Origin of the sequence: Chryseobacterium lathyri (assembly GCF_019970085.1) — a bacterium.
GTDB classification, from domain to species: Bacteria; Bacteroidota; Bacteroidia; order Flavobacteriales; family Weeksellaceae; genus Chryseobacterium; species Chryseobacterium lathyri.
Genome location: NZ_JAHXYG010000002.1, coordinates 115,344 through 173,014 on the forward strand (window position 1 = coordinate 115,344; position 57,671 = coordinate 173,014).

The 57,671-nt window shown below is 37.1% G+C and carries 53 protein-coding genes and 1 tRNA gene (2 of these 54 cut by a window edge); 28 read left to right on the forward strand and 26 right to left on the reverse strand.

Annotated elements, in window-relative coordinates:
• The 8 genes from LC418_RS05895 to LC418_RS05930 all read left to right on the forward strand — a co-directional run.
• Window positions 1-401: the end of a DUF4270 family protein gene (locus LC418_RS05895; protein WP_223558426.1), read on the forward strand. The gene continues 1,186 nt to the left of window position 1, outside the view; the window shows 401 of its 1,587 coding nt (coding positions 1,187-1,587); its start codon lies beyond the left edge, outside the window; its stop codon occupies window positions 399-401.
• An 18-nt stretch (window positions 402-419) separates the two neighbouring features.
• Window positions 420-2,273 (forward strand): glutamine--fructose-6-phosphate transaminase (isomerizing), encoded by a 1,854-nt coding sequence (glmS, locus tag LC418_RS05900; RefSeq protein WP_111959200.1) that lies wholly within the window; start codon window positions 420-422, stop codon window positions 2,271-2,273.
• A 108-nt stretch (window positions 2,274-2,381) separates the two neighbouring features.
• On the forward strand, window positions 2,382-3,803 hold the full coding sequence (gene porK, locus LC418_RS05905; RefSeq protein ID WP_111959202.1) for a T9SS ring complex lipoprotein PorK/GldK: 1,422 nt from the start codon (window positions 2,382-2,384) through the stop codon (window positions 3,801-3,803).
• A gap of 57 nt (window positions 3,804-3,860) precedes the next feature.
• Window positions 3,861-4,553, forward strand: coding sequence for a type IX secretion system motor protein PorL/GldL (gene porL, locus LC418_RS05910; protein ID WP_040996782.1), 693 nt, complete (start codon window positions 3,861-3,863; stop codon window positions 4,551-4,553).
• A gap of 53 nt (window positions 4,554-4,606) precedes the next feature.
• Complete coding sequence (porM, locus tag LC418_RS05915) at window positions 4,607-6,199, forward strand: type IX secretion system motor protein PorM/GldM (RefSeq protein ID WP_111959206.1); 1,593 nt, start codon at window positions 4,607-4,609, stop codon at window positions 6,197-6,199.
• Window positions 6,200-6,219: 20 nt separating this feature from the next.
• On the forward strand, window positions 6,220-7,158 hold the full coding sequence (porN, locus tag LC418_RS05920; RefSeq protein ID WP_111959208.1) for a type IX secretion system ring subunit PorN/GldN: 939 nt from the start codon (window positions 6,220-6,222) through the stop codon (window positions 7,156-7,158).
• A gap of 54 nt (window positions 7,159-7,212) precedes the next feature.
• Window positions 7,213-8,247 carry an NAD(P)/FAD-dependent oxidoreductase gene (locus LC418_RS05925; RefSeq protein ID WP_223558427.1) on the forward strand — a complete coding sequence of 345 codons (1,035 nt, stop codon included), beginning with the start codon at window positions 7,213-7,215 and terminating at the stop codon, window positions 8,245-8,247.
• Window positions 8,248-8,332: 85 nt separating this feature from the next.
• The gene (locus LC418_RS05930) at window positions 8,333-8,590 is read left to right on the forward strand and encodes a SemiSWEET transporter (RefSeq protein WP_111959212.1); all 258 of its coding nucleotides are present in this window, start codon (window positions 8,333-8,335) and stop codon (window positions 8,588-8,590) included.
• Window positions 8,591-8,663: 73 nt separating this feature from the next.
• Here LC418_RS05930 and LC418_RS05935 read toward each other — a convergent pair whose 3' ends face one another.
• Both LC418_RS05935 and LC418_RS05940 read right to left on the reverse strand, forming a co-directional pair.
• Window positions 8,664-9,101 (reverse strand): META domain-containing protein, encoded by a 438-nt coding sequence (locus tag LC418_RS05935; RefSeq protein WP_116013147.1) that lies wholly within the window; start codon window positions 9,099-9,101, stop codon window positions 8,664-8,666.
• A gap of 30 nt (window positions 9,102-9,131) precedes the next feature.
• Window positions 9,132-9,524, reverse strand: coding sequence for a hypothetical protein (locus LC418_RS05940; RefSeq protein WP_111959216.1), 393 nt, complete (start codon window positions 9,522-9,524; stop codon window positions 9,132-9,134).
• Window positions 9,525-10,084: 560 nt separating this feature from the next.
• Between LC418_RS05940 and LC418_RS05945 the strand changes: the two genes are divergently transcribed.
• The 13 genes from LC418_RS05945 (at window position 10,085) to LC418_RS06005 (ending at window position 30,080) form a co-directional block, all read left to right on the forward strand.
• Complete coding sequence (locus LC418_RS05945) at window positions 10,085-10,474, forward strand: hypothetical protein (protein WP_111959218.1); 390 nt, start codon at window positions 10,085-10,087, stop codon at window positions 10,472-10,474.
• Window positions 10,475-10,622: 148 nt separating this feature from the next.
• A complete protein-coding gene (locus tag LC418_RS05950; protein ID WP_223558428.1) occupies window positions 10,623-11,708 on the forward strand; it encodes an efflux RND transporter periplasmic adaptor subunit in 1,086 nt (361 codons plus the stop codon).
• Between the two features lie 22 nt (window positions 11,709-11,730).
• A complete protein-coding gene (locus tag LC418_RS05955) occupies window positions 11,731-14,925 on the forward strand; it encodes an efflux RND transporter permease subunit (protein ID WP_223558429.1) in 3,195 nt (1,064 codons plus the stop codon).
• Window positions 14,912-16,354, forward strand: coding sequence for a TolC family protein (locus LC418_RS05960; protein WP_223558430.1), 1,443 nt, complete (start codon window positions 14,912-14,914; stop codon window positions 16,352-16,354). The genes LC418_RS05955 and LC418_RS05960 overlap by 14 nt, the downstream gene beginning before the upstream one ends.
• Before the next feature lie 243 nt (window positions 16,355-16,597).
• Window positions 16,598-16,861 carry a hypothetical protein gene (locus tag LC418_RS05965; protein ID WP_223558431.1) on the forward strand — a complete coding sequence of 88 codons (264 nt, stop codon included), beginning with the start codon at window positions 16,598-16,600 and terminating at the stop codon, window positions 16,859-16,861.
• Between the two features lie 45 nt (window positions 16,862-16,906).
• On the forward strand, window positions 16,907-18,151 hold the full coding sequence (locus tag LC418_RS21015; RefSeq protein WP_223558432.1) for a T9SS type A sorting domain-containing protein: 1,245 nt from the start codon (window positions 16,907-16,909) through the stop codon (window positions 18,149-18,151).
• A gap of 2 nt (window positions 18,152-18,153) precedes the next feature.
• The gene (locus LC418_RS05975; protein WP_223558433.1) at window positions 18,154-21,483 is read left to right on the forward strand and encodes a hypothetical protein; all 3,330 of its coding nucleotides are present in this window, start codon (window positions 18,154-18,156) and stop codon (window positions 21,481-21,483) included.
• 6 nt (window positions 21,484-21,489) lie between these two features.
• Window positions 21,490-25,095: a DUF6443 domain-containing protein gene (locus tag LC418_RS05980; protein ID WP_223558434.1), complete on the forward strand. Its 3,606-nt coding sequence runs from the start codon at window positions 21,490-21,492 to the stop codon at window positions 25,093-25,095.
• Complete coding sequence (locus LC418_RS05985) at window positions 25,092-25,646, forward strand: hypothetical protein (RefSeq protein ID WP_223558435.1); 555 nt, start codon at window positions 25,092-25,094, stop codon at window positions 25,644-25,646. The genes LC418_RS05980 and LC418_RS05985 overlap by 4 nt, the downstream gene beginning before the upstream one ends.
• Window positions 25,647-25,714: 68 nt before the next feature.
• Window positions 25,715-26,791: an RHS repeat-associated core domain-containing protein gene (locus LC418_RS21080; RefSeq protein WP_420837280.1), complete on the forward strand. Its 1,077-nt coding sequence runs from the start codon at window positions 25,715-25,717 to the stop codon at window positions 26,789-26,791.
• Window positions 26,781-27,116, forward strand: a complete 336-nt coding sequence (locus tag LC418_RS05995; protein ID WP_223558436.1) for a hypothetical protein — start codon at window positions 26,781-26,783, stop codon at window positions 27,114-27,116. The genes LC418_RS21080 and LC418_RS05995 overlap by 11 nt, the downstream gene beginning before the upstream one ends.
• 415 nt (window positions 27,117-27,531) lie before the next feature.
• Complete coding sequence (locus LC418_RS06000) at window positions 27,532-29,064, forward strand: M20/M25/M40 family metallo-hydrolase (protein ID WP_223558437.1); 1,533 nt, start codon at window positions 27,532-27,534, stop codon at window positions 29,062-29,064.
• A 317-nt stretch (window positions 29,065-29,381) separates the two neighbouring features.
• Complete coding sequence (locus tag LC418_RS06005) at window positions 29,382-30,080, forward strand: hypothetical protein (RefSeq protein ID WP_223558438.1); 699 nt, start codon at window positions 29,382-29,384, stop codon at window positions 30,078-30,080.
• 170 nt (window positions 30,081-30,250) lie between these two features.
• Here the strand turns inward: LC418_RS06005 and LC418_RS06010 are convergent.
• Together LC418_RS06010 and LC418_RS06015 are read right to left on the reverse strand one after the other, a co-directional pair.
• Window positions 30,251-30,337 (reverse strand) — tRNA-Ser (locus LC418_RS06010).
• A 54-nt stretch (window positions 30,338-30,391) separates the two neighbouring features.
• Window positions 30,392-31,408 carry an asparaginase gene (locus tag LC418_RS06015; protein WP_223558439.1) on the reverse strand — a complete coding sequence of 339 codons (1,017 nt, stop codon included), beginning with the start codon at window positions 31,406-31,408 and terminating at the stop codon, window positions 30,392-30,394.
• A gap of 81 nt (window positions 31,409-31,489) precedes the next feature.
• Here LC418_RS06015 and LC418_RS06020 point away from each other — a divergent pair, with 81 nt between their 5' ends.
• A complete protein-coding gene (locus LC418_RS06020; protein WP_223558440.1) occupies window positions 31,490-32,161 on the forward strand; it encodes a TrmH family RNA methyltransferase in 672 nt (223 codons plus the stop codon).
• Between the two features lie 40 nt (window positions 32,162-32,201).
• On the opposite strand, the gene LC418_RS06025 is transcribed toward LC418_RS06020, so the two are convergent.
• Genes LC418_RS06025 through tsaD form a run of 3 tightly spaced genes read right to left on the reverse strand, consistent with a single transcriptional unit; the run spans window position 32,202 to window position 34,377 of the window.
• Window positions 32,202-32,903, reverse strand: coding sequence for an RsmE family RNA methyltransferase (locus LC418_RS06025; protein ID WP_223558441.1), 702 nt, complete (start codon window positions 32,901-32,903; stop codon window positions 32,202-32,204).
• Window positions 32,904-32,953: 50 nt separating this feature from the next.
• Window positions 32,954-33,364 carry a hypothetical protein gene (locus LC418_RS06030; RefSeq protein ID WP_111959241.1) on the reverse strand — a complete coding sequence of 137 codons (411 nt, stop codon included), beginning with the start codon at window positions 33,362-33,364 and terminating at the stop codon, window positions 32,954-32,956.
• Window positions 33,361-34,377 carry a tRNA (adenosine(37)-N6)-threonylcarbamoyltransferase complex transferase subunit TsaD gene (tsaD, locus tag LC418_RS06035; RefSeq protein ID WP_111959243.1) on the reverse strand — a complete coding sequence of 339 codons (1,017 nt, stop codon included), beginning with the start codon at window positions 34,375-34,377 and terminating at the stop codon, window positions 33,361-33,363. The genes LC418_RS06030 and tsaD overlap by 4 nt, the downstream gene beginning before the upstream one ends.
• A gap of 4 nt (window positions 34,378-34,381) precedes the next feature.
• Between tsaD and LC418_RS06040 the strand changes: the two genes are divergently transcribed.
• The 3 genes from LC418_RS06040 to LC418_RS06050 all read left to right on the forward strand — a co-directional run bounded on the left by LC418_RS06040 (window position 34,382) and on the right by LC418_RS06050 (window position 40,225).
• A complete protein-coding gene (locus LC418_RS06040; protein ID WP_223558442.1) occupies window positions 34,382-39,172 on the forward strand; it encodes a translocation/assembly module TamB domain-containing protein in 4,791 nt (1,596 codons plus the stop codon).
• A gap of 134 nt (window positions 39,173-39,306) precedes the next feature.
• Window positions 39,307-39,777 carry an Lrp/AsnC family transcriptional regulator gene (locus tag LC418_RS06045; RefSeq protein ID WP_034703315.1) on the forward strand — a complete coding sequence of 157 codons (471 nt, stop codon included), beginning with the start codon at window positions 39,307-39,309 and terminating at the stop codon, window positions 39,775-39,777.
• A gap of 70 nt (window positions 39,778-39,847) precedes the next feature.
• Window positions 39,848-40,225 carry a hypothetical protein gene (locus LC418_RS06050; protein WP_111959246.1) on the forward strand — a complete coding sequence of 126 codons (378 nt, stop codon included), beginning with the start codon at window positions 39,848-39,850 and terminating at the stop codon, window positions 40,223-40,225.
• Here the strand turns inward: LC418_RS06050 and gwsS are convergent.
• From gwsS to LC418_RS06070, 4 genes are all read right to left on the reverse strand, one after another.
• The gene (gwsS, locus tag LC418_RS06055) at window positions 40,222-41,313 is read right to left on the reverse strand and encodes a grasp-with-spasm system SPASM domain peptide maturase (RefSeq protein ID WP_223558443.1); all 1,092 of its coding nucleotides are present in this window, start codon (window positions 41,311-41,313) and stop codon (window positions 40,222-40,224) included. The two genes, LC418_RS06050 and gwsS, sit on opposite strands and share 4 nt — an antisense overlap.
• A gap of 175 nt (window positions 41,314-41,488) precedes the next feature.
• The gene (gwsG, locus tag LC418_RS06060) at window positions 41,489-42,391 is read right to left on the reverse strand and encodes a grasp-with-spasm system ATP-grasp peptide maturase (RefSeq protein ID WP_223558444.1); all 903 of its coding nucleotides are present in this window, start codon (window positions 42,389-42,391) and stop codon (window positions 41,489-41,491) included.
• Between the two features lie 47 nt (window positions 42,392-42,438).
• Entirely contained in the window at window positions 42,439-43,329 is an 891-nt protein-coding gene (locus tag LC418_RS06065; protein WP_223558445.1) for a hypothetical protein, read from the reverse strand.
• Window positions 43,330-43,378: 49 nt separating this feature from the next.
• The gene (locus LC418_RS06070) at window positions 43,379-43,576 is read right to left on the reverse strand and encodes a grasp-with-spasm system A modified peptide (protein WP_223558446.1); all 198 of its coding nucleotides are present in this window, start codon (window positions 43,574-43,576) and stop codon (window positions 43,379-43,381) included.
• A 481-nt stretch (window positions 43,577-44,057) separates the two neighbouring features.
• On the opposite strand from LC418_RS06070, the gene LC418_RS06075 reads away from it, so the two are divergent.
• Genes LC418_RS06075 through LC418_RS06085 form a run of 3 tightly spaced genes read left to right on the forward strand, consistent with a single transcriptional unit; the run spans window position 44,058 to window position 45,588 of the window.
• Complete coding sequence (locus tag LC418_RS06075) at window positions 44,058-44,585, forward strand: hypothetical protein (RefSeq protein ID WP_223558447.1); 528 nt, start codon at window positions 44,058-44,060, stop codon at window positions 44,583-44,585.
• Window positions 44,586-44,614: 29 nt separating this feature from the next.
• Window positions 44,615-45,079, forward strand: coding sequence for a hypothetical protein (locus LC418_RS06080; protein WP_111959258.1), 465 nt, complete (start codon window positions 44,615-44,617; stop codon window positions 45,077-45,079).
• Complete coding sequence (locus LC418_RS06085) at window positions 45,076-45,588, forward strand: hypothetical protein (RefSeq protein ID WP_223558448.1); 513 nt, start codon at window positions 45,076-45,078, stop codon at window positions 45,586-45,588. The genes LC418_RS06080 and LC418_RS06085 overlap by 4 nt, the downstream gene beginning before the upstream one ends.
• A gap of 138 nt (window positions 45,589-45,726) precedes the next feature.
• On the opposite strand, the gene LC418_RS06090 is transcribed toward LC418_RS06085, so the two are convergent.
• The 15 genes from LC418_RS06090 to asnB all read right to left on the reverse strand — a co-directional run.
• Entirely contained in the window at window positions 45,727-46,674 is a 948-nt protein-coding gene (locus LC418_RS06090; RefSeq protein WP_111959260.1) for a transketolase family protein, read from the reverse strand.
• Window positions 46,675-46,760: 86 nt separating this feature from the next.
• Entirely contained in the window at window positions 46,761-47,615 is an 855-nt protein-coding gene (locus tag LC418_RS06095; RefSeq protein ID WP_262510838.1) for a transketolase, read from the reverse strand.
• Between the two features lie 271 nt (window positions 47,616-47,886).
• Complete coding sequence (locus LC418_RS06100) at window positions 47,887-48,576, reverse strand: SGNH/GDSL hydrolase family protein (protein ID WP_223558449.1); 690 nt, start codon at window positions 48,574-48,576, stop codon at window positions 47,887-47,889.
• A 48-nt stretch (window positions 48,577-48,624) separates the two neighbouring features.
• Complete coding sequence (locus tag LC418_RS06105; RefSeq protein WP_223558450.1) at window positions 48,625-50,184, reverse strand: sodium:solute symporter; 1,560 nt, start codon at window positions 50,182-50,184, stop codon at window positions 48,625-48,627.
• Window positions 50,185-50,296: 112 nt separating this feature from the next.
• Window positions 50,297-50,584 carry a GNAT family N-acetyltransferase gene (locus LC418_RS06110; protein WP_223558451.1) on the reverse strand — a complete coding sequence of 96 codons (288 nt, stop codon included), beginning with the start codon at window positions 50,582-50,584 and terminating at the stop codon, window positions 50,297-50,299.
• Between the two features lies 1 nt (window position 50,585).
• A complete protein-coding gene (locus LC418_RS06115; RefSeq protein ID WP_223558452.1) occupies window positions 50,586-50,981 on the reverse strand; it encodes an OsmC family protein in 396 nt (131 codons plus the stop codon).
• On the reverse strand, window positions 50,981-51,199 hold the full coding sequence (locus tag LC418_RS06120) for a (4Fe-4S)-binding protein (protein ID WP_111959319.1): 219 nt from the start codon (window positions 51,197-51,199) through the stop codon (window positions 50,981-50,983). Before LC418_RS06120 ends, LC418_RS06115 begins: the two co-directional genes overlap by 1 nt.
• Window positions 51,200-51,201: 2 nt before the next feature.
• Complete coding sequence (locus LC418_RS06125; RefSeq protein WP_111959272.1) at window positions 51,202-51,780, reverse strand: TMEM175 family protein; 579 nt, start codon at window positions 51,778-51,780, stop codon at window positions 51,202-51,204.
• Entirely contained in the window at window positions 51,773-52,312 is a 540-nt protein-coding gene (locus LC418_RS06130; protein ID WP_223558453.1) for an NADPH-dependent FMN reductase, read from the reverse strand. Before LC418_RS06130 ends, LC418_RS06125 begins: the two co-directional genes overlap by 8 nt.
• Before the next feature lie 23 nt (window positions 52,313-52,335).
• Window positions 52,336-53,235 (reverse strand): pirin family protein, encoded by a 900-nt coding sequence (locus tag LC418_RS06135; protein WP_223558454.1) that lies wholly within the window; start codon window positions 53,233-53,235, stop codon window positions 52,336-52,338.
• 60 nt (window positions 53,236-53,295) lie between these two features.
• The gene (locus LC418_RS06140; RefSeq protein WP_111959278.1) at window positions 53,296-53,607 is read right to left on the reverse strand and encodes a GNAT family N-acetyltransferase; all 312 of its coding nucleotides are present in this window, start codon (window positions 53,605-53,607) and stop codon (window positions 53,296-53,298) included.
• 139 nt (window positions 53,608-53,746) lie between these two features.
• A complete protein-coding gene (locus LC418_RS06145; protein ID WP_223558455.1) occupies window positions 53,747-54,622 on the reverse strand; it encodes a pirin family protein in 876 nt (291 codons plus the stop codon).
• 96 nt (window positions 54,623-54,718) lie between these two features.
• On the reverse strand, window positions 54,719-56,122 hold the full coding sequence (locus LC418_RS06150) for an MFS transporter (RefSeq protein WP_223558456.1): 1,404 nt from the start codon (window positions 56,120-56,122) through the stop codon (window positions 54,719-54,721).
• A gap of 140 nt (window positions 56,123-56,262) precedes the next feature.
• Window positions 56,263-57,075, reverse strand: a complete 813-nt coding sequence (locus LC418_RS06155) for a hypothetical protein (protein ID WP_111959286.1) — start codon at window positions 57,073-57,075, stop codon at window positions 56,263-56,265.
• A 284-nt stretch (window positions 57,076-57,359) separates the two neighbouring features.
• Window positions 57,360-57,671, reverse strand: partial view of an asparagine synthase B gene (asnB, locus tag LC418_RS06160; RefSeq protein ID WP_111959288.1) — the 3' end only. The gene runs 1,359 nt beyond the window's last position; 312 of the gene's 1,671 nt are visible here — the last part of the coding sequence; its start codon lies off the right edge, out of view — the gene reads right to left on this strand; it ends in the stop codon at window positions 57,360-57,362.

Sequence of the window (57,671 nt, forward strand, 5' to 3'; positions counted from 1 at the left end):
TCAGAATCTTTACGGATCCGTCATGGAACAATAATTACAGAAAAACAGAAGAAAATTTTACAATAGTGAAAAAGCCGGTTACCGGAGTGCTTACTTCTGGAGGTTTTATCAGTGATATTTCTGCAGGATTTGACTGGTTGAAATCTTCTGATTCAACTAACAAGCCTGCTTATTATGACTTTACTGTGACAAAAACAGTGAAAGATATTGTAGAGGGTACACAAGAAAATCAAGCTTTACTTATTAATATGGGGAAATTTGTACCGACTGAGGCCAATGTATTTGCCGGGTATAAATTTACAACCAGATCATTTGCAACAGAAAGAGGAGTTTATGTAGGATCAGATAAAACGAATCCTAACAGAATTCAATTAAAAATCACTTACGGTACTAAAAAATAAATAAACACTAGACAAAATATGTGCGGAATTGTAGGATATACAGGGTTTCAAGATGCGTATGACATTGTAATCAACGGTCTTAGAAGATTAGAATATAGAGGATATGACAGTGCAGGGATTGTCTTGGAAGGCTCAAACAATAAGTTTGAAGTAGAAAAGACAAAAGGTAAAGTAGATGACTTAGTCAATATTTCGTCACAGTTAAAAGGGACCGCTAAAATAGGGATGGGACATACCAGATGGGCTACCCATGGAGTTCCAAGTGATAGAAACTCACACCCTCACTTATCAAACAACGGAAAAATCGCTCTTGTACATAACGGTATTATAGAAAACTATGATACTATTAAAACAATGCTTAGCGAAAAAGGATTTACTTTCAAATCCGAAACAGATACAGAAGTATTGGTGAATCTTATCCAATATTTCATGGATTTGAAGCCTGAAACAGATTTCCCGACAGCTGTAAGATATGCTTTGAATGAAGTATATGGGGCGTATGCTATTACTGTGCTTCATGAAGATTATCCGGGAGTACTGGTAGTTGCAAGACTTGGTTCTCCACTGGCAATCGGACTGGGAGATAAAGAATACTTTATTGCTTCTGATGCATCACCTTTCGTAGAATTTACCAAAGAAGCGATCTATCTTGAAGAAGGACATATGGCTACAATTTCATTGGAAAATGGAGTAGACATCAGAACGATTAATGATAACTCAAGAATTGAACCTGAAGTTCAGGAGCTTAAATTAAGCTTAGAACAGATTGAGAAAGGCGGATACGAGCATTTTATGCTTAAAGAAATTTTTGAACAGCCTAAATCTATTCATGATACAATGAGGGGGAGACTTCTTGTGGATGAAGGGATTATAAAAATGGCCGGTATCTGGGATCATTTGGAAAGATTTAAAAATGCGAACAGAATTATTATTATTGCCTGTGGTACTTCTTGGCATGCAGGTCTTATCGGGGAATATCTTATTGAAGAATATGCAAGGATTCCGGTAGAGGTAGAATATGCATCAGAATTCAGATACAGAAACCCGATTATTACGGATAAAGATGTGGTTATTGCAATCTCTCAATCAGGAGAAACAGCAGATACAATGGCTGCATTGAAGCTGGCAAAAGAAAAAGGTGCATTTATATACGGTATTTGTAATGTAGTGGATTCTTCAATTGCAAGAATTACAGATGCAGGTTCATACACACATGCAGGTCCTGAAATTGGAGTGGCTTCTACAAAAGCATTTACTGCACAGCTTACCATCCTTAGCTTAATTGCATTAAAATTAGGAAAACATAACGGTAATTTAGGAAACGCTGAATTCATGAGCTTAATCGCTGAATTGGATGCTATCCCTAAAAAAATAGAAGAAGTTTTAAGTACAACCCATGAGTTGACTCAAAATATTGCAAAAGACTTTATAAACACAACAAATTTCCTTTATCTGGGAAGAGGATATAATTATCCTGCGGCATTGGAAGGCGCTTTAAAACTGAAAGAAATCTCCTATATCCATGCAGAAGGATATCCGGCAGCAGAAATGAAGCACGGACCTATCGCCCTTATCGATGAGAACATGCCAATCGTTATTATTGCCCCTAAAAAAGGACATTACGATAAGATTGTAAGCAACGTTCAGGAAATTAAGGCCAGAAAAGGAAAAGTGATTGCTGTAGTTAACAAAGGAGATAAGCAGGTAAGTGAAATGGCAGATTATGTTATTGAAATCCCTGAGACTTCAGAATGTTTCTCGCCAATCGTAGCATCTGTGCCTTTGCAGCTATTGGCTTACTACATTGCTGTATACCGAGGAGCCAATGTAGATCAGCCGAGAAACCTGGCAAAATCTGTAACCGTGGAATAAAAAACAGTTGTAAATAAAATAAATTTAGATTTCTTCCGTTATTTCAAAAAAAATCTTAAAAGTTTCTTAAAAAAATTATATATTTACGGCTTAATTATAAAAATTAACATGAAAAGGATATTTCTTTTATTATTGTCTGCGTCGGTAGCATCAGTATCTTGTTCAGGTGGTGGCAGTTCTTCTGTAGGGAAGCCTGGAACAAAAGGAGAATTGATACCAAGAGAAAAAACGAAATCATTTGTTGCGGAAAGACCATTTGGAATGGTTGGTATTCCTGCAGGTTCATTTGTTGCTGGTCTTGCAGATCAGGACCCAACAAATACTCCTGAAAAAGCTTCGTTGAAAACTGTTACTGTTTCCTCTTTCTTCATGGATGAAGCGGAAACTACCAATGCAGAGTACAGAGTATTTATCAATTATGTAAGAGATTCCATTGCGAGAACTCTACTAGCTGAAGCTGCTGGGGAAGGCGGTGAAGAAGGCGGACGTAGAGGAGCAAGCATCGGTGACTATGCATACCTTGCTAAAAAAGAAGAAAATTTAACACCTTATCAAGAATATTTAGAAGGCCAGGGAGGAAGAGAAGATGGAGGCTATGATGCAACTAAAAGACTAGACTGGAAAATCCCTTTACATTGGAGTACCGGAAAGTATCCTGATGTAGAATATGCAGAAGTTCTGGAATCTATGTATCTGCCTGCTTCTTCTAGAATCGGAAACGAAAGAATTTTAGACGTTAGTAAACTAAAATACAATTATCAGTGGGAAGATATGGATGCCGCACTTGCTGAGAACGAAAGAGGAGCCAACTTCCTTAAAAGTTCAAGCATTGCGATCTATCCGGATACTACAGTTTGGGTAAAAGATTTCCACTTTGCTTACAACGAACCATTGTTCGAGCAATATTTCTGGCACAAAGCCTATAAAGATTATCCTGTAGTTGGGGTAACCTGGGATCAGGCAAGAGCTTACTGTAACTTCAGATCTAAACTGAAAACAGATTATAACGAAAGCTTAAAAAGAAAAAAACAAAGACCAATGAAGTTCCGTCTTCCTACAGAAATCGAGTGGGAATATGCTGCCAGAGGCGGAATGCAAAATGCTACTTATCCTTGGGGAGGTCCATATTTAATGGATGACAGAGGTTGCTATCTTGCCAACTTCAAACCTAAGAGAGGTAACTATATGGAAGACGATAAAAAAGGTACTTATACATATACAGCTCCAGTAAAGAAATTTAAGAAAAATGGATTTGGGTTATTTGATATGGCTGGAAACGTTTCTGAATGGACAGAATCTGCGTATAACAACTCTTCTTATGGATTCTCTTCTACATTAAATCCTTCTACGAAGAATAAAATAGATACGAAGAAGTCTGTAAGAGGTGGATCTTGGAAAGATATAGGATATGCCCTTATGACAGGTGCTAGAGATTGGGAAAGAAAAGATTCTGCAAGAAGCTATATCGGATTCAGAACTGTACAGGATATTCCTGAAGCAGCTGTTAAACCAAGAAGAGTTAACAGATAATTAACCAGACAATTTTTCAATAACAATTTTATTTAACATTAAAAAAACTAACTTAATATGTTTAAGACTAAAGATGCTTGGATGAATTTCTTTTATTCATTCGGTGCTGCAATTGTAATTCTTGGAGCTTGGCTTAAAATTACTCACATTACCTTGGGACCAATTAATGGTAATATGGCTCTTACAGTGGGTCTTATCACGGAGGCTATTATCTTTATTATTTTCGCATTTGACCCTCCGAAATCTGAAGAGTCTTATGCATGGGAAAATGTATATCCTGAACTATTGGATAAGCATGCCAACCCAAACCCTTTACACTCTAATGTGTCATCCAAAAACAATGCACAGCAGTTTGCAGAATTAGAAAATTCTCTTTCAAATAAATTAGACAAAATGCTTCAGGAAGCAAAACTAGATGTTCAGTTATTTGACAGACTTAGAACAGGTATCGATAAGTTCTCCAACTCTGTTGATCAGATCAACCAGACTGTGGACGTATCTGCTTCCACTCATAAATATAATGATCAGCTTAACAAAGCAGCTCAACATATGGAAAGCATGAATGCCTTATATGCAATGCAGCTTGAAAACGGTAAAAAACAATCTGAATTTGCTAACAAATATGTTGCTGATATGCAGAAATCTGCAGAGCAGTCTGAAAAATTCAATCAAGAGTTACAAGGTTTAACAACTAATCTTAACAGCTTAAACAGAGTTTATGGTGGTATGCTTACTGCTATGAAGTCTTAATTCCTAACCATTTCTAAATTTAACTACTTAATCAAAAACTAAAAGAAAAGAGAATGGCACAAGGAAAACAGACCCCTCGTCAGAAGATGATCAACCTGATGTATTTGGTGTTCATCGCGATGATGGCCCTAAATATTGATGCAGAAATCATCAGATCATACTATGACTCTACCAGAGCTTTGAATGAAACAAGAACTTTAACGGAAAAAAAGAATGAAAAAATCTTTGAAAAAACGTTAGAGGCTAAAGCTCAGCAGGTTCCGGATACCTATGCACAGCCTTGGGAACAGTATAAAGTTTTAAAAGGTAAAATCGATTTATTGGTATCATCTGCTCAGGGTATTAAAGATGCCTTGAAAAAACAGTCCGATTTCCATGATAGAGATCCGAAAACAGGAAAAGAGATTGATGTAAGTGAGAATTTTGCAGCATTGAACAACAATGAGGCGACTACAGAATACTTCTTCAAAGAAGGAGATGAGAATGCACCTTCAAAAGGAGCTTTAGAATTGAAAGCTAAAATTGATGATGTAAGAAATTACATCAATGCAACTTTTGGCAGCAATGCGCAATTAAAAGATTTGGTGGACAGAGCTAATAAATCTCTGATTGCCGAATATCCTAAAGGAAAATCTCCAAATGATAAGACCTGGTTTCAGAATAAATTCTATCACCAGCCGTTAATCGCTGCGATTTCAAACCTTGAGATCATCCAGAATGATGCTAGAAACGTACAGTCCGATGCATTGGCATTATTACTTCAGGAGAAAGTGGATGCGAATATCAAATTCTCAAGCTATGAGCCTATTGTTTCAGGTCCGGTAGACATCCAGGCAGGAAAACAGGCAGAAGTAAAAGTAATGTTAGGTACTTATTCCAATAGCAACAAGATCAGTATTTCTGGTGTAGGCAGAGTAGAAAATGGTAAGGGTATCACTTCAATATCAGGTTCTGGTATCGGAGAACATAAATTAGGAGGAACAATTACCTTAACGGATGCTTCAGGAAAACCTCAGAGTTTCCCATGGACGCACACGTATAATGTAATCGCAGGTCCAAGAGAAGTAAAACTTGAAAAAGGATTATTACTTTCTGCTGATAAAATGAACGTAATGTATAGAGGACTTGAGAATCCTGTTTCAGGATCTATCTTAGGTGCTGATAATTCTAAACTTTCATTATCTGCTCCGGGAGCATCTGTAAGAAATACAGGCCCAGGAAAATGGATCGTGAAGCCTACAACAGGTAACGTAGTTAGATTGACATTATCCGGAATTGATCCTTATGGAAAATCCGTATCTCAGGTATTTGAATATAGAATTAAAAATGTGCCGCCACCACAAGGTCAGATGAGAGGACAGAATGTATTGTCGATGCCGGCAACTTCTATTCCTAACCAGTCTGTACAGGCAGCGATTCCAGACTTCGACTTCCCGGTTTCATTCAATGTTACCCAGTTCATGGTTAGAGTTCCTGGAAGAGCAGCATTACTGATCCATGGAAATTCATTAAGTGATGCCGCAGGATTAGTTAAAAATCTTAGATCTGGAGATGTAGTTTCAATTTTCGAAATTAAAGCTACAGCACAAGGATTAGAAGGACAGCAGATTAAAAACATTACTCCTATAATTATTAATGTTCAATAGGACTAAAATTGTAATTTATTATGAAAAAATATATTAGCAGCCTTTTAGTATTAGTTTCGGGATTTGCTTTATCCCAGACTATTCTGAATGCTTCTTCTCCAGAAGAGTTCAGACAGATGAGAGAGGAAAACAAACAAAAAGTTGGTGATACTATTATTGATAACACAGTAAAGCCTCTTGAATATGGTTTTGTAGAAGATAAAGATATCCTTAAGAGTATGTTTGTTTGGGAGATCATTGATATGAATGATAAGATCAACCAGCCATTCTATTATGACAATCCGGATGGGCTTCTTTCTACGCCTACCAGATCTTTATACCAGTTACTATTAGATGGTGCATTGACAGGGAAGATTGAGCAGGTTTATGATGATGAAAACTTTACCGTGAAACTTTCACCGGAAGGCATTCAGAAAAGACTTGAAAAAGTAGTAATCAACGATGCTGCCATTGATATTCTTAACTCCGGAAGACAGTTAACTGAACAGGAGAAAAAAGAATATACCGACGTCTTCAAGACTACTACTGAAAAGGTAAAAGTCCTTAAGATCATGGGGATGTGGTTTATCGATAAGAGAGACGGACAGATGAAATACAGACCTCTGGGAATTGCAGCAATGGGACCAGACCCTGCTGTACAGGGAGTTATTGGACCAGATGGTAAGCCGATTGCCAGTAATGATGAGCTGATCGATTTATTCTGGATCTACTATCCGAATGCAAGAGATATTCTGGCAAACAACTATGTTTACAACAGAAAGAATTCTTCTGCTGACCTGTCTTTCGATGATATCATCAATGCAAGAAGATTCTCTTCAGTTATTTACAAATCATCAAGCGGTTTAGGTGATGGTACTATCAAGGACTATATCCCTAAAGATGCTGAAGATCAGTTGGAAGAAAGCGAAAGAATCAAGGCGCAGATCCTGAATATGGAAAATGATATGTGGAATTACTAGATTTCACTTGATATTTATACAAAACCTGAGTACTTTTACTCAGGTTTTTTTATTATGAAACATGTAGACTATATTATTGTTGGAGATGGATATGCGGGATTGTTTTTTGCTCATCAGTTGATTAAGCATAACAAATCTTTTGTACTCTTTTCAGAGGGGAGAAAGAGTGCTTCCCAGGTGTCTGCCGGGATTATCAATCCGGTGGTCCTCAAAAAATTTACAACCTTCTGGAAAGCACAGGAACAAATTAACTTTCTGAAAGACACTTTGAATGAAATAGAATCTTATACCGGGAAAAATTATCTCATCAATTCACCGATTCACCGGGTTTTTCATGACGGGAATGAGCAGAACCTTTGGCTCAAAAAATCAGATAACGAAGAACTTTCTAGCTTCCTTGATAAAAATTTCGATCATTTAGAGGTAGTAAAAAACGACTTTAAGACAGGAAAGGTCAATCAGTCTGCCAGACTTCAGGTAAGTGGATTTTTCGGGGATCTATTTGATTTTTTAGAAAAAAAAGAACTCTTGATTAAAGAAAAGTTTGATTATGAAAAATTAGATGCTTCTTCAGCTACTTATAAAGATTTTCAGTGTAAGCATATTATATTTTGTGAAGGAATGGGGGTGAAAGAAAATCCTTTTTTCTCAGATATAGCTGTTATTCCCAACAAAGGACATCACATCAAAGTAAAACTCTCCGAAGAAATTCCAAAAGATATTACGATCAAAAAGAAACATTTCTTGTTCCCAACAGATAACGGACTCCATTTCTATGGCGGAACCTACGATCGAGAACAGCTTCATCATCATGTTGACGAATCTGCAGTTACACAGCTTGTGAATGGACTGTCGGAAATTTATCCGTATGATTTTGAAGTTAAAGAAGTGAATTTTGGTTTCAGGCCGACAGTAAAAGACAGGAGACCTATTATCGGAAGACATGCATCATACAAAAACCTGTATGTATTCAATGGCCTTGGGGCAAGAGGAATTCTGAATGGCTGTTATTTTTCAAAAAGCCTGTATCAGTTTATTGAAGACAATATTCCGCTTCACGAAGAAGTCTCCGGTGAAAGATTCAAATAAGTAAGGTGGAAGTAATACTATTGGTCTTCAATTTATTACTGTTGCTGTGAAATTTGATGAAATACATTTAAAAAGAATTGAAACTATGAATGAAAATATCCTGGGAATAATAGCTGGAGTCCTTACTTCCATCTCCATGATCCCCCAACTGATCAAAGTTATTAAAGAGAAAAATGTAGATGATATCTCCCTGGTTATGCTCATAGTGCTTATTACGGGCCTTTCGCTCTGGGTTTGGTACGGCTTTATAAAAGATGAGCTGCCCATTATTTTATCAAATGCTTTTGCTGTTCTGGTCAATATAAGCCTTCTGATCTGCTATATGATCTATAAAAAATCTTAAGAGAATTTATAATAAAAAAAGACGTTTCGCAAATTGTAAAACGTCTTTTTTATATCGTAAAATTTTAATTTAATTATGGTTGAAGAACAAATTTTGCCAAAGGAGCCATTCTTGCCTTATTCAATGTCAGCGTATTGCCGTTTACAGAATAATTATCTGCGGCAAGTACTGCTTTTGTAAATAATTGTTCAGTTTCAAGATCCTCACAGGCCATCATCGTAGACATTCCCTGGTTGAATTTAATTCTCATCATATCAGGCTTAATCTCAAAAGTGCCTCCAAATCCATTGCATCCGGCATGACCTTCATACCTCATACCTTCCGTATTAAGCTTAAAGTAAGGATTGTTCTTGGGGTTTTTAAGCTGGATCGGTTGCCCGTTCAGTTCCGTCAGCTTCCAAGTTTTTCCTGTAATATCTGTTGGCTTTTGCTCAGTAGCTGGTGTTGTTTTGCATGCCGTAAGAAATACAAATAAGAAAAGAGCAGACAAATAATAATATAAGTTTTTCATAATATATTTTGTGTAAGGTTGGTGATTAAATTAATAAGAAGCCATTTTTGTAGAGCCGGATCCTTTTGCTTCACGTTTTGCATGGAACAGGACCATATCTACATTTTTTTTCAGTAAAGTGATATTTCCCTTGATATTTGAATACTGATATTCCTCGTTGCTAGCAGTATACTCAGGAAGCGCATCACTTTTTTTCAGATCATAGGTTTTGCCCTCCAGATGTACTGTTGCCGTACCTTTTGTATGATTGATGATGACCTCAATTTTTTCCCCATAACTGTCGGTGAAAACATCTTTTGAAGTTTCATCTTTGCTTTCCGGTACTGTCTCTGTAAGTACCTCTGCTTCTTTGCCCGGATGCTTACACGCTGTTGAGGAAAGGACTGCCAGCCCGATAAGGACCGATGTAAATAATTTTTTCATAGTGATAAGTGATTGGTAAGTGTATCATGAAATAGTGATATTAATACTATATAAATTTACAAATATTTTTAATAAATATATGTTAATTTTACATAAATTAATCTGATATTTTTATCTGTTATGCATTACAGTTCTTTACAGGCGTTTTTATAAATCATAAAAAGACCGGATTTTTAAAGATTTGTAAAGAATAAATTACCGCAAGAATGCTCTTTGAGCTGTCGGCTTTAAGAATGAAATAGTACAGTTTTTTTCATAGGTACATTTGTTGTTTTAATTGATTGCAAAAGTATTAAAATTATATGATGCTGATACCCAGTAAAAAATGATTTAAATCATGCTGTTTAGAATTCCTTCTTTTTCATATTCAGTTAAAAATAATTACTCAATTCTAGATTTCTTTGTAAATAGTTATTTTGAAACTCTTTATTTAGATTCCACAAGAACTTCAGTATTTCTAATGGCTAAATTTTTTTTCTTCAGCTAATTTAAAGGAGAGTTAAATTTTGTTAATCTGCTATGAGGATATACATATCTAAATGTACATTTGCCACTTCAAAATGAGAAACTTTCTAATATACTTTTTGACTGGCCTTTTTCTGCTCTTCGTAGTAGAAAGCAGGCTTAGCGTTAAAACACTTCGAAATGACTATGCGGGTCATGTTTCTCACCATATGCCTAAAAAAGCCAATAAGCTGAACCAGACTTTCGAAAAACTCTCTGTACAGCAGATGGCAGACAATGTAGACAATGCCAGCTTAGAGCTTACTGAAGAAGATTTTCAGCTTTCTGACACCATACAGATTATTGCTGTATTTGCAGGAGTATTCAGTCTTGTTTATATTTTTGGCCTTCGTTCCTTTAAAAGCCGAAAACCTGGTTTTCACGGTTTTCTTTCGCTCTATTCCAATGTTAAAACATTCATTCTGATCCGTTCTATCAGAATTTAAAATTCATTTTTCCCAATTTATTTTCTGTCCTCAATCCGGATAGGAAATATCCTGCGTTGCATATGCCAATAATCTTATGGCGCAGGATCTCTATTACCAAACATTCTTATTTTCAAAACATTAACGATTTATATTAAACTCTAGAATTATGATCAAAAGAGTTGCCTCAGGCATTGCGATAAGCACCCTTTTATTGACTGTTGGCTGCAGTCAGAAGAAAGAAGAAAAAGAAGAAGCCACAGTATATCCCGTCACAAGTCCTGTAAAAATGGATACCGTGATTAATAAAGAATACGTAGCCCAGATCCAGTCTGTGAAAAACATCGAAGTCCGTGCGCAGGAGAAAGGATTCCTTGAAAAAATTTATGTAGATGAAGGACAGTATGTACATGCAGGACAGACCCTGTTCAGAATTATGCCTCAGCTGTACCAGGCTGAATTATTAAAAGCGAAAGCAGAAGTAGAGCAGGCTACCATCGAATTAAAAAATGCAAGCACCCTGGCCAGTAACAACATTGTTTCTAAAAATGAAAGAGCAATGGCCAAAGCTAAGTTGGATGCTGCCAATGCTGAAATGAAACTGGCACAGATCCATTTATCTTTTACAGACATCAAAGCGCCATTCTCAGGGGTAATCAACAGAATTCCTTTAAAACTGGGAAGCCTTGTAGACGAAGGTGATCTGTTAACTTCTTTATCAGACAACACCAATGTTTACAGCTATTTCAATGTTTCAGAACCTGAATATTTAACTTATCAAACACACGCTGCCGACAGAGGGAGCAATCAGGTATCTCTGATTATGGCTAATGGCGAAATGCTTTCTCAGAAAGGAGAAATTCAGACCATAGAAGGAGAATTCGACAATGAAACAGGAAACATTGCCTTCAGAGCAAAATTCCCGAACCCTGACAAACTGCTTAGAAATGGCGAAACCGGAAAAGTACAGATGACTCTTCCTGTGCATAATGCGCTTATCATTCCGCAGAAAGCGACTTATGAAATTCAGGATCAGAAATATGTATTCATCATCGATAAAAATGGAATGGCAAAATCCAGAAATATAAAAATAGCTTACGAGCTGCCGGATCTTTATGTGGTAGCTTCAGGGCTTGAACAAGGAGATAAAATCCTTTTAGAAGGGGTACAGAAAGTAAAAGACGACCAAAAAATACAGACCAAATTCCAGGATCCTAAAAAAGTTCTTCAGTCATTGAAACTAAAAGCAGAGTAGTCTACTCGTAAAACGAAGCAGTATGTTTAAGAAATTCATCCGCAGACCTGTTCTGTCTATTGTGATCTCACTGATCATTGTATTTATGGGGATTCTGTCGCTGGTAAAACTTCCAGTGACCCAGTTTCCCTCCATTTCACCACCTAAAGTAAATATCACCGCAGAATATCCGGGAGCCAACAACGAACTATTGATTAAATCAGTAGTTATTCCCCTCGAAAGAGGCCTGAATGGAGTTCCGGGTATGAAATATATGACCTCCGATGCCGGTAACGATGGCGAAGCTTCCATTCAGATCGTATTTGATCTTGGAACAGATCCCAATGTTGCTGCGGTAAACGTTCAAAACCGTGTATCTTCCGTTGTTAACAAGCTGCCTCCTCTGGTAGTGCGTGAAGGGGTAAAAATTACCCGTGAAGAACCCAACATGTTGATGTATATTAACCTGTACAGTGATGATCCGAAAGCTGACCAGAAATTCCTTTTCAACTATGCCGATATCAACGTGATGTCAGAATTGAGAAGGGTAAGTGGAGTAGGATTCGCAGATATCCTCGGAACCCGTGAATATGCTATGCGTATCTGGCTTAAACCGGACAGGCTGACCGCTTACAATATTTCCGCAGACGAAGTGATGGAATCCCTGAACCAGCAGAGTTTGGAAGCTTCCCCCGGAAAAACAGGGGAAAGTTCAGGAAAACGCTCCCAGTCCTTTGAATATATTCTGAAATATTCCGGACGTTTCAATAATGAAAAAGATTACGGAAATATTATCTTAAAAGCAAAACCGGGCGGAGAATTTGTAAGATTAAAAGATGTGGCTGATATAGAATTCGGTTCCTCAATGTATGATATCTATTCTACATTGAACGGAAAGCCTTCTGCAGCGATCACTGTAAAACAATCCTACGGTTCCAATGCAAGTGACGTTATCAAAAATGTAAAAACTTTGATGAAAGATCTTGAGAAAAACAACTTCCCGAAAGGAATGCATTACGACATCAGTTATGATGTTTCTAGATTCCTGGATGCATCCATGGAAAAGGTTATTCATACCCTATTTGAAGCCTTTATCCTGGTAGCAATCGTGGTATTCCTGTTCCTTGGAGACTGGCGTTCAACCTTAATTCCTGCGCTGGCGGTTCCGGTTTCACTGGTTGGTACATTTGCCGTCATGTCCGCATTTGGAATTACGTTAAACATGATCTCGCTCTTTGCATTGGTAATGGCCATCGGGGTCGTTGTCGATGATGCGATTGTGGTCATTGAAGCCGTCCATGCCAAGATGGAAGAAAAAGGACTTTCCCCATTAAAGGCAACGGAAGAGGCTATGCATGAAATCAGTGGGGCGATTATCGCAATCACTTTGGTTATGGCATCCGTATTCATCCCGATTGCATTCATGTCTGGTCCGGTGGGAGTATTTTACCGTCAGTTTTCCATTACCATGGCTTCAGCGATTATTCTTTCAGGGGTTGTAGCCTTGACACTGACTCCGGCTTTATGTGCTTTGATTTTAAGAAACACTCACGGAAAAGTCAAAAAGAAAACCCCAATTACCATTTTCCTGGATAAATTCAACAATTTATTTACGAAAGGTGCCGGGAAGTATGAGAAAATGCTGAATAAAACGGTTAAGAAAAAATCCATCACGCTTCCTTTACTTCTGGCATTTTGTGCCTGTACATATTTCTTAAGCAACTCACTTCCTTCAGGATTTATTCCGGCGGAAGACCAGGGAATGATCTATGCCATTATCCAGACCCCTCCGGGATCTACTTTGGAAAGAACTAACCAGATTGCCAAAGAATTATTAAGGGAATCTGAAGACATCGATGGTGTACAGTCCGTTTCTTCACTGGCAGGATACGAGATCCTGACAGAAGGTACCGGATCCAACTCAGGAACCTGTCTGATTAACCTTAAAAGCTGGGAAGAGCGAAAAGAATCTGCTGCTGAGATTATTGAAAAGCTTGAAGAAAAAGCCAAAAATATTCCCGGTGCCAATATAGAATTCTTCCAGCCGCCTTCCATTCCGGGTTATGGTGCCGCAGGAGGTTTTGAGCTCCGTCTGCTTGATAAAGCAGGAAGTGGAGATTACCATAAAATGGAACAGGTAAGTAATGATTTTGTAAGAGAATTGAAAAAACGTCCTGAGCTTGGATCTGCATTTACATTCTATTCTGCAAGTTTCCCTCAGTATATGTTGAAGGTAGATAATGACCTTGCGGAACAGAAAGGAGTAACGATAGAAAATGCAATGGATAACCTGTCTACCTTAATAGGGTCTAACTATGAGACTAGTTTTATTCGTTTCGACAGACCTTATAAAGTGATCGTGCAGGCAGGTCCTCAATACCGGGCTTTGCCTACAGATCTCCTGAAACTATATGTGAAAAATGATAAAGACCAGATGGTTCCGTATTCAGACTTTATGAGAATGGAAAAAGTATATGGATTGTCAGAAATTACAAGACATAATATGTATAATTCTGCAGAAGTAAGTGGAACTCCGGCACCGGGATACAGTAGCGGCCAGGCTATTAAAGCAATCCAGGAGGTGGCGGATAAGACCCTTCCTAGAGGTTTTGGTATCGACTGGGCAGGTATTTCCAAAGATGAAGTGAGCAGAGGGAACGAGGCTGTGTTTATCTTCCTGGTCTGTCTCGGATTTGTATATCTGATCCTTGCAGCACAGTACGAAAGCTTTATTCTGCCGTTGCCGGTGATCTTATCGCTTCCGACAGGTATTTTTGGAGCATTCTTATGCTTGAAATTACTAGGTCTGGAAAATAACATCTATGCTCAGGTAGCCATGGTCATGTTGATTGGTCTGTTAGGTAAAAATGCGGTACTGATCGTAGAATTTGCCGTTCAGAAGAAAGCAGAAGAAGGAATTCCTGTAGCGAAAGCGGCTATCGAAGGGGCGGCGATCCGTTTCCGTCCAATCTTGATGACTTCATTTGCCTTTATTGCAGGCCTTATTCCATTGGTAATCGCAACCGGACCGGGAGCTGTAGGAAACAGGACAATTGGTACTGCAGCTGCAGGAGGAATGCTGATAGGAACTATTTTCGGACTGATGATTATTCCGGGGCTGTATTATATTTTCGGAACCATCGCAGAGAAATCGAGACTGGCAAGATATGAAGAGGAAAATCCTTTAACAGAACAAACTGAACCTTATCAACACGATAACAAACATGAAGATTTATAATAAATATATAGCAGCCATTGCTCTATCGCTTATCCTCGTAGGCTGTAGAGCTCCTATGGCCACCGTTATAAAAGATGAAGTAAAAGAAAACCTACCTCAGAATTTTAATCAGGAAGAGCAGCAGGATGCCAGTGCAAACAGTGGGACAACTCCCTGGAGACAGTTTTTTACAGATCCAAATCTGGTGAGCTTAATCGAAACCGCTTTGAAAAACAATCAGGAATTACTGATCACACTTCAGGAAATTGAAATTGCGAAAAGTGGGGTATTGGCTAAAAAAGGAAAACTGACACCAACGGTATCAGCCGGAATAGGAGCTGGAATAAAAAAAGCTGGCCGCTATACCAGTGAAGGAGCCGGTGATGCCACTACAGAAATAGAACCCGGAAAAGAAATGCCCGATCCTTTGGGCAATTTTGAAGGCGGATTAATGGCCAACTGGGAGATTGATATCTGGAAAAAGCTCAGAACTGAAAAAGAAGCGGCTGTTGCTCATTATCTTTCTACCGTGGAGGGGAAAAACTTTGTATTATCCAATCTTATTGAAGAAGTAGCGGACAATTATTATGAATTGTTGGCGCTGGATAATCAATTAGATATTATTCAGCAATATATTAAGCTGCAGGAACGAGCGCTGGAAATTTCCAAAATTCAGAAAGAAGCTGCAGCGGCTACGGAACTGGCTGTTAAGAAATTTGAGGCGGAACTGGCAAAATCAAAAGCTGCAGAGTATACAATCCGTCAGGATATTACAGAGAAAGAAAACGAGATCAATGCGCTTTTGGGAAGATATCCACAGCCTATCGTGAGAACGAAAGAAAGCTTTATGTCTACAATGCCACAGACTGTTTACACAGGAATCCCGTCTCAGTTGTTAGCTAACCGTCCGGATATCAAACAGGCAGAACTGGAATTAAAAGCTGCAAAACTGGATGTACAGGCTGCAAGAAAGGAATTTTATCCGTCACTGGAAATTTCTGCAACATTAGGATTGGAAGCCTTCAAACCTTCTTATCTGGTTAAGCTGCCGGAGTCTATTGCTTCCAGTCTGGCTGGAGAGCTTGCCGGTCCATTAATTAATAAAAGTGCGATCAAAGCGAACTTTCAGACTGCTGATGCAAGACAAATACAGTCGCTGTACGAATATGACAAAACGATTTTACATGCTTATCTGGATGTAGCGAATCTTATGTCAAAGGTTAAGAATATAGATCAGTACTATCAATTGAAGTCGCAGGAGACCAAAGCGCTTGATCAGTCTATTGATATAGCGAATCAGTTATTCAAAAATTCAAGAGCAGATTATCTTGAGGTTCTTCTGAATCAGAGAGATGCTCTGGATGCCAAAATGGAGCTGATTGAAGCTAAGCAGAAACAGCTGAGCACCGTTGTAGACATCTACAAAAGTTTAGGGGGTGGCTGGAAATAAGACATCATAATTCTATCAATAAAACAGTTAATGTTTTGAGCTGATCCCTTCGGGGATTGGCTCTTTTTGTTTTTTATGAATGAGATTTTATTGCATTTAGGATTAATTTTATTCACTGGTTGTTTGAAATAAACAGAAAATATTCTTGTATATAAAAATTTAGATTAAATCTCAAGGGTGGGACTTGAAATGCGTTAAAAAATGTTAAATTTGCAAAAATATATTAACTGACAACACCAATAGATGAAAAAACTCTACATGAGTGCATTTACTATGTGCATAGTTCTGGGCCTTTCTGCCCAGAAAGTATTGTGGCAAAAAGACATTAAGTCTTCCACCCAGGATTTTCTAAGCCAGGTTACAACAACCATTGACGGTCAATATTTAATTACAGGAAGCAGTATTCAATCCGGCTCCTCGACGGGCTCAGGGACCTCAAATAGTAAACAAAATAACGGTTACGATTTCCATTTGGTAAAATTAAATCAGCAGGGAGAAGAAGTCTGAGAAAAATATATCGCAGGTCAAAACCATGATTATCTTTCAGGTTCCGTGGCTACTCAGGATGGAGGATTTTTAATTTCCGGGACTTCATATTCCAACAAAGGTCTTGATAAAAAAGAAGATTCCAAAGGAGGATCTGATATCTGGATTATAAGATTAAATGAATTCGGAGATGAGTTGTGGCAGAAAACATTAGGAAGTTCTTCCGATGAAGAAGCCAGATCCATTATCCAAAGTACAGATTTAGGCTTTTTCTTAGCTGGTAATGTTCAGAACTCATCCAAAGGCTATGGTTCTAAAGATGTTTTAATTGTAAAACTCGATAAGGAAGGAAAAGAAGTCTCTCAATTAATTTTAGGTGGAAAAGGGTTAGATGAAGTGGAAAAAATGATTCCTACTAAAGACGGAGGAGCTTTGTTAGGAGTCTATTCAAGAAGCAATACAGGAGGTTCTAAGAAAACCGAAAACTTTGGTGAGGGTGATTACTGGATAATCAAACTTTCAAAAGATGGAAAAGTAGAATGGGAAAAGAGCTATGGAGGAAAAGCAGATGATCATTTGAGAACCTTGGCACTGACATCTACAGGGTATTTAATATGTGGAGAATCCAGATCCGAAAGATCAGGAAACAAATCGGTTGGGATAAAAGAAGGAACAGATTTATGGCTAATCTCCTTAAACGAAAGAGGTGAAGAAATCTGGCAGAAATCCTACAACTTTGGGAACAGGGATATTCTGATGGGAATGAGCGTGCTACATTCAGCAGATGACAAATCTTCCAAAGGAATTCTTTTGGGTGGTTATACCCAGGCAGAAGGACAAATACAGACTGATGATGAAACTTTTTGGATGCTCTACCTGAACCCAAGCGGGGAAGAACAATGGAGAAAGCATGTAAAAGGCGAATCCAGGAAAAGAGAAGAAAGATTATCGGATATAAAACTGAACAGGGATGGCTCAATCATTTTAGCAGGAGCCAGTGCAGAAGAGCTTGGAAAAGAGAACTGGAAGATTATAAAGTTAGGAGATAAACAACTTGACCAGCTGATAGAAAAGCAGGACATCAAGATTTATCCTAATCCTGTTTCAGATTATGCTTATGTAGAAATAGGCTTTGACTTTAAAGAAGCTGATATTATGCTGTATGATATGGGCGGAAGACAGCTTCAGATTTTAAAGACTAAGAATAAGGTGACGAAGATTAATACCCAAAATTTGATTCAGGGGGCTTATCTGGTGACGATAAAAACAGATACGAATAAAACAGCAAATGCAAAATTGATAAAAAAATAACCATGAAAAAAATATTATTTCTTTTTACTCTACTATCGATGTATGTTCAAGGACAGAATGACATTGATAAATCCTTACCCGACATTAAACCTCCATCCGCAGAAACATATAAATTCAGTGTGTATGGCTTAGATTTCAACAATTCTCCTTCAGGCGAATTTAGTTATGACTTTCCTTTTTACAGTGTAGGAAGTACCATTAGTATGCCTGTAAGTTTGGCATATAATAGTGGGGTTAAAGTTGACGATATAGGAGGAAATGCAGGAATGTCTTGGCAATTGGTTGCGGGAGGAGCAATTTCAAGAATAGTAAGAGACGAACAGGATGAAACGTCGTCATCAATATGGTTTCCTCAGACCATAAATGAAACAGCCGATGCAAATCAGATAAAAGGAGCTGCCCATCCCGATAATTCAATTGATACAGAATATGACTGGTTTAGTTTTTCCCTTTCAAATGGGCTTTCGGGTCAGTTTTATATTGATAAAAGTTTAAATATCCATTATAATGGGGGTGATGGTTCAAAATTATTAGTTACCGATAAAACAACAATGGTCACTCAGTATGGAAAAAATTTAGAATTTGTTCTTATTGATACCCAAGGAAATAAATATTACTTCGGAGGTGAAGAAAAATTCATGGAGAGAACTAAGATTAATTATAAAGGACCCGATAAATATTATACTTCAGGATGGTATTTGGCTAAAGTGATCACTAGCAAAAATGAGGTCATCAATTTTGACTATTCTGTTGAAACAGTTAGCTATTACGCTTCAATGAGTGCTTCTTTCACGGTCTCAGAAAGCTGTTGTGTTCCTAATACATATGAAAACAGTGGTGTTACAAAAAGTAAAACAACGATGATGTCATTAAAACCAAGACTGTTAACGATTGATGATGATAAAATTAAAATTAATTTTACTTATGATAAACAAAGAAAAGATTTGATTAACGGTGATGGAAAACTTCTTACTTCTATTGTAATTCTTGCTAAACAAAACAATCGCCAAATAAAAAATTACTCGTTAAGCTATGATGATGTAAATGCAGGATCAGCTATAACTTATTATGGTTTGTCCTTATCTGAACAAAGTACAGTCAATCGTCATTTTTTGAGTAATATTCAAGATATTATTTCAAATCAAAAATTCAGATTCGAGTATTATTCAAAAGAAAGTATTCCTGCAAGATTCAGTCTAGGGACAGATTTCTATGGATATTCGAATGATAAGACTAATCAAACACCTTTTGCAAATATATCAGGACAGGTTCCTAATCAAGTTTTCACTAAAACTTCGGGCTATGCTTCTGCCGATAAAGAAGTCGATCCAGCCAAAACTTATCTGGGAAATCTTAAAAGGGTCTATTATCCTACAGGTGGATATTCTGAGATAACTTACGAATCTAATAGTTCAATGGCAACAGTTGCAGTTGAGAAATCTAGTGGTGCAGGGCTTGAGGCATCAAGAAATTGTGTAGGGGCTAAAACAGTAAGTGATTCATTTACTTTTACTTCCAATGGTTCTCCAATTAGTTATGCAGCGTATGCTTCAACGGATTATTCTAATTGTGGAGAGCCTGATAATCTTCATGAGATCCATGGAATACAAATTAAAGATTTAACGACCGGTACGGTCGTAAGAGGCCAAAATATGAAATATTATGAAAATATTGAAGCCAATAAAGATTTGTGTTTAACAGCACTTCCGAGCGATCTTCGTTGCCCTGTTGAAACAGTATCAGGTCATCAATACGAAGTAAAATATTCTGTAACATCTTATTTAGCCAGAATAGACGGATATGCATCTGTAAGCTATAATTCACGAATTGAAATGGAAGATGTATTAAAACATTATGGAGGAAGCAGGGTGAAAAAAATTGAAGAAAATAATACTGAAAACGGATCATACAACCGTCTATTTTACTATAGCAAATTAGCAGATAGAAACTCTCAAAAGACAAGTATAGCAAATGCATCCACTCCCAAGTCTTTTGATTATTTGATGACAATAAGGAATTGTAAATTTGAATGTACTTCCAGTTCAGACCCAGGAAGTCTTTATTCAAAAGATCAAATTCCTGCATATCGTTTTTATAGAGATAATATTATAAGTGATTTCAATGACAGGTCCAATAAAATATTCTATCAATCAATAACAGAATTAGTTAATGGAAATAAAGCTTTTGAAAGAAATTATTTATATGAAGGAGATTCAGACCCATATCTTTATGATCCTCCAATTTTAGATGCACCACACAGTAATAATGGACAGATAAGGAGAGGGTTGGTGGAAAATGAAAAACAATTTAGTTTTAGAAATAATGATTTTCACATCTTTAGGGAAACCATTAATACATACAATATTGCTCAAAATGCAATAACATCTTTTATTTTTAAGCAAAACTTTCCAATGCCTTATGGTTATATTAATGATCCTCATAATGGTCCGATCCCTAATATATCCTATACATTTTATCAAAATTATTATGGATATTCCAAATTAATTGAAAGTCTTTCAAAAGAATATATTGAAGGGCAAGTAATGGCAACCAAAGTAAATACTGATTATAACAATTCCCAGCATTTACAGCCTACCCTACAAAAAACAACTTTCCCTGATGGAACTATTGGGGAGATAAATTACAGCTATGCCCACGAAAAAAATAATCAGCTGATGATTACTAAAAATATGATCGGTATTCCATTAGAGATTTCAACAACCCAGACTATTGGAAACAGCTCGAAAACATTGTCAAAAACTGAGACTCTTTATCCTTTAAACCAAGCCGAAGCGGATACGAAAACATCAGGATTAGTTTTACCTACTTCAGTCTTATCTTATGATTTACAAAACCCTACAGTTTCATCCACAGAAGTCACGTACGATAAATACGATTCTAAAGGTAACCTTCAGCAGTACACGACAAAAGAAGGTATTCCAACCACGATCATCTGGGGGTACAATAATACCCAGCCCATTGCCAGGATTGAGGGAGCAAAGCTAGCAGATATCCCACAGTCACTCATTGATAATATTGTGAATTCATCCATTAATGATGCTCAACTAAGTACCGATGCATCAGAACAGTCACTGATCTCAGCTTTGGATGTGTTCAGAAATAATACTGTGTTATCAGGTTATCAGATCACTACTTACAGCTATGATCCACTAATCGGAGTAAAAAGCATTACCCCGCCATCAGGAATCAGAGAAATTTATGTTTATGACACAGCTAATCGATTGAAAGAAGTGAAACAGCTGGATAAAGATACAGCTGGAAATCCTGTATATAAGATCGTGAAAGAATTCAAATACAACTACAAAAACTAACACACGATGAAAAAGATAATTATCCCGATCAGTGCATTATTTATAACGGGTTTAGCTCATGCACAGCTTTCACCGACAGAAAATTACGTCTATTCAAAAACATATCTTTCAGACCCTGCCCTTTCAACCCCAAAAACCTCAGAAACCGTTCAATATTTTGATGGTTTAGGAAGACCAAAACAGGTAGTGAATGTCAAAGCTTCACCATTAGGAAAAGATATGGTTACCCATATAGAATACGATGGGTTCGGAAGACAGGTAAAAGACTTTTTACCTATTCCACAATCAGGAACCCTGAACGGGGCTATTGTAACCACACCATTAGCCAATGCTCCATCAGTATATGGATCAGAAAAGATCTATGCAGAAAAGGTTTTGGAAAACTCTCCATTAGACAGAATCCAGCAACAGGTTCAGGTAGGAAATGACTGGACGGCTAAACCTGTTAAATTTGATTATGATACTAATATTGGAGAAGATTATGTAAGAAAATATGAAACTACTACGACATGGGTTGAAGGCAGAACCCAAACCTCTGTTCAGCTTCTTCAATATTTCCAGCCTTCACAATTATACAAAAACACGGTAACTGATGAAGACGGCAACAAAACCATAGAATTCAAAAACGGTAAAGGACAGGTTTTACTCGTTAGAAAAGTATTGAATTCCACACAGAACACAGATACCTATTATGTTTATAATGAATATGATCAGCTGGCATTTGTGATACCACCTTTGGCATCAGCTCCCACTGTAGAATCTGCTACAATGGAAACCCTCTATTATCAGTACCGCTACGATGGCAGGGGCAGACTTGTAGAAAAGAAACTTCCTGGCAAAGGTTGGGAATACATGGTGTATGATAAATCAGACCGTTTGATTTTGACTCAGGATGCTGTAATGGATACACAAAATAAATGGCTCATGACCAAATATGATACATTTGGAAGAGCGATCCTTACAGGAATTATTTCAGCAGGAGAAAGAGCTGCTTTACAGGATTTAATTAAAGACTTGGTAATTATCGAATCCAGAAATACTACAGGTTTTGCCAAAAGTGGGATGACGGTTTACTACAGTAATAATTATTTCCCCTCAGATATCCAGTCTGTATTGAGCGTTAATTACTATGATACCTATCCCCCAGGATCCTCCGCAGTCACCAATGTATTTGCACAGGAGCTTTTGACTGATAACCCGTCCAATTCGCGAACCACTAAAGGAATGCTTACTGCTTCCTATGTCAAAAATATAGAAGATGACCAATGGACAAAGAACTTTATCTGGTATGATACAAAAGGAAGAAATATAGGCTCAAGAAGTAACAACCATCTGGGAGGATATACTGTCGTTAATCATAAGCTTGATTTTGCGGGAATGGTCCTTCAGACCAACACCTATCACAAAAGACTTAGCACAGATGCTGAAAAGGGCATCGCAGAAAAATTCACCTATGATCATCAGAACAGACTTCTGACCCATACCCATCAGGTAGGCAGTAATCCTGTTGAATATCTGGCTCAGAATAAGTATAATGAACTCTCCCAGCTGGAGTCCAAAAAAGTCGGCGGAGTATCATTAGCATCCCCTTTACAGACCATTGATTATAAGTACAATATCAGAGGTTGGATGACCAATATCAATGATCCGGCAAACTTAGGAACCGATTTGTTTGGATATAAAATTAATTACAACCAGGTTGAAGGACTGGAAGTTCCTGATGCTTCTGACAGCGGACTCATGGTAAAGCCCAAATATAACGGAAATATAGCTGAAGTAGCCTGGAAAACTCTGACTCAGGAAAATGAGCCTTTGAAAAGATATGGTTATGTATATGATCCTATAAACAGGCTGACAGCAGGTTTTTATCAAAGCTCAGGAAATGAGACAGGAAGGGAATATTTTGAAAAGCTGGAATATGATCTTAATGGAAACATCACCCGATTAAAAAGATCAGAGGGATTACTGCCAGGTAGTACTACGGCGCTGATGATAGACAATCTTAAATATGACTATGTTGGAAACCAGCTTACAAAAGTTACCGAAGAACAGATTGGAAACAGCAAGGGATATCCCTATGTAGCAACTCCCACAGCCATAGGGTATGATCTGAACGGGAACATGCTGAATCATAAAGATAAAGGGATTTCATCAATCCAATATAATTATTTAAATTTACCCAAACAGATTACCCAGAATGCTCAGGTAACAAATTACGTCTACAGAGCAGACGGTGTAAAAGTGAAAAAGCTCTTTGGAGATATAGAAACCAATTATCTGGACGGGTTTCAGTATAAATCTACAAGACCATCGGAGGAAGGTTCAGGAGGGGGCTTGACTCCGGAACCAGATCCTAATGAAGTTGCAACAATTAAACTCAGAATTATTCCTACATCAGAAGGCTACTATGATGTGCTAAGCAATTCGTATATCTATAATTTTACAGATCATTTAGGAAATGTTAGATTGAGTTATACTGACACTAATAAAGATGGAATTATACAGCCGAGGCAATACCGTGTACAGCAATGTGATGGACCTTGGGATCCTTGGAATCCACCCAATTGCATAGATTACTGGAAGCCAGGTGAAATTGTGGAAGTCAACAATTATTATCCTTTTGGATTAATGCATAATTATACTGCTACCACTCAGAATGCCTATCAGTACAAGTATAACGGTAAGGAATTGCAGGAAACAGGGCAGTACGACTACGGTGCGAGATTTTATATGCCTGATATTGGAAGATGGGGTGTAGTGGATCCCCTTGCAGAAAAGATGCGTCGTCATACCCCGTATAATTATGCAGCAAATAATCCAATTTTCTATGTTGATCCTGACGGAATGTTGTCCGTAAGCTCTCTTCAGCAAATGTGGGATAATACAACTTCCTCAAGTACATGGACTAATAATGGTAATGGGACTTATGATGGTGGGGAAAATGATGATATTAGAACCACAATAAATTCTTCTAGACGAGAAGGAAATACAGAATATAAAAATGTAAATATGACTGTAACAATGAAAGTCTTAAATCTTTCAGGTGCAGATTTATCATCTACTATGTTTAGTAAATCCAAGGGTTCAGTTTCATTAAAAGAATTCCAAGGTTTAGGATATCAATCATATGGAGCTTCAATAAATTCAAGTGTTTATATTAGTTCATTTAATATTGAATATGAAGTTGTCAATAGCTTTGATAAAATTGGAAAAAATGATCATGTTATGATGATAGTAGATGAAGTTGTTGATTCAAATGCAGGTGGTGGTGATACTTTAGGTTGGGGAACAGTAGGTGGTAGAATTGGTGCGGTTGAAAATAAAACAATAGGATCTAACATATTCAATGATGTTGTAAAACATGAGTTAGGTCATAATTTAGGATTAGATCATTCAAATAGAGGACTAATGACTGCTTTTACTTCTGGATCAACATCGTTAAGTAATCCTGAGAAAAATACTATTTATATGGCTTCAGGCTTAGGTGTTATTTTATCAAATGGAATGACTGGAAAATCTTTTTCATCTCAGGCAAGTTGGCTAAAAGGATGGGATAAAACTCCTTCTGCTACATTAGCTCGAGACTTTTATAAAAAAAATGTTAAAAAATGAGAATACTAATAGTTACTAGTTTGTTATTGTATGTTTTAGTTTCGTGTAATAAATCTAATATTGTTGATAAAAAATTGTGTAAGGAATATAATATTGAACAATATAAATTTTGTATTCCTAATAATTGGGTAAACAAAGAAAATACTAAATATGATTCAAAAAATTTTTTATTTGTAAATAAAGGAGACTCAATAGTTATAAGCAGTGGTGTTACAAATATAATAGATGATCCAATAGTTGTAGACAATGAAAAAGAGAAGCAAACATTACTTGACTTTTCTAATGGAGAACTGTCATCTAAGGATATAGTAATATATAAAAATAAAGATTTTGATACATCACATTCAACCTATCTTAAAAATTATTATTACTATGATAAAATCAATAACATTGATGTATTATTGATTTTTCCCAAAAAACAAGAAGGTACTATTGGAGCGATTTTTAATAAAGAGACTAGAGGCAATAAGCTTTCTATTTACTGTAACAATCCATCCATAGAAACACAACAGACAATTAAAAGAATATTAGAAACAGTTAAAATAAGATAATTATTTACCCTTAGCTACCGCACGATTGCATCGTGTGGCAGATAATAACATAAACCCACCGCATTGCGGTGGGTTACAATTCAAAAGACCATTTAGCAAATGCAAGGGTAAGTTTTGGAAGAACCAGCACAGGTGCTCTTGAAATTGTAGACAGTAACAATTATTATCCTTTTGGATTAATGCACAATTATACTGCTACCACTCAGAATGCCTATCAGTATAAATATAATGGTAAGGAATTGCATGAAACGGGAATGTATGATTATGGAGCGAGATTCTATATGTCTGACTTAGGCCGTTGGGGTGTAGTGGATCCGTTGGCGGAGAAGATGACAAGACATAGCCCTTATAATTATGCATTTAATAATCCGATTAGATTTATTGATCCCGATGGAAGACAAGGAACAGACTGGTTTTGGGACAGTAATAAAAAAACATTTACCTATGATGCTTCACTGACTTCAGAGGAACAGTTTAATACTCTGAAAGACCAAGGTTTAGTAGAAGGGAAATATTTAGGAAAGGAAGGTAAGTTTGAGGTGACTTATGACGATGAAACGATAGGTAAAGTTGCACTTTATAGCGATGGTGATTGGTTAAATATGTCTTCAGGAGATGCAGATAGTTTTGAATATCACGCCTCTGATGGTCCTGAAAGTATGAGAGGACAATTTTTCACCAATATAGAATCCAGCAGAAACTGGGGTGTACAAGTTTTAGACAAGCCTTTTACTGTAGGCGTAGGTGGAGAACTTACAGTTGGTGCAGGAGCAGGATTTGAACTTGGATACTTTAGTGGTAATTATGACAGTTCAGTTTATTTAAATCTCTATAAATCTGCGGGATTGAATGTAGGTGGTGGTGGAGCTTATAATGAGTATACATCTCAAGATGGATATGGGCCTTTGACCACTGCAAATTTAGGAGGTAATTATTGGAATATTTCAGGAGGAGTTGGTCCAATTTCTGGAAATTATGGAGAAACAAGAAAAGAAGGAAATGGAAATGTATCAATGGGTGGAGCGAGTGTTTCTTCTGGAATTTGGAATTTTTTGAAAAGACCTAAACTTTCTTTTGGAGGTAGTGCGCAAGCCGGAACAACATATATCAACCCGAGTAAAAGAATTAGAGAAAGTGGGAAATAGAGATTTAGGATTTAAAATATTTGGAGCAGTAGCTTTTTGTATGGTTATAATTGGATATTTCTTTTATAAAGATTATCGAAGAAAAGAACCTGAAAGAATGAAAGAAAAGAATTTAAATATATCTTTTTCAGGTATTATTGACAGTATTTATAGAGATTATTCTAATCACGGAGTGACCACTTTGATTTTAAAAAATAAAAAGAAATTGAAATTTAATATGTATCAATATAGTCGTTTTAAAAAAGATGATAGCATAGTAAAGAATAGAGGAAAAGATAGCATCTATATTTATAGAAAAGGAGAAGTAAAAGCTTATAAATATTAATATAACAGAGAAGCCACCGTATTGCGGTGGCTTTTATATTACATAATTGATTGCAGTTTAGTTTGCTTAAGAAACGCATCAAGGAGAGCCCTCGCTACCGCACGATTGTATCGTGTGGCAGATAAAACAAAACCCTCGCAAAATGCAAGGTTTTTTTGTATTATAATGCGGCTACGTTTTTATTAAAGAAGTCTTTAAGTTTTTTGTGTTTTTCAATAAATAATTCTACAAAACAAGCTATCGACAAATTCATGCTGGAAAATAACAATCTATTTTTTGATATCAATTCCGGACTTTGGAATTGACAAAAGTAATTTATATCTAATGTTAGGGAAATACTTAGATTTTACTGCAATTATAGCCATTTTCTTTGGTATATTTGTTAGACAATCAACACAACACAAATCTTATCGTCATGAAAAAGTTCCTTTTAATCATTCTCGGAATCCTTGTTATTCTGGTAGCTGTACTGCTGATCAAAATGTATACTTACCCGTTCAAAAAAACGACAGCAGAAACTTCAGAAGGGTGGAAGCCTGTGAAGAACGATTCTGCCATACTTCGGTTGTCAGGAGGGATCAAAATACCTACAGTTTCTACAGGAAGCCTTGGTGAATTCAATTATACTCCCTTTGACCAGTTTAAAGAATATCTGAAAGCATCTTATCCATTGGTTTATCAGTTTACCGAAAATACCGAGATTAATACCCATGCTTTGGTTTTCCGTTTTAAAGGAAGCGATCCTTCTCTGAAACCCATCCTTTTCCTTTCCCATATAGACGTCGTTCCTCCCGGAGATGCCGATGTGAAAAATAAAGAACAGAATATTTTCAGACCTGATGACAAGCCTTTGCCACCCGTTTCAAAAGTAGCAGAAGACTGGGACTTCGAACCCTTTTCTGGGACTGTAGCCAATGGCAGAATCTATGGAAGAGGAGCCATCGATATGAAAGGAATGCTTTTTTCCCTCATGGAATCTATCAATACCATGATTAAAAGCAAAAAAAATCCTAAACGCGACATCTATCTGGCTTTCGGTTTTGATGAAGAAGTGGGTGGACAAAAGGGAGCTGTACAGATTGCAGATTATTTTAAGAAAAAAGGACTTCAGTTTGACGCAGTTTATGACGAAGGAGGTTTGATCATGCGGAAAGGAAATGTGGCTGGAGTAGATTCTGATATCGCTGTGGTAGGCTGTGCAGAAAAAGGGTTTTTATCCGCAAAAATAAAAGTTAAAGGACTTGGGGGACATTCCTCCATGCCGCCTATGGAAAGTGCAATAGGAAAAGCCGCAGTTATTATGCAGCGTCTTGAAGACGATCAGATGAAGCCTGAAATAACCCCACTCATCAAAGGCTTTTTTGACAATATCGGTGGAGCAATGCCCTGGACAACCAGACTGGCCCTTTCTAACCAGTGGCTGCTAAAACCTCTTCTTTTATCCCAGCTTACCAAAAATAATACGACCAATGCCTTAGTACGTACAACCACTGCTTTAACGATGATGAAAGGAAGCGATGGAACCAATGTTCTTTCTCCCGAAGTGGAATTTATCGTTAATTTCAGGCTCCTTCCCGGAAATACAGTTAAAGATGTTCATGATCATATTGCAAAAGCCACAGAGGGCTTCGATGTTGAGGTAGAAGATATCGACAATACAAGAGAAGCTTCTGCCGTTTCTCCTTCTAATACAAAAGGATTTAAATTAATAGAAGCCGGAGTCAGAGAGATCTATCCGGGGGCCATTGTGACTCCGTATCTTACTATGGCCGGGACCGACGCTTATAAATACCAGATCGTAAGCAAAAATATTTACAGATTCATGCCCATCAGGATTAACAGCTCAGAACAGCAAAGCATCCACAGCACCAATGAATATATCAGTATTGAAAACTACCTGAAAATGATCCATTACTTTGAATACATGATGACGAATTACGACAAATAATTTCGGGGTACGGGATGGGAGTTAGAGAGTCGGAGAGTTTGAGTGTCTTAGAGTTTCGGGATTCGAGTTACGAGGTTTAAAGTAGAAGTCGCTATTGTGTATTTCGGCATCTTAAAAGTTAACCGTTGCTGTATAAAGATTTTAAATAATTGGTTTAAGTCTTATGATCACCTTAGTCTTAGCCTCATCAAAAATCTCATGTCTGAAATCTGAAATCTTGATTCTTGACTCTTGCATCTTGACTCTCAAAAAAAAAATAACACGTCAAGTTTTGTCGCATTACAGCAATAGCTTTGTCATATCAAAATTACAGAGCTATGGAATTGCCGTTTTACTTAACATTTAAAGAATTTGAAAGCCATTATTACGATACCCTTGAACAATGGTTTGAAAAATATCATAACGCCAGCGAAATTGATTATCTGAAGGCCCTTGCAGATCTTTACAGCCCTTATCTGTATTATAGCTTTGCGGACGATAAGCTTTTGGCTGATGCTTCCATGGAAATCAAAGATTGTTTTTTGCCTTATCATGAAAAAATCGGAATTTCTTTTTGCACCAACTGTGAAAATGAAAAACATTTCAAAGCAAAAGGGATGAACCATATATTTGAGTGGAAAACCATCACCATGATGGAATACGCCCAGCATATTCTGGACAAAATCAACAGATACCTGTTAAAAAACGATAGCGTTCTGGACGGAAATAAAACAATCCTGGATTATATCAACGACTGTGAGGTTGTTACCGCAAGGGAAGGCGCAGGATACTGTGTGAATTACAACAGGCATCAGGCTGCAGTTCCTTTTTTGAAGGCTTATCTTCCTTGCTACGGACAGACGGTGGATATTGCAGTATATCGGGATTTTATTTTTTCTGTCGTGCAGGTCGCAGAATATATCGATAAGAAACTGAAATCCGTACAGGCCTTTGAGCACACGGTTTACGCTAAATTAAAATCAGAGGCCAAGTTCAAAGTACAGATGAGCCATCAGTTTCTCACGATCTGCAATTAAATTTTACACCAAACATTCATATCTAATTATATTGATGGAAGAGTTTCAACAGTTTTCCAGACAAATCCTGGCAGAAATGCCGGGATTTTGTTTTATTTCGCTCATTATTTAATAGCATGAGTAAAATAAAAAAGCCTTAAACAATTAAGTTTAAGACTTTTATCTTTTTGCAGAGAGGAAGGGATTCGAACCCTCGATACAGTTACCCGTATACTACCTTTCCAGGGTAGCTCCTTCAACCACTCGGACACCTCTCTATTTGAGACTGCAAAAATAGGGTAATTTCTGGAATCTGCAAATATTATTTAAAATTACTCAGTAATTTCTCCACAAAGGCTCTTCGTGAAGTTGTCTGCAAAGGTTCCGGAGTAATTCGGATTGTCTATCAGGTGCATCGCTTTACTGATGGCACTTTCTGCTGTCATATCTTTTCCGCTGATCGCTCCGATCCTTGAAAAAATATTACTGTTTTCATACTTTCCGAACGAAATACCTCCTGAAATACACTGACTTACCACAACGATTTCTGTTCCGTTATTTCTGATTTCCTCAAGCGTTTCCTGTGTTTTTTCACTGCTGAAAATAGTTCCCGAACCGAAAACCTGAAGAATAAGAACCTTCATTTTAGGGATTTCTTTAAAATGGCTCAGATGCATGCCCGGAAAAATTCTCCAGAAAAGAATATCTTCAGAAATATGTTCATCTACATGAAATTCTATATCAGGATCACACCGGTAAAGATTATCCTTAATGATATTTAAATGAACGCCGGATTGTCCCAATATCGGGTAATTCGGACTCGCATAAGCATCAAAATACTCCGCAGAATATTTCAATGTTCTGTTCCCTCTTAATAATTTATACTCAAAATAAACAGCAACTTCCTGAATAACCGCTTCATCATTTTCATAAAGACTGGCATAATAAAGGCTTGTCAGAAGGTTTTCCTTCGCATCCGTTCTCAGATCTCCGATCGGAAGCTGTGAGCCCGTCATGATTACAGGTTTTCTCAGTCCTTTCAACATAAAACTTAAAGCAGAAGCTGTATAAGACATCGTATCCGTTCCGTGAAGGATCAAAAAGCCGTCATAGAGTTCATAGTTTTTGAGAATATAGTTGGCAATAACCTTCCATTCCTCAGGTCCCATATCCGAAGAGTCCAGCGGTTTGGCAAATGGATGCACAAATACTTCACATTCCATTAATTTCATCTCAGGCATTTTTTCGAAAATATTTCCAAAATCAAATGCGCGGAGGCTTCCGGTTTCATAATCTTTTTCCATACCGATGGTTCCCCCGGTATAAATGAGCAGGACTTTTCGTTTCATGAATTACTTTTTTCTAAGAAATTGAGCCTCGTTCAGGTTCATAGCTCAAAATTACGTTAATTTGCAAAGATTTGAAAATGAATGGAAGATTTAGCGCAAACTTTTGAATATTTAAAGCAGTTTTTAACAGAGGAAAGACTCTCAAAAATAGAACATTTCTCCAAAGAAAGTTCCGATTTTGTCCTTCCTGTGATGGATGATGTCTACCAGTTCAGAAACGCAGCAGCTATTATAAGATCAGTAGAGGCAAATGCTTTTCACAAAGTAGTGGCTATGGAAGAGGAAAATGTTTTTGATCCCAATCTTACAGTGACAAAAGGTGCCGAAACCTGGGTAGAAGTGGAGAAAATGCCTAAAAATATGGCTTCATTGCAGAATATCAAAGACAGAGGATATAAAATTCTGGCTGTATCCCTTGAAAAAAATGCAGTCATGCTTCCCGATTATCAAATCACAGAACCTATTGCTCTTGTATTTGGAACTGAGAAAGAAGGCGTGTCAGAAGAAGTCTTAGACTTTGCAGATGAAACACTGGCTATTCCGATGTACGGTCTGACGAGGAGTTATAACGTTTCCGTAGCCGCAGGTATCTGTATGTACGAACTGAAACAGAAACTGATTAAATCAGGTATTGATTATAAGTTGAACGAAGAAAAACTGATGAAAATGAAGATCCGATGGGCAGTCAATTCAATGCGAAGCGGCCAGCAGATTTTCGAAAAATATCTTAAAGACCATAACCTGGAAATGTAGGGAATTTGTTAATTTATTGATAAATAGATGCTCCTAACTTCTAACTTTTCATCATATTGAAATAATTCCACGCCGCCACAAATACACCCGCCGTTTCCGTTCTCAATCTTTGATTTCCAAGTGAAACTGCTTTTACATTAGTGTCGGACAGAAATTGAATTTCCTTTTCAGAAAAATCCCCTTCAGGGCCAATCAAAAAAGTGATCTGTTCCAGAGCGGGAATGTGGTTAAGCTCAATCCTTTCAAGATTTTCATGACAGTGCGCTACGAAAGTATGCTGCGGGTCAATGTTTTTTAAGAAATCTGTAAGCTTCACCGCATCATTAATGACAGGGAAATGGAATCGCAAACTTTGTTTGGAAGCAGCAACAGCCTGCTTTCTGAGCTTATCAATATTAATAATTTTACGTTCAGTTTTTTCTGTAATAATAATACTGATCTCTGAAATGCCCATTTCCACAGCCTTTTCCACAAAAAACTCGATCCTGTCGATGTTTTTCGTCGGAGCAATGGCAATATGAAGTCGGGGATTAAAATCCGGAGTATTGGTTTTAATTTCAGAAACTTCTAAGCCGGCCTTTTTCCCTTCGATAACTAATTTTCCGGAAGCAATATTTCCTTTTCCGTCTGTTACGTGAATTTCTTCACCATCTTTCATACGGAGAACTTTCACAATGTGCTGTTGTTCTTCATCATTAATTATTGCTTTTCCGTTATTGATTTCGCCAAAAAAAAGTTTCATATATTGATATTTAGAATGCGCCTGAATTTTACTGATAAGTGAAGTGATGATTAAAAGGTAATTTCATTATCGCTTATAAATGCTACACCGGTTTTTATCGTGGTATAAATATCGCCTTCACAATCTCTATATGAACATGCGTAAATTTCTTCAACCCACTTATTATTCATAAAAATTAAATTCAAATATTCGTTTTTTCTTAAATTATTTTTGATGGATAAATAATCTCCTTCTTTGGGTTCGTAAGTAAAACTAAATACATTTTCTGAATTGATCTTCTCTATGATCTCTTCCTTTATATTTTGAACATATCCAATTTCTGAACTTATCATTAAATAATCTTCGTCCTCAGATTTTTCTGTCACTTCATTTTTTCCTATAACGGTTTCTAAAACCCAATAATATTTTGAGTTCTTTTTAGAATGTGTTCCCAGTATTTTTTCTTCTAATAGTATTTTCATAAATCATATTTTGCAGTTGCGGAAGTTCTCAGATCCGTAAATTCACCTCTTTCAAACTTCAATTGAGCAACCATGGCAATCATCGCAGCATTATCAGTTGTATATTCAAATTTTGGAATGTAGATATTCCAGCCTAATTTTTCATGATTGTCCTCCATTACTTTTCTCAAAGCAGAATTGGCAGAAACTCCACCGGCGATGGCCACCTCTTTTATATTCAATTCTTTGGCGGCTTTTTCAAGTTTAGTCATCAGAATTTCAATGATTGTTCTCTGAACAGAAGCACAAAGATCATTCAGATTTTCTTTAATAAAATCCGGATTTTTTTTCACCTCTTTCTGAATATAATAAAGAACGGAAGTTTTGATCCCGCTGAATGAATAGTCATAGCCTTCCATCTTAGGTTTGTTGAATGTAAAAGCATCAGGATTTCCTTCCTTAGCCAATCGATCTATAATAGGCCCGGCAGGATAATCAAGGTCGAAAATCTTTCCAATCTTGTCAAAAGCCTCTCCTGCAGCATCATCTATTGTTTTTCCGATAATTTCCATATCAAAATAATCCCTTACCAATACAATCATCGTATGACCTCCGCTTACCGTAAGACACAGAAAAGGGAATTGAGGCGGCATAGGATTTGCATCTGCAATGAAATGGGCTAAAATGTGTGCCTGGAGATGGTTAACTTCAATTAATGGAACATTTAAGCTCATTGCCAAAGACTTAGCAAATGATGTTCCTACAAGAAGTGATCCCAAAAGTCCGGGACCGCGTGTAAATCCTATAGCTGAAATAGCATTTTGTTGTATATTTGCTTTAGTAAGAGATTTTTCAACAACGGGGATTATATTTTGTTGATGCGCTCGCGATGCCAGTTCCGGGACCACACCTCCATATTCTTTATGGATGGCCTGATTCGCAGCAATGTTGGACAGAATACAGTTTCCCTTGATGATAGCTGCTGAGGTGTCGTCGCAGGACGATTCAATACCTAAAATTATAGAGTCGCTCATAATAATGGCAAAGTTAGAGAATAATAACGAGAATGAGAATAAAAAATCGGTAACTGAGAACCTAAGTGATCAGGTACAGAAGACTGTTGGGGATGTAGAAGGGGCTGTAAAGGAGACCGTTAAAGAAGCGTCTGAACTGGCATCAGATGCTATTCATCATCCTGTAGAAACGGCTGAAGAATTTGGAAAGCAGGCTGTAAAAGATGTCACCAGCTATTCCTGGTGGGCAAAGCTTCTCCTGATCCTTTTCTGGTTGGGAGTTATTCTTGTTGGAGGAATACTTACTGCCATTAACCTTCCGGTAACCAAACGATGGGCAGCCAATCAGGCGCTTCAGATCGTAAATAAAGACTTTAAAGCAGGGATGTCTACAGAGAGTGTAGAAGTAGATTATTTTGGAGACGTCACTATAAAAGGATTAAAAATAAAAGACTACAAAGGCCTGGAATTTATCAAAGCAAGAGAATTTCGCGCCAATTCAGATTGGATGTCTCTCGCTTACAATGCTATTTCAGGAAACAGTAATTCACTAAGCTTTAATTCCCTTACCCTGGTTAATGCAGATGTAAAGGTGATCACCTATAAAGGGGACAGTATTTCCAATTTTATCAGATTTACACAGCTTTTCGACAGTGGGAAGAAAAGAGATCCTAAAAAGCCTCCTTTTCAGCTCGATTCCCGGGTACAGATCATTGATTCAAAGGTGTCTATTGTAAGTCAAAATTCTCCGGGAGAACCTGGAAAATGGCTTACTGCCACAAATTTTAATTTAAAAGCACCTAATGTAAAGGTTAACGGGGCCAATATTTCGGCACTGATCAATAATATGTCCTTCGTCACTAACAGATGGGGGAAATCTCATTTTGTAGATACTTTTTCTACTGAACTTTCTTTAACACCTGAATTTCTGTCACTAAAAGACCTTACCCTGAATACTGATCATTCACTGCTCCAGGGAAATATCAAATTTAATCTTCATGACGGTTCATGGGCAGATTTTGCAGACCGTGTACGCTGGGATATGGAAATCCAGCAGGGAAGTCAGCTGAGCGGATATGATATCAGTTATTTTGTGACCAACTGGGATAATTTTAAGCCATTCAACCTTGCCGGGAAAATGACCGGTCCTTTAAATAAATTTCATTTAGAGAATTTCCTGATCAGAAATCCTGACGTCAATATCGCAACCAAAACAATGAAGGTCGACAGACTGCTGAAAGGAAATTTTGCCATTGAAACGAACGATCTTTCTACCGATTTTACTTATAAGGATCTAAAAGCCATGATGCCTTCATTTATTTCTAAAAAGATGAAGAACTTTGCTGATGATTTCGGGAAACTGAAATATAACGGAGCAGCAAGGGTAACTCCTGAGCAGGTTTACGTTTCCAGTGGAAACCTGATGACAGGAATAGGGCAGGCCAAGATCTCCAAACTTTCACTTACCGCATACAGTACGGCAATGCCTAAATATTCGGGATATCTCGAAGTAAAAGACCTGAATACCTCTGTCATCACCAAGAATAAAAGCGTTGGCCTGATCTCCGGTAAATTTGATCTTAACGGACAGAGTTTTGACGTGAATACAATGCGTCTGACCACGAAATCCCAGATCACCAGCATCGAAATTATGGATAAGCAGATCAGTAATGTGTATCTTGACGGATTGCTGGATCATAAAAAATATAATGGACTTATCACCGTGAATGATGAGCAGGCTAAAGCAACGATTAAAGGGCTTATTGATTTCAGTACCTCAAGGGTCGCGATGAATGTAAATGCAGATGTCACTTCTCTGAATATGAATTATTTTACCAATAAACCGGGAAGCCAGATCGTGAGCGGACGGGTGGAAGGTAAAATGTCTATGTCTAATATTAACGATTTGACTTTAGATGTGGATGCCAATGATCTTCACTTTGCCACAGCCACACAAAAATACATTATTCCAAACGCCAAGCTGAAAACTTTTGTGGAAGCTGGCGGACGTGTCATTGATGTGGATGCACCTGGCGCTGCAAGTGGTAAAATATCAGGAAGATATAACCTTGCCGATCTTGCGGGTATGGTAGAGAATGGAATCGGAAGAATTCTCGTAGGCCCACCACCGAGAAAATTATACAGAGGTCAGAATTTTAAAATGAATTTTGATGTTCAGCAGGGCGTTGTGAATTATTTCCTGCCCGATCTGAAGCTTCCGCAGGGTGCTGTGATAGAAGGAGAATACAATGGAGATTCAAATGATCTCATCCTGAATCTGGATGCAGCCTCTCTGAAGTATATTATGACGAAGAAGGAAGAAATTTCGGATGCAGACAAAGCTTTGGCCGCCGCCAATCCTGAATACAAAATTAATGACAGAAATAATATTTCCAGAGACAGTGCGATGATCGACAGCGTGATGGTGAGGATCAATACGGCAAACCTTAATGAACAGCTGTATGCAAGGGTCAGCAAACTGGTATACAATAACAATATTATTAAGGATTTTGAACTTAAAGGTAAAAATGAAAACAATACGGCTCTTCATCTGACCACTACCTTCAAGCATGGAAGTCCTGAGGATGATTTGAATGATAATCTTAAAGCTTATGCTATTAACGTAGATCAGTCTACGAATGCTGCCGGGGATTACGTTTTCAGGTTTGAACCTACAGAAGTTAAATTTAATGAGGTGACTTGGGCAATAGATACAAGCCCCGAACTGGATCATTCCATTACTTACAGAAAAAACGCAGGAGATTTCGATATCAGGAACCTGCGTATATATTCAGATAAAAGTGCCCTGTTTATTAAAGAGGCACAGTTCAAATCCGCCAAAGACTTTTATTTAGACGCAGAGATTAACGAATTTGCTATTGAAAAACTTCTTGAAATGCAGTCCGGAGGAAATCCTATGGGAATAAAAGGCCTGGCAAACGGAAGTGTAAAGATCAAGATGGATAAAAGCACTTTGCAACCAATTGTAGATCTTACTGTAGATAATATTGTGATGAACGGAAACCAGATGGGTGACCTTACTATTTCTGCTACAAACGGTTTCTCTCTGAATGTGTATGACGTAGATGTAAAGGTAGCTTCAGCAGGAGTTCTTGGAAATAACAACCTTCATCTGACTGGTACCGTCAATAATAACACTGCTTCTCCTACAATTGATCTCACTGCAGAAATGCGGGATTTTGACCTTGCTTTTACCCAGCAGTTTGTTCAGACTGTTTTCGGAAATATCAGAGGGAAAGCTACAGGTGATCTGAAGATCAACGGAAAGTTGAGTGATCTTGATTATAGCGGGGATATTGCTTTAAAAGGTTTCGGTTTAAAGCTCCTGTTTACCGGAGTAGATTATTCATTTGATGATACGGTGATTCCGCTTTCCCGTGGACTTGCCATTCTTAACAATATTGAAGTTCATGACGGAAGATCGAATTCTAAGGGAACAATTTCAGGTGCAATCCAGTTTGAGACAATTTCGTCAATGGGGGTCAACCTCGTAATGAGGGCTGACAATCTTCTTATGCTGAATACGAGCCAGAAAGATTATGACCTGTTTTGGGGAAGGGTTTACGGTCAGGGAGATCTCTATGTAGACGGACCTGTTTCCGGATTGAGTATTTCAACTCCTAATATGAAAGCCCTGAACGGAAGTAATTTTACCTTTAATTCCAGCTCGACATCCAATGTTGAAGAATTTAAAATGCTGAGATTCCTGAAAGAAGGAAAAGACGGGCTTATCACGCTGGAAGAAAAGAAGAAGACGGGAGCTAATATGCGCATCGACTTCAGTCTTGATGTGGATAAAGGAACTACGGTGAATGTTCTGGTGGGTGATGATGTAGGTAATATCACTGTAAAAGGAACTGCAGACAGGCTGAGGTTCCAGATGGGGCGACAAGGCAACATTGCAATGAATGGTACTTATAAGGTAGATAACGGAACATTTGTTTCCAAAGCTATTCTTAATAAGACCTTCCAAATAGAAAAGAACAGCAGCATCAGATGGGATGGTGATGCGATGAAGCCGGCACTCGATATTACAGCCAATTATGTGAGAATGGTTTCCAATGCAGGGGAATATTTAAGCATGGGGAAACTGCAGCCGATCAGTGTACTGCTTCAGGCCAATATTACCCAGTCTCTCATCAATCCTAAAATTGATCTGAACGTGACTGCCCTTGATGTTTCCAGCCAGGTAAAAGAAACATTGGCAGCTAAGATGAGCCAGGAAGGTGAAAAAGTGCTTCAGTTTGGTTCCGTCCTGCTGCTGAGCACATTTAATGTTTCGAACAGTGGAGGAGTGGATTTTGATGTGGCAGGTGTAGCGGAATCTTCCGGATACAATATGCTTCTGAAACAGTTGGGATCAGTTCTTAATACAATGAGCAACGAATTCCAGATCGATTTGAATTATGTAAAAGGTGACCAAAATTCCAACACTGGTGACCGGGCCAATGCCGGGGTGAGTGTGGCCCTTTCACCAAGGGTAAATATTAAAACCGGACTGGGAATTCCGCTGACAAAAACAGAAGGTACACAGACCAATTATCTTTCTGGTGAGGGATCTATTGAATATGATATTTCTAAAAAGAATGATGGAAGTCTTGTCCTAAGAGGGTATTCCAAGCCTACCAATATTGGGATGGTAAGTACCAATGGTTCTGCAAATCAGGCCTATGGTGGGGGAGTTGTGTGGAGCAAAAGCTTTAATTCTCTCTTTAAAAAGAGGAAAAAAGATAAAAAACAGTCAGAAGCTAAAGCAGAAATAAAAACAGATTCTACAAAATCGACTAGTAAATAATCGTAATATTTTAATGATTTTTATCATCCGTGTTAATTATTGTTAATGTTTGATATAATTTTTTTAGTTAAATTATTTTTTATAAATTTGCAACAAATACATAGATTTTTTAAGAAAATTGTAATTTAACTAATATGAACTATCAACTGGACGAAATAGACAAGAAAATTCTTGATTTCTTAGTCGAAAACACAAGAATGCCTTTTACTGAAATTGCAAAACAGATGGATGTTTCTGCTGGAACAATTCACGTAAGAGTGAAAAAAATGGAGGATGCAGGTATTATTTTGGGATCATCTCTTAATATCGATTATGGCAAGCTGGATTATCACTTTACAGCTTTCATTGGAATCCTTTTGACAAAATCAAACCGCACTCAAGAGGTATTGAAAGAGCTTTCAGTACTTCCAAATGTAATCGAAGCGAGCGTTATTTCCGGAAAATATAACATTTTCTGTAAAGTAAGAGCTAAGAATACGGAAGATGCGAAAAGAATTATCTATCAGATAGACGACATTCAAGATGTAATGAGAACCGAAAGTATGATCTCTATGGAAGAGTACTTGAGCGACAAAAACAGATTGATCAACGCTATTTCTATATAATTCAAATTTTAAACGAAGATTATATTAAAGAACTTATGAATATATTCATAAGTTCTTTATTTTTGTAGCTATGGAAGAATACAGTTACTTTGACGAGGATCCAAAGAAAGGATGGGGCTTTATTTCAGCATTTGCAGCATTAATGCTGTTTACTATTATGGGGTTGGGAATTGATATCGATGAATATCTTCAGCATGAATATCTTCAGATTCCGAGATGGTATTTTTTTGTTATTTTTTCTATTGATGCTCTGATGATGCTCGGGCTTATCCTGATGTTTTTCTATAGAAAAATTGGGATTTTTATGTTTCCTGCATTACTGGTACTGCATTTTTTTATGCATAATTATTACCTGTCCACATTCTTGTATACGGATGTAACCAATCTTTTCCTGTTTACGGGCTTCGGGATGCTGGCAATTATTCCAAAATGGAAGTTTTTCCGCTAGAGGGCTGCATTTAGATTTATTTGCTGCTCATAAAAGCGTATTGCCTCTTGTTTTAAAGGATTTTTGCTCCATGTTTCCCACTTTCCTGTATAAGGGTCATAACCGCATTTCAGAGGCTTAGAAGTGTCTAATCCTTCACTATTTGTATGATTTCGCTCCGTATAGGCTCTGCAGTCTGTACAAATGTACCTGAACTCACAGTCTTTACAGATTTCTATCTTATCTTTGGTGAGATTCCAATATTTTCTGAATCCCGGCTTTATCACTGCATCTTCAAGACTGGTGTCGTTGATGTTTCCAAAGCTTTCAGCCATTAAAGGGCAGTTTTTGATGTTGCCGTTTATATCTATTCCTATTTTTTTGTGGAGACAGGAATTATGATTTACGGCTTCTGTTACTTTTGAAATATTAGTGTTGAAATATTTTAGATCTACTTTTCCGCAGGAGGAAATTTTTAAATTCTCTTGGCTAAACTGCAGAGAGAATCTGAAAACATCTTTAGGTTTAACAGGAGCTTTTGGGCAACTGTAGAATACTAAGCTGTAAATTCCCGTTAATGTTTGACTAAGGTGATTGATAAACTCCTCATCTACATTGTCATAGAACGGTGAAAATATTTCGATACCATTTAAAACAGAGCCTTCAAATTGTAAATCAATGCTTTGAAACTCATTAAGAGAAAGTTTTTTATTACAGTAAATGACAAGATACTTTACTCTAAGGGTTTCTATAGATTCTTTTATTCTATCCAAAACTGATGTATCGCTGACCTCTATAAAAATATTTGAAATTTCACTGGGTTCAGAGAATTTATAGGAAAGTGACGGAAAACTGCCATCCCAATTTCCTTCTGTTATAAAGCCATATTCTTTTTCAAGGAGCAGCTCTATATATTCATGCATGAATTTTTGTGATTCTGCATCATAACTTCCAAGGATATTTTCAATAGATTTACTTTTCAGTTCCTCTATAATGTCATAAAATTCTAAAGGATATAATTCAGAAATGTTTCTCTGAAGATCTGAGATTAAAATACGACTGGCGCCTTTTGTGACAAGGATATTGCTGAATAAATTAAAATATGTCATATCAGTCTTGTAAGCTGTTTTAATGGTTTCTCTCTCACATGATATTCAGTCTGATATTTTTCAGATGGTTTAAAGTATAGCATGTTGCTGTGAATTTTGCTGACATTTTTTGTTTTAAAAACCTCAAGATATTTGAATGTAAGAGGCAGTTTATGTTTTTCGTTATACAGATTTTTCATAGATATTCAGCGATTTTTTGTTCCAGAGAATAGTTGCATGTATTGGACATTCCTGTAAACTGTCCAATCGGGTTGATTTCCAGAAAATAATGTTTTTCTCCTTTCTTTATAAAATCCAGGGAGCCTGAATTCAGATCTAAAGCCTGCATTAATTGGCGTATCCTTTCCTCAAGATAAGTTGGAAGGTTGTAGGGAACATTCCTGTTCGGTTTTGTTTTATTATACTTTCTGAAATCCACTTTAGTCTGTTCATCATTTTGTGAGAATATGGCCATAGACCAGCAGCGATCATTTAGATAAAAAGTTCTTACTTCAAATTCTTTCTCAATTTTTTCCTGGAAAAAAGTAATAAAAAAAGGGGTTATTTCCTTTTGTTCAACAATTGATGTATACATAAAACCACCGGAGTTTTTCTTTATTTCATCCAGCATTACATTTCCGTTCAGTGTTTTTATAATGGTCTTTTCTATTTCTACTTCGTCAGTATCTTCTGCCAGAAAATATCCGGGAACATCAAAACCAATTTCTTTTGCTTTGTCGAGCACAATCAGTTTGTTGACATCACTATTACTTTCCTTATTGATGTGTCTTTTGGATTCAAGTGTTTTTCTGATGTAATCTTCAAGCCAGTATTGTGTCTCATTCATATTCAGGTTAATAGATTTGTTGACATATTTTAAACGTTTAAAAGCCAATCTGCCTCTTCTGTACCAGACACTTTTTATTTCATCAAGAAAGAAAGTATTGCGGTAGCTTTGAAGTAAAATTCTTTTTTTCTGAAGTTTAATTTCAAAGAATTCATCTTCATGTACACGGATGAATTTTTTATTCATTACGATCAGCTGTTTAATTACCTCGGTAGTTGTAATTTCATTATTTTGAGAGATAATCAGTATCATGCAGTGTTTTTATGATTTAATTAAGGGATAACTATTATATCCTTATCCTATTTTGAATTTATTTTTTTTCGAAAATCTTTAGTTATTTTTGAAGAATATTTGAGAGTGGGAAATCCCACTGTTATCCGGTTTTTATCTATTCTTGCAGAATCTGATACAGTAAAATTAGGAGCATCGAAATGGTTGAATATACCGTAAACAGTTTGTAAATGATGGATGTATTGATATTTGTCAACTATTTCTATATACTCTCTAGGGGTACATTCACCTGATCTTACATATTCCAGTAATTTTGTCCTGAAGTATTCATAATGCTCTGTTCCTGCCATATGATTGAGAAGAATGCTCATTGGCATGAATTGATCATTGTTGCCATTGAGTCCTATTTTTTGTTTTGACGGAAAACCATAGTTTTTTAATGTCCAGATCAAAAGTTCAGCATTTTTTTTGTCATCTTTTACTACAGTTGGGCCAATGCGATCATTATACTGGTCCCGTTTGAATGCAATACTGAAAGAATCTATCAGTATTTTGTTTAAGCCTCTTTTCCATTGAAGTACTTTCTGTTCAACAGTAAGACTGTCAATCCCGTATTTTTTGTAAAGTTTGAAAAAATCCCGATCTTCTCTTTTGTATTTCCAGTTGGGTGCCGACTGAGCTATAAGTTTGTCCAGACTTTTGATACCACCAAATTTTTTATGGAATTTGTCTGCATACCTGATGTAGGTTTCATACTCTTCCAGCCTTTCATTCTGGGCGGGAGGATATTTCCTGAATAATTTTTTATATTGCCGGATCGTTGCTAAAGTATCTTTATGAACTCTATGTGCACTGTCAATGGCATAGACCTTATGATAATAATCTATATAGTTAAGCTTTTTAGTTTTACATGAAATAAAAGCTAGCGTAATCAATATTAAAAAAAGGCTATATTTCATTATTATAATTCTTTATATGAAAAAATAGAGGGGGAAATCCCCCTCATATTTAGTCAACTGTTACTGTTGCCACTTGTTTCCCATCATTACAAATTGCTGTATCACCTGTGTTCCCAGGCTGACCATTTGGACCTGTTTCAGAAGTAGTTCTTACATTTGTTTCAGTTCCACCTGTAATATTTACCAGGTTGCTCATTTTTTTGTTTTCCAATGAAGAAAAGTTCTTCATACCATTTAATTTTTTCATAATTGAATAATTTTTTGTTAAAATCTGTGTTGTCATATAAGCCCTGACATGGGGTTTGTCATTCTTTACTCCATCCCATACTGTACACTTACAGGCGAAATATCGAATTTCAATCAACGTTGATTATTTCAAAACTATAAATAATTATATCTCTTTAATGTGAGTAATTTGTAATTTTTTTGTGAATTTATAGACATATTGTACATGTTTAAATAAATCTTAAAAAATACCGGGTCGGGTAATTTTATCCATTACAGACTGTGAAATTTGAGTTTGAACATTATAAAATTGAATCATTAAATAAATAATCTGATATCACTGCTGTACATGTTAATGACGTATTGTACATACAAAAAAATGGTTTATAAAATACATTAAATCATGACTGGAAGATTTATTTTTTCATCTATTTTTGCATACTAACAACAGCATCAAAACTTAAATGACAAAATCAATGTATGAAAACCTCAAACAACTCAATATGGAGTTAAAAAATCATCTTGAGGAAATTAGGAACGGACTCATTAAAGATCTTGTACAAATGCTTAAAGGAGAAAATGTAGATTTTCTCAGTGGAAAGACTAAAACAGATATCAAAGCCCTATATTTTGAATATGAATACGATTATTTAGATATTGTATTCTGGGCTGAAGATCAAAAAGGAGATATTATTACCCACACGGCGGCTCCGTCCTGCCAAAAGAAAAAACAGGCCGGTGAAAGTGAAGAATGGAATTCTTTTCTTCCGGAAAAAATATGGACACAAGCTTCGGATTTTCAGGAGAAATATGAGGAAGAAGATGACTTCGATGATTTCTGGGATGAATATAATGATGAAAAATACAGATTGTTTGAAAACTGGTTCTTTGAATGCTGGAAAAAAGCTGATGAACAATCAAAAGCTACAGTTGATGCCTATTTTTCAATTCATGACAGCTACTTCAGAACAGACCTGAATACTTTTAAAACTATTAATAACGATGAGATTGCAGAACGTTATAAAAAATAATTAAACATTAAAATACATTACTATTTATTATGAACACTTATCAATTCTACAAAAAAGAAGGAAACCTTTTTATCTTCAAAAACCAGCCCATATTTAGTGCGGTATTGGCTATTCTTATATTTATTGCTGCAGGGTTTGCTTATAAATATAATTTCCCTCTATTGGGCCTATTCTTAATTGTGGTTGTAGGACTGATCATTGCTAATTTTTTTGTAAAAAAGTTTGTGATCGATCCGCAACAGCAGACCATTACCTGTAAACCCAGTGTTTTTGTTTCTACAAAGACCTATGCTTTCCAGGATTTTATAAATTTTGAAGTTTTGACGACGAAATATCTTGGGTTCATTCCTATGAATGTATTTCTAAATATTTATTTTGAGGTTAATGGAAAAGAACAGAAATTTATGATAGGGCAGGCCCTTACCCATAAAGCAATACAAAAAATGGTGAACGAAACCGAAGATATTATGGGTTTAAATGAAAACTTGCGATGAATACCAAAGACAGATATAAATTTGAAGATAATGGCAGTGAAATAAGTTTTATGCCTAATTACAGCTTCCTGCGTACTTTAAGATGGTGGTTAGGCGTTGGAATTCTTGCAATTCCGGTGATGTATTATTTCAGAAATATACTATCTGAAAATACCTTTACCATTGCTTCTGTTATATGGGGAGTCTATATGGTTTATTTCTTATGGGATCTTCTTTTTAAAGTTCCGGTAAAATATATTTTCGATAAACGGGAGAAGAGCATTTATAGAAGACTCTTTATCACTAAAAAAATCATGAGCTTTGATGAGATGATTTATTTTATTAATGATGAAAGTGGTGCCTACTCTTATGTTATCGGAAAAAAAAGGAACCAGTTTGTTAAAAACTACAGAATCAGCAATTATTTTTCAGGTTCTAAGGCATCCAGGGTAAAAGAAGAGGAATTCCTGGAAAATATATTATATCCTGTGCTTGATGTACTTGATATTCCTATAAATAGGCCACAATAATATGATCTAAAATGAATACTGTAGCCATTTCTCCTCCTCTGGAAGGGGTGACAAATCAAAGATTTGACGGGATGGTTAAAAACAACCCGGGCTGTTTCGAAGAAACAGCCCGGGTTTATTTATATGATATAGCTTATCTTAGTTCGCTAAAATTCTCTTCACAGCCTCTTTCACAGCAGCTGCATCGATCTTATATTTCTTCATCAATTCTGCAGGAGTAGCAGATTCTCCGAAAGTATCATTTACCGCAACAAATTCCTGTCTTGTAGGTCTCTTTCTGGCAAGCATTCCCGCAACAGATTCTCCTAAACCACCAAGATAGTTGTGCTCCTCAGCTGTAACGATCTTACCTGTTTTTTCAACAGATTTAATGATGATTTCTTCATCCAGCGGTTTAATAGTGTGAATGTTGATTACTTCACAAGAAATACCCTCTTTTTCAAGCTCATCAGCTGCTACAAGAGATTCCCAAACAAGATGTCCGGTTGCAACAATCGTTACATCAGTACCTTCCTGAAGAAGAATTCCTTTTCCAATTTCGAAAGGCATATCTTCGGGAATGAATACAGGTACGGTAGGTCTTCCGAATCGTAAATATACAGGACCATCATGCTCTGCAATAGCGATGGTAGCTGCCTTGGTCTGGTTGTAATCACATGGGTTGATTACCGTCATGCCCGGAAGCATTTTCATCATACCGATATCTTCCAAAACCTGGTGGGTAGCACCGTCTTCCCCTAAAGTAAGACCAGCGTGCGATGCACATATCTTTACATTTTTTCCTGAATAAGCGATGGACTGACGGATCTGATCATACACTCTTGAAGTAGAGAAGTTCGCGAAAGTTCCTGTAAAAGGAATTTTTCCTGTAATGCTCAAACCAGCAGCAATTCCCATCATATTAGCCTCTGCAATACCTATCTGAAAGAATCTTTCCGGTGCTTTTTCAATAAACTTTTCCATTTTCAAAGAACCGATAAGGTCTGCACAAAGTGCCACTACATTAGGATTTTTGTCGGCAAGTTCTGCTAATCCGGCTCCGAATCCTGAACGCGTATCCTTTTTTTCTGTATATGTATATTTCATTTTTACTAAAGTTTTTGATAGTGATAAACAATGTTTTCCTTAACGATTTAAACCATCATTTATCATTGATTATTCATCATTTATTATTAATAATCAGCAGGAGCTTCTAGATATAATTGTTTGAATGCAGTGTTAAGCTGCTCATCATTCGGAGCTTTTCCGTGCCATGCGTGAGACCCCATCATGAAATCCACACCAGCACCCATCTCTGTATGAAGAATGATTACTACAGGCTTTTCTTTTCCTGTTTCAGTTTTAGCTTTCTCCAGGATCGCAATAACAGCTTCAAGATCGTTACCGTTTTTCTCTTCCAAAACAGTCCATCCAAATGCTTCAAGCTTAGCGTGCAAATTTCCTAAGCTTAATACATCATCCGTATCTCCGTCGATCTGGCGTCCGTTGTAGTCAATAGTTGAGATGATGTTGTCCACTTTCTTGGCAGCAGCATACATCAAAGCTTCCCAAACCTGACCTTCCTGAAGTTCGCCGTCTCCGTGAAGCGTATATACAAGAGACTTATCTCCGTCCAGTTTTTTCCCTTCTGCTACACCAAGTGCCACAGAAAGTCCCTGGCCAAGAGATCCCGAAGCAATTCTGATCCCCGGAAGACCCTCATGGGTAGTAGGATGCCCCTGAAGTCTTGAATCCAGCTTTCTGAAAGTTCTCAATTCATCTACCGGAAAGAAATTAAATCTCGCTAAAGTAGAATAGTAAACCGGCGAAATATGCCCGTTTGAAAGATAAAAATGATCCTCATTTTTCCCCTCCATCGTGAAAGGAAGATTATAGTTCATTACATTCCCATAAAGCGCTGTAAAGTATTCCGTACATCCTAAACTTCCGCCCGGATGTCCTGAATTTACAGCATGAACCATTCTTAAAATGTCTCTTCTGATCTGCGTAGTAAGAGATTTTAACTCTTCGATACTTTTACTCATTATATCTGATTTATTTGCACGCGAATTTACAATTTTTTAACGGCTTACGGAAATGCAAAAATCCGGATTGATGATCCGGATTTAGAATTATTTCGAAGAAATACTGATTTTAACAGTCTTCTTGTAATAGATGTAGTTGGAAAATTTAGAAAAGTTCCGTTCCTGCATTAGGGTGTTCTCAAGTCTCTATTTCTTAATAGATTAAAAATAAAAACAAACTTTTTAATAAATTGAAACATGCTTACTGCTAAAATAAGGAGTAAAAATGTAATTTTTATTTTTTACTCAATGTTTTATTGACAGCACTTTTAATCAACGGTTCCATAATGCTGTAACCTGCAGATTCAGGATGGATACCGTCTTTTGAAAGACCTTCACGCATACCGCCCTTCTCATTACGCATTGCCGTATTATAATCAACAAAAACGAGTTTGTTGTTAAGCGAGTACTGCTTTAGCCTGCTGTTTAAGGCATCTACTTTCTGGGATACATCAGTGATATCTTTACGCCAGGGAAATGCAGCTGCAGGTAGCACAGATGCGATGATTACTTTAATTCCGTTGCTTCGGGCCATATCAGCCATTGCTTTAATATTGTTAAAGGTGAAGTCCTGATCATAAGCTCCTGTGTTTTGGGCAATATCATTAGTACCGGCATTAATTACCACCAATTTTGGCTTTAAGGATACAACGTCATTTTGAAAACGGAGGAGCATTTGTGAAGAGGTTTGGCCGCTGATTCCTCTGCCTATATAATTATTATCAGCAAAAAATGCTGAATGGTTTTTTACCCAGCCTTCAGTAATGGAATTTCCCATAAAGACCACATCCACTTTTTTCTTTGCATTTAAAATTGCTGTATTGTCATCTTTGTACTTGGCAAGATTGGCAAAATCAACAGCACTTTGTGCATTTATTAACTCACATAGAAGCAAGGCAATGGCTAGAAATATTGATGATTTCATACGTGTTATTTTTTTAAGATGACCAAGGCTTTAAAACTATTTTCCTGATCAGACTACTTTTAAATATTGTTTGTTTTTTACCAGCCATAAACCAATAAAAGTAAGCAGGCCATTAAGTACAATCAGTTCTACACCAATTCTGTAATCCGTATAAGTGGTGACCGATAAATTAATTAAATAAGTGATAACAGGTGCCAAAATTGTAACCGCAAGAATGGCATACTTTCTTGAAATCTGGAATTTGGTAAAAATTCCGAAAGCAAAAAGTCCCAAAAGAGGTCCGTAAGTATAGCCGGCAATTTCCATAATCAGATAAACGATTGATTTATCATTCATGGCTTTGAAAACCATAATCAGGATGAAGAAAACTACGGTGAAAGTTAAATGAACTTTCATACGAAGGTGTTTTTTTTCCTTTTCCGTTTTAGTTTTATCTTCATTAAGGTTTAATAAATCTACACAATATGAACTGGTTACTGCCGTCAGTGCACCATCCGCCGAAGGGAATAACGCTGAAATTAGTCCGATAATAAAAATAACGGAAATCACCATTGGGAAATGTCCCTGAAGCGATAAAGCGGGGAAGAGGTCGTCTCCCATAATATTTTTTATATTTCCTGCCGCATCTTTGAATCCGAAAATGTTGGTTACCGTTTCAGATTTTGCCAATCCATATTCTGCACCGTTTTGCAAGGCAAAAAGATAAAGCAAGCCTCCCAAAAACAGGAAAGCAAGATTGACAAAAAGAAGAGTTCCCGCGAATGTCAGCATATTCTTTTTTGAATTCTGAAGATTGTCTACAGAAATATTCTTCTGCATCATTTCCTGATCCAGGCCCGTCATGGCGATCGTAATGAAAATCCCTCCTAAAATGGTTTTAAGGAAAAATGTTTTGGAATTGGGATCAAAATTGATAAAATGAGTATAATTTTTCTGTTCTAAAATGGTGTATGCTTCACCAAAGGATAAATTTAGATTGGATAAAATATAAACGATACAGGCAACCAAACTGATGATCATAAAGGAAGTTTGCAAAGTATCAGTAATTACGATTGTTTTTACGCCACCTTCAAAAGTGTATAAAAGAACCATCAGCAAGAGTACAAGAGCCGTTACCCAAAATGGAACGCCCAGGCCTTCAAGCAGGAATATCTGTAAAACGTTGACAACCAGATATAATCTTGCTGTAGCGCCAATAGCTCTGGAAATGATAAAAAATATCGAACCTATTTTATGAGCTTCTACATTAAATCTTCTTCCTAAATACGTATAAATGGAGGTTAGATTCATTTTGTAATATAACGGAAGCAATATGGCTGCAACTATAAAATACCCTATGAAAAAGCCAATCACCATCATATAATATTCAAAGCCTCCGAAAATATATTCACTGCCTGTCATTTTCCCGACTGTTCCCGGAACTGAAATAAAGGTAACTCCACTTAAGCTGGTTCCTATCATCCCGAATGCAACGAGCCACCATTTACTTTTCTTATTACCAATAAAAAATGATTGATTATCAGAATTCCGGCTTGTGAAATAGGAAATCACCAAAAGACCAACGAAATAGATAAAAACAAATAGCAAAAGGATAGTTCCTGAATTCATGCTGAAATTTTAAATTTTAGCAAATATAGTTTTTTTCTGTTCTGGTCAAAAAGAAAAAACCTTTCAGAGTAAAACATCTGAAAGGTCTGTATCTTTAGGACAAAAACTAGCGTTAGTTGACTAAAACATCCTGCAGTTCTTCACTTTTCTGAAAACTTGCTTTGGCAAACGGGCAGAGTGGAATAATCTTTTTGTTGTTTCTCCTTGCAAAATCTACTGCTGCCAGAAGCATTTCCTTTCCTACGCCTTTTCCGTTGTAGGCTTCTTCCACCTCAGTGTGGTCAATGATAAATCTTTCTTCTCCGGCCCAGGTATAAGTCATTACGCCTGCGCGTTTTCCATCTATGAAAGCCTCAAAACTTCCGTGTTTTTCGTCGTTGTTTTGTTTTACTTCGGTCATATTATGAGAATTTTGTTAGTATTTCTATATCGTTGGTTAAAATTTTATGTACCGGGCAGGCATCGGCTATGGTATGCAGTCTTTTCAGCTGTTCATCATCCAGAATACCTTCAAAACTGATGTCTCTTTTGAATACAGCTCTTCTCGTTAAAGGAAAATTTTCAAGCTCTACTTCTACGTTGATGTTTTCCACGTCCCATTCTTTTCTTTCGATATACATTCTTAAAGTGGCAGCAGTACAGCTTGCCAGAGATGTTGCCAGGATTTCCAGTGGATTGAAACCCTTATTCTGACCGCCTTTATCTATGGGTTCATCAGTAATGATCTGGTTTTCGCCGGCCGTTACTTCAGTATAATATTTTGTTTTTCCTAAACTTGCTTTTACGGTTACAGCCATTATTGTTTTGTATTGAATTTATAACTTAATGCTCCTGAAGGGCATTGGTCTATCTGGTTTTTAAGTTCTTCAGGGGTTGCGTTTTCAGCTTTTATCCAGGGTCTGTCTTTAGGATTATAGACTTTTGGAAGCATTTTTACGCAGACAGCCGAGTGGATACACTTCTGGGGCTGCCAGATGACAGTGATGCTGCCGTTGGGATATTCGTGTGTTTCCATATTTAATTTTCTTTTAATGATTTTTCGATTCTTCGGTCCGGAATCAGCCATATGAGAGCCACGAGATAATAAAAACCTATGGCAATATAGGGATAAAAAAATGAAACAGCGATTCCGAGGACATAAAATACGATCGAGATATATTCTTTAAACTTTGAATGTATGGCTTCTTTAAGCTTGGAATCTTCACCTTCATGCCGGACAATCAGGTTCTCTAAAATCGTATAGGCTACCGCAGACATGATGAGACAGATCCCATAAGCTGCCACCGGATTCTCTGCAAAATGAGTGGTTCCTATCCATTCCGTAGCGATTGGCATCAGCGAAAGCCAGAACAGCAGATGAAGATTGGCCCATAGAATGCTTCCATTCACTTTTTTTACAGCCTGAAACAGATGATGGTGATTGTTCCAGTAAATTCCAACATAAATAAAACTGAAAATATAAGCGAGAAACCTGGGCAGAAGAGGCTTAAGGCTGGCCCAGCTGCCTCCTTCCGGCACTTTCAGTTCAAGGACCATAATGGTAATGATAATGGCCAGAACACCATCACTGAAAGCCTCCAGTCTTCCCTTAGTCATTGCTTTTAACCTCTTTTTTAAAGTTTTCTATCTTAGTTTTAAGTTCCTTAAGCATATCGGGATTGATAACCCCGCTTTCCAGGTCAAAATTTTCATAAAACTTAGGAAGCGAGAACGTATCTTTAATATCTGCTGCAAACTGCGGAAAAAAAGTTTTTGCGGTATTCATGACATTGCCGCCTCCGTAACCTCCCGGAGAAGTGCTCATGAGAAGCATCGGTTTGTTCTGAAATACTTTGACATTAATCCTTGAAGACCAGTCGAAAACATTTTTAAAAGCTGAGCTGTAGGACCTGTTGTGTTCCGCAAGCGAACAGATGATGACGTCACATTCTTCTATCACTTTTAAAAAGTTATGGGCTTCATCTGGAAATCCCTTCTTTTCAAGATCTACGGAGAAAACCGGCATCGTGAAATCATTGAGATCTATCAGGTTGATCTCTTCATCTTGGAAATCTCTCAGAACAAATTTTACCAGTTCCCTGTTGATCGAAGTGGAAGATGTACTTCCGGCAAATGCTAATATTTTCATGGTTTATTAATCTGTAATAACCGTTATTTTCTGTTTAAAATGGCCTTAGGAAGCGGAACATATTCTGTTTCATCACCAGGAACCAGAGGAAATGCGTCATGGTTCTGATCATTCCAGTTGACTTTTGCCTGATCGATCATTTCCTTATCCGAATTCACAAAATTCCAGAATATAAAACGCTCCTCATCAAAAGGTTCACCACCGAAAAGATATACTGTGCCGTTTTCACTCATCTCAAATTCACAAAGTTTGGTGTCTTTAGCGATCATCAATTGCTTGGAACCGTAAGAATTGCCTTCTGTGGAAACCGTTCCGTCCAGGACATACATGGCAGCTTCACCATAAAGATCCTTTCCGATGCTTATTTTCTTCGCTTCTTTTGTCTTGATCTCGATAAAAAACAGTTTACTGTGAACTGGAACTGCAGATTTTCTTCCAAATGCTTCACCTGCAATCAGTTTATACTGAATTCCGTCTTCTTCCCATACCGGAATTTCATCTGCTTCAATATGATGGAAGGTAGGTTCCGACTGTTCCAGGTGCTTTGGAAGACCTACCCAGATCTGGAATCCGTGAAGTCTTTTATCGCTGTGTCTAAGATACTCAGGAGTTCTTTCAGAATGTACAACACCTTTTCCGGCGGTCATCCAGTTCACAGCTCCAGGCTTTATTTCAATGGCACTTCCGATGCTGTCTCTATGAAAAATAGATCCTTCCAAAAGGTAAGTTAAAGTGGATAACCCAATATGTGGATGAGGTGGAACATCAAGATTCTGGTAATCCTTCAGCTCTGAAGGTCCCATATGGTCGATGAAAACAAACGGTCCAACTGCTCTTTTTTCACGAAAAGGAAGAAGTCTTCCCACCAGGAAATTTCCTATATCTGCTGCTTTTTCTTCTATGATAAGTCCGATATTTGACATAATAAAGTAAATGTTTTTTGAATTCTGTTTAAGTTAATGAATAGATATTTAGATGTATGCTTACAGTTTGTCGTAGCCTTCAAATCTTTCATCAACAATGCGTTTCCACTCCGGATGCTTTTTGATATAAGCAAAGACATATGGACAGAACGGAAGAAGCTTTTTTTGGTTTTCTTCAATATAAGCCAATGTTTTTTCTACTACGGCAGTAGCTGCCCCGGTTCCTGCAAGCTCAGGATCCGTTTCGGTGTGCACCAAAGCGATCTGGTGACCCATTTCACGGTAATCAATAAATGCAAAATGTCCGTTGATTTCTATTTCAAATCTTTTTCCCGCTTTTACAAGAGGAATATTTTCAAATTCTGGTTTCATAAATTTTGTATTGTAAGTCGGTTGGCGGAATTGTAAAGACACAAAATAGTTTGAACTGTGCGTCTTTACATTTCATCAAACACAAGTATATAAAGTTAATAAAAAAGGAAGAATCTAAGATTAAGATAATTTTAATTCTCTAGTCTTCCAGAAAGCCGAACTTTCCGGTGTTGAAATCTTCGAAAGCCTGCATGATTTCTTCCCTTGAATTCATCACAAAAGGCCCGTGAGGATAAATCGGTTCATTAATAGGCTCTCCGCTGATGATTAGTATTACTGCGTCTTCCTGAGCTTCGATGCTGAATGTTTCGCCTTCATTTTTAAATAAAACAAAGTGGTCAGCCGCTACTTTTTCTTCTCCGTTTACAGTAATGCTTCCTTCAATGACCAATGCTGCTGTATTGAAATGAGCAGGAAAACTGAATTCAGCTTTTCCACCGGCTTTTAACTTGGCATTCATCATATTCAAAGGGGTGAAAGTTTTCGCCGGACCTATATGTCCGGCATATTCTCCTGCAATGAGCTCGATAAAACCATTTTCGCCCAAATCAACACGTTCCATGGCTGAATTTTCTATAGCCTGGTATTTTGGTGTGCTCATTTTATCTTTGGCGGGAAGGTTAACCCATAGCTGCACCATCTGAAAAATACCGCCTTTTTTGGACCATTCTGTTTCGTGATATTCTTTATGGAGAACTCCTTTTGCTGCAGTCATCCACTGTACATCGCCTTCACCTATGATTCCGCCTCCGCCGGCACTGTCATGATGTTCTACTTTACCTTGGTATGCTATGGTCACGGTCTCAAAGCCTCTGTGTGGATGAACTCCCACACCTCTGGGTCTTTCAGAACCGTTAAAATGGAATTTTGAATTGTAATCAAGCATAATGAAAGGGTCCATTCTTTTCATGTCCAATCCCTGCACCCCCGGTATAAAATTATGAACCCTAAAACCGTCGCCTACAAAATGTGCAGGTTTTGGGGATACTACGATTTCTACTTTTTTCGTTGTCATAATATTGTGAATTTATATAACAAAAGTACGGTAGCAAAGATTCAGCTGCATTGATCTGTGTTAAGTTCGTAAAAGGAAAAAGTTGGGAGAAACTTATTAGTCTTCCTTAGATTTCATATTCTTTCCATCCGAAATGTGGAGCCTTCTGAAAACAAAGCCTGATATGATGGTCAATATACCTATGGTAAGGAAGGTGTATCGGAAAGCATTGTGCATTTCGCCCTCAATCAGATCAGAATTCTCAAATAATTTTAAAACAATCAATCCGAAAGCGATCCCGAAGCCGATAGCCAGCTGCTGATTGACTGATATCAGTGAATTGCCGCTGCTGGTCTGGAAGTTTCTGAGATCTGCAATAGAAATGGTGTTCATGGAAGTGAACTGAATGGAGTTGAAAAATCCTAGTATGGCAATAATCGGGACAAACCAATACAATGATGTATGGATATTGGGAATGGCAAGAAGGCAGATCAGGGTTCCGATAATGAATGTATTGACCATTAAAGTCTGCCGGTAACCATATCTGTCTAAAATTTTAATAACGGATGATTTCCCGAATATGGCGGTAAGTGCCATTGGAGCAATGATCCACCCGGAAGTTACTGCCGACTGTTTGTAGGCAATCTGTATCATCAGGGGAAGCAGAAGCGGAACGGAGCTGATCCCTAAACGGGTAGCCAGGTTTCCGACAATTCCTACCCTGAATGTTCTTACCTGGAACAGATCCAGAGGAAAAATAGGATTTCCTCCTCTTCTTGCATGTCTGTAATAATAGTAGAGGAATAAAAAGCCCAGAATAAAGACAAAAAGTACCGGACTGATATTCTGCATATCTCCGAACAATTCCAGCGAAATAGATAGCAGTAGTGATGCAGCTGCAAAAATTAAAAATCCTTTTAAATCAAAGTCAACATCCGTGGATTTGTAATTCGGCATGTATTTTAAGCCTAAAATAATTCCTAATACTCCGATGGGAATATTGATCAGGAAGATCCAGTGCCATGAAAGATAATCTACCATATAGCCTCCGACCAGCGGACCAAGTACAGGCCCTATCAGTGCAGGAATAATGGCGAAGTTCATTGCTTTAAGCAATTCGTTTTTATCGAAAGTCTTGATCAGCGCCAGCTTTCCCACTGGTGTCATCAGGCTGCCTCCAACTCCCTGGATTACTCTTGAAATAACCAGATGGGTAAGATTTTGCGACATGGAGCAGAATAGGGAACCTAAGCTGAAAAGGACCAGAGAAAAAATAAATACTTTTTTGGTTCCGAACCTGTCTGCCAGAAAACCGCTTGCAGGCATAAAAACTGCCAGGGTCAGAACATAGCTGATGATTGCATTCTGCATATTGAGCGGAGACTCGTTAAGGTCCTTTGCAATGGAGGGCAGGGAGGTGTTCAGGATCGTGGAATCCAGCATCTGCATGAAAATAGCAGTGGCCAGAATGAGTGGAAGTATTTTTTTTACGGAGTTCGGCTGTGGGTTTGTTTCTGTCATTCGGTATAGACTGGAAATCTGATGAGTTCCAGATTTGTTTTTTATTGAATCAGTTTTTGTTTTTAATCAGTCTGATCCTTAGATAAAGAATTTGATATAAAATTAAAAAAGTCCTGTGAATTTTCACAGGACTTTTTAATTTATTTTCTAGGTTTTTCTACTCCTTTCCATTCATCGCCGGCTTTTCTGTATTGGCTCAAGATGTAAGTTTTGAAATCTTTTGTTTTATACTCAATATTATCGGTGTTCTGTTCAAACGGCATAATGTAGTAGTAGTCAACATCTGTTTTATCTGATTTGTTTCCTTTTTTAACCGATGGAACGTATTTGGAAAATTTATAGCTCGGAAGATATTGTTTTAATCTTGCATAGAAAGCTTTGTTCTCTTTTTCGTCAGGGATAATATCTACAATATTGAAATCATCTTTTTTCTTATCAATCCACAGGTAATATGTTTTTTCTTCGCCTAAGTTTCTGTTTAAAGAGTTGAAAGCAAAAAGCTCTTTTGGAACCAGCTCTTTGATTTTTTCGGGATCTACCTTGGTATAGAACTGTCCTTTAGACGGGTCAACATAAGTTTCAAGGTTGTACATTAAAACTGAGTTGTTCTCAAATTTTTTGTTCTTAAAATATTGATTCAAAGATAATTCTGCAGTGGCTCTGAGCTCTTTTCCTCTGTCATCCAGTTTTTTGGTAGGATTCTGAGGATTTACTTTTTTTACAAACTCATACAAAACAACAGGTTTTACATCTTTAAGGTGAGGATACGTTTTAAGCTGTTCCGCCTTTACCAGCCAATAAAACTGCTGATAATAGTCATCCTTATCTACATCTTTCACGCTTTTATAAGACAAAGCAAGCTTCTTTGAATTTAAGTATTTGCCATATTTTCCCTGTCCAAAAGCAAAACTGATGGATAGTAAGGCAAATAAAACAGTAAGATTTCTTCTCATTTTTTTATAATTGATATTTTCGTTGTCCAAATATAATTATTTCTTAGATATTATTTTTGATTGTCAGTTAAATTATATTGATATTATTAACGTTATTCAAAAGAAAATCCTGTATTTCTACAGGATTGATAAAATTTTGAAATTAGAAGTTAGATATTAGGGATCAGGAATTAGAGATTTAGATGTTAGACGGGAGGTTGTAGATTTTAGGAATAATTGTTGAATTAAGAGCCAACACTAAAAACGCTCAGGCTCTCAAACCCGAATCACGCATCCCGAATTCATCATTTATAACTTGTCTCATGTACTTTCACCGCTCTTCCGCTCGGGTCATTCATTTTTTTGAAAGCCTCATCCCATTCTAAAGCAATAGGAGTGGAGCAGGCCACTGAAGGAACTGATGGAACCGTTGCTGCTGCCGTTTCACTTGGGAAATGTTCTTCAAAGATGGTTCTGTAACGGTATTCCTCTTTGTTTTGAGGGGTGTTCAACGGGAATCTGAATCTTGCATTGGCCATCATCTCATCAGTAACCTCTTTCTCGGCAACCTCTTTTAATGTGTCTATCCATGAATAGCCCACGCCGTCTGAAAATTG

Coding starts and splice junctions, on each gene's coding strand:
- tsaD (WP_111959243.1), bottom strand. CDS start 34,377: ATGAGCGACTCTATAATTTTAGGTATTGAATCGTCCTGCGACGACACC.
- LC418_RS06110 (WP_223558451.1), bottom strand. CDS start 50,584: ATGACCGAAGTAAAACAAAACAACGACGAAAAACACGGAAGTTTTGAG.
- glmS (WP_111959200.1), top strand. CDS start 420: ATGTGCGGAATTGTAGGATATACAGGGTTTCAAGATGCGTATGACATT.
- LC418_RS06040 (WP_223558442.1), top strand. CDS start 34,382: ATGGCAAAGTTAGAGAATAATAACGAGAATGAGAATAAAAAATCGGTA.
- porN (WP_111959208.1), top strand. CDS start 6,220: ATGAAAAAATATATTAGCAGCCTTTTAGTATTAGTTTCGGGATTTGCT.
- LC418_RS05945 (WP_111959218.1), top strand. CDS start 10,085: ATGAGAAACTTTCTAATATACTTTTTGACTGGCCTTTTTCTGCTCTTC.
- LC418_RS06115 (WP_223558452.1), bottom strand. CDS start 50,981: ATGGCTGTAACCGTAAAAGCAAGTTTAGGAAAAACAAAATATTATACT.
- LC418_RS06090 (WP_111959260.1), bottom strand. CDS start 46,674: ATGAAATATACATATACAGAAAAAAAGGATACGCGTTCAGGATTCGGA.
- LC418_RS05975 (WP_223558433.1), top strand. CDS start 18,154: ATGAAAAAAATATTATTTCTTTTTACTCTACTATCGATGTATGTTCAA.
- gwsG (WP_223558444.1), bottom strand. CDS start 42,391: ATGATACTGATTATCTCTCAAAATAATGAAATTACAACTACCGAGGTA.
- LC418_RS06080 (WP_111959258.1), top strand. CDS start 44,615: ATGAACACTTATCAATTCTACAAAAAAGAAGGAAACCTTTTTATCTTC.
- gwsS (WP_223558443.1), bottom strand. CDS start 41,313: ATGACATATTTTAATTTATTCAGCAATATCCTTGTCACAAAAGGCGCC.
- LC418_RS06050 (WP_111959246.1), top strand. CDS start 39,848: ATGGAAGAATACAGTTACTTTGACGAGGATCCAAAGAAAGGATGGGGC.
- LC418_RS06140 (WP_111959278.1), bottom strand. CDS start 53,607: ATGAAACCAGAATTTGAAAATATTCCTCTTGTAAAAGCGGGAAAAAGA.
- LC418_RS06020 (WP_223558440.1), top strand. CDS start 31,490: ATGGAAGATTTAGCGCAAACTTTTGAATATTTAAAGCAGTTTTTAACA.
- LC418_RS05955 (WP_223558429.1), top strand. CDS start 11,731: ATGTTTAAGAAATTCATCCGCAGACCTGTTCTGTCTATTGTGATCTCA.
- LC418_RS06015 (WP_223558439.1), bottom strand. CDS start 31,408: ATGAAACGAAAAGTCCTGCTCATTTATACCGGGGGAACCATCGGTATG.
- porL (WP_040996782.1), top strand. CDS start 3,861: ATGTTTAAGACTAAAGATGCTTGGATGAATTTCTTTTATTCATTCGGT.
- LC418_RS06000 (WP_223558437.1), top strand. CDS start 27,532: ATGAAAAAGTTCCTTTTAATCATTCTCGGAATCCTTGTTATTCTGGTA.
- LC418_RS06075 (WP_223558447.1), top strand. CDS start 44,058: ATGGAGTTAAAAAATCATCTTGAGGAAATTAGGAACGGACTCATTAAA.
- LC418_RS06105 (WP_223558450.1), bottom strand. CDS start 50,184: ATGAATTCAGGAACTATCCTTTTGCTATTTGTTTTTATCTATTTCGTT.
- LC418_RS06085 (WP_223558448.1), top strand. CDS start 45,076: ATGAATACCAAAGACAGATATAAATTTGAAGATAATGGCAGTGAAATA.
- LC418_RS05925 (WP_223558427.1), top strand. CDS start 7,213: ATGAAACATGTAGACTATATTATTGTTGGAGATGGATATGCGGGATTG.
- LC418_RS05950 (WP_223558428.1), top strand. CDS start 10,623: ATGATCAAAAGAGTTGCCTCAGGCATTGCGATAAGCACCCTTTTATTG.
- LC418_RS06070 (WP_223558446.1), bottom strand. CDS start 43,576: ATGAAAAAATTAAATGGTATGAAGAACTTTTCTTCATTGGAAAACAAA.
- LC418_RS06125 (WP_111959272.1), bottom strand. CDS start 51,780: ATGACTAAGGGAAGACTGGAGGCTTTCAGTGATGGTGTTCTGGCCATT.
- LC418_RS05935 (WP_116013147.1), bottom strand. CDS start 9,101: ATGAAAAACTTATATTATTATTTGTCTGCTCTTTTCTTATTTGTATTT.
- LC418_RS06130 (WP_223558453.1), bottom strand. CDS start 52,312: ATGAAAATATTAGCATTTGCCGGAAGTACATCTTCCACTTCGATCAAC.
- LC418_RS05985 (WP_223558435.1), top strand. CDS start 25,092: ATGAGAATACTAATAGTTACTAGTTTGTTATTGTATGTTTTAGTTTCG.
- LC418_RS06150 (WP_223558456.1), bottom strand. CDS start 56,122: ATGACAGAAACAAACCCACAGCCGAACTCCGTAAAAAAAATACTTCCA.
- LC418_RS05980 (WP_223558434.1), top strand. CDS start 21,490: ATGAAAAAGATAATTATCCCGATCAGTGCATTATTTATAACGGGTTTA.
- LC418_RS06155 (WP_111959286.1), bottom strand. CDS start 57,075: ATGAGAAGAAATCTTACTGTTTTATTTGCCTTACTATCCATCAGTTTT.
- porK (WP_111959202.1), top strand. CDS start 2,382: ATGAAAAGGATATTTCTTTTATTATTGTCTGCGTCGGTAGCATCAGTA.
- LC418_RS06005 (WP_223558438.1), top strand. CDS start 29,382: ATGGAATTGCCGTTTTACTTAACATTTAAAGAATTTGAAAGCCATTAT.
- LC418_RS06030 (WP_111959241.1), bottom strand. CDS start 33,364: ATGAAAATACTATTAGAAGAAAAAATACTGGGAACACATTCTAAAAAG.
- LC418_RS06045 (WP_034703315.1), top strand. CDS start 39,307: ATGAACTATCAACTGGACGAAATAGACAAGAAAATTCTTGATTTCTTA.
- LC418_RS05940 (WP_111959216.1), bottom strand. CDS start 9,524: ATGAAAAAATTATTTACATCGGTCCTTATCGGGCTGGCAGTCCTTTCC.
- LC418_RS06100 (WP_223558449.1), bottom strand. CDS start 48,576: ATGAAATCATCAATATTTCTAGCCATTGCCTTGCTTCTATGTGAGTTA.
- LC418_RS06025 (WP_223558441.1), bottom strand. CDS start 32,903: ATGAAACTTTTTTTTGGCGAAATCAATAACGGAAAAGCAATAATTAAT.
- LC418_RS06120 (WP_111959319.1), bottom strand. CDS start 51,199: ATGGAAACACACGAATATCCCAACGGCAGCATCACTGTCATCTGGCAG.
- LC418_RS06145 (WP_223558455.1), bottom strand. CDS start 54,622: ATGACAACGAAAAAAGTAGAAATCGTAGTATCCCCAAAACCTGCACAT.
- porM (WP_111959206.1), top strand. CDS start 4,607: ATGGCACAAGGAAAACAGACCCCTCGTCAGAAGATGATCAACCTGATG.
- LC418_RS06135 (WP_223558454.1), bottom strand. CDS start 53,235: ATGTCAAATATCGGACTTATCATAGAAGAAAAAGCAGCAGATATAGGA.
- LC418_RS05930 (WP_111959212.1), top strand. CDS start 8,333: ATGAATGAAAATATCCTGGGAATAATAGCTGGAGTCCTTACTTCCATC.
- LC418_RS05960 (WP_223558430.1), top strand. CDS start 14,912: ATGAAGATTTATAATAAATATATAGCAGCCATTGCTCTATCGCTTATC.
- LC418_RS05965 (WP_223558431.1), top strand. CDS start 16,598: ATGAAAAAACTCTACATGAGTGCATTTACTATGTGCATAGTTCTGGGC.
- LC418_RS06065 (WP_223558445.1), bottom strand. CDS start 43,329: ATGAAATATAGCCTTTTTTTAATATTGATTACGCTAGCTTTTATTTCA.